Source organism: uncultured Bacteroides sp. (assembly GCF_902491285.1).
In the GTDB taxonomy this organism is placed as follows: domain Bacteria; phylum Bacteroidota; class Bacteroidia; order Bacteroidales; family Bacteroidaceae; genus Bacteroides.
In genome coordinates, this window is the sequence record NZ_CABUHK010000031.1 from 1 (window position 1) to 53,038 (window position 53,038).

Sequence of the window (53,038 nt, forward strand, 5' to 3'; positions counted from 1 at the left end):
GCCTCGGTTTTTATTGTGCCGGTGTAGAAAAACTCGATTTTTCTATATAATTTTGTATAGTGATAAGAAGCTAAAAATAGAGTCGGTTACAAATTATAACCAACTGAAAAATGAATGATATGAAAACAATCTCCAACGAACAACTTACGATTCAAGTATCTCCGCATGGAGCCGAACTTTGCAGTATCTTTGCCAATGGAAAAGAATATCTGTGGCAAGCCGACCCTGCATTTTGGAAACGCCACTCCCCTGTCCTGTTCCCCATTGTAGGAAGTGTGTGGGAAAACGAGTATCGCAATGAAGGTATTCCTTATGTACTTACCCAACATGGTTTTGCCCGCGATATGGAATTTACGCTTGTTTCTGAGAAAGAGGACGAAGTATGTTATCGTCTTGTCAGCAATGAAGAAACGTTGCAGAAATATCCGTTTCCCTTCTGTCTGGAAATAGGTTACCGTATTCATGGGAAGCAAATTGAAGTGATATGGAGAGTTAAGAATACCGGTGAAAAAGAAATGTCTTTTCAGATTGGCGCACATCCTGCTTTCTATTGGCCGAATTTTGATGCTGCCACTTCAGAAAGAGGTTTCTTCGGATTCGATAAGAAAGAAGGGTTGAAGTATATTCTTATCTCTGAAAAGGGATGTGCAGACCCTTCTACTGAATATGCGTTAGAGTTGACGGATGGATTGTTGCCACTTGATATACATACTTTCGATAAAGATGCTCTGATATTGGAAAATGAGCAGATTCATAAAGTCACCTTATATAATAAGGAAAAACAGGCTTATCTAAGCCTGCACTTTGATGCTCCGGTGGTAGGACTTTGGTCACCGCCTGCCAAGAATGCTCCTTTCGTATGCATCGAGCCTTGGTACGGACGTTGTGACTGTGCACACTATACAGGTGAATACAGAGATAAAGAATGGATGCAGCATTTACAACCTGAAGAGATATTCCAAGGGGGATACACAATTGAAATAAATGAGTAATTGACGAATAACCAACAATATTCAAACAATGCCCGAACTAAAAGTAGCTGCCGGATTCACATCCGACAGCTACTCACACCTAATTCTAATCTACAAAACCTAACTTATAAACCCAATCTATATACTTTTAATGAATCAACATTGAATACTCCCCCTTTACTGTAAAAACACATACGGTTGTATGGTTCTGTCGGAAAGACGAGATTAGTCATTGCTATCTTTCCCCCATTCAGAAAGACTTCTACCGAACATTTATCAACAAAAATATCCAAAGTATATCTTTTCTCTTTCCTTATAGGTGCCCAGGTAGCCAATGCGAAATCATCCATATAATTAATCGAAATCGTTTTTCTACGGTTGTGGGCTTCCAGTTTATGAGATACGCTATTCTTACCGAAATCCACAATACCGCTTTTCGTACGATCCATTACCAGTTTTTCCTCAGGAAGATTGAAATAGATGTCAACTTTCTCACCCTTATCATTAAAGAGGCTGAATCCTATAATCTCCGCTTTTCCGGCAGTAATATCCAATACAAGTTCATAAGAACCTTCATTCTCAGCCAATAAAGTATCAATATGACAATCTCCGGTAACTGTAAAAGCAGGAATCTCCTTACTTTCTTTCCGCAACGTCCTGACTTCCGCTACCGGAGCGGCGGAAAGATAAATATCATTGTCTTGTGTGTACAGTCCCAATTCACGTGGCAATGCATTGGCACTGCGGAATTGTTCCGACGGAACAAATTCGCAATACTGCCGGTTATTCATCCAAGGGACTACAATTGTCCGTTCACCTGTATTTGAGAAACAAGCTGTAACAGAATGGTCTTTTCCCCAATCCAGCCATTTTGTGACATCAGGCTGATTGTCACAAATAAAATTCGTCCCGTCAAAGTTTCCAATAAAATACTGAGTTGCACTACCGCCGAAGTAACAGCCCGGATTTACATTGACTATCAAAGCCCATTTCTTACGACCGGTATCTCCATCTACCGGAAGTTCCACCATATAAGGATATTCAAATAAGCAAGGCTGAACTCCGTATCCTTCTCCAAAGCTGCTCATATACTTCCAGACTTTTTTATCTTTGGAATCATAAAAGCTTATTTCCTTACCGGCAGACACAATCATCACCCATTTATTCTCCGATGCATACCAAAAAACTTTGGAAATATTAAAGACTTCCAAGTCATCGGAAAAGATATGTTCCAATGTATCACGAAAAGTAGTCGGTACTAAACACTCCCAATGTATAAGGTCTTTGCTGACAGAATGTCCCCAATACATATTTTCCTGTTTAGAACCATAGGGGTGATATTGAAAATAGATATGATATTCTCCGTCTTCATAGGATAATCCGTTTACATCGTTCATTCGGCGGTAAAGAGGAGTATGATGGTAGACAGGACGGAATTTATCCGCATTTGTTGTATCAAGCGTACCGTTTGTGTGGCAACAAGTTAGTCCGCAGACGACTACCAGCACAAGTAGTATACCTTTATATCGTTTTATCCAGGGGAGTATTCTCATAGCAACAAAGTATTCTTAATTCATACAAATTTTTAATCAAAAATAAGACGAAGGCAAAGATAGGGGGTATCTTTACCTTCGTCTATAAACTTTGTTTCAAAGGATGTCAATTTTGATACACACCTTATTTGGGAAGTAACAAAAATAAAGACAGACAACCTCTTTGTTTTCCTGAATTTATTTTTCTACTTTTGAAGCCAATCTTTAGACCTCTGCCTATGCCGGCCAATAGGAATGCCTTAATACGCTATAAAACGATTGATAACTGTCTGCGTAATCCTTACCGACGCTGGACGTTGGAAGATTTGATGGACGCCTGTTCGGATGCCCTCTATGAATATGAAGGCATTGACAAAGGAATAAGCAAGCGTACCGTACAAATGGATATCCAGATGATGCGCAGCGAAAAGCTGGGATATAACGCCCCGATTGTTGTGTACGAGAATAAATATTATAAATACGAAGACCCGGAATACAGTATCACGCAAACTCCGCTGAACGAACAGGACTTGAAAACAATGTCGGAAGCAGTGGAAGTGTTGCGGCAGTTCAAAGGATTCTCTTATTTCACGGAAATGAGCGACATTATCAACCGCCTGGAAGACCATGTGGCTTCCGCCCGGATGAAAACAACTCCGGTCATCGACTTCGAAAAGAATGAATCACTGAAAGGGCTGGATTACCTGGACACCATCTATCACGCCATTGTAAACGAGCATCCGATACGAATCAAATACCGTTCGTTCAAAGCACGCTCGGCAAACGAATTTATTTTTCATCCTTATCTATTAAAAGAATACCGGAACCGATGGTTCGTCTACGGAGTAAGAAGAAGCGGACGAATATTGCAGAATTTAGCTTTGGACAGAATACATTCATTGGAAGTCCTGACTCAAGAACCCTATATAAAGAATACATTCTTCGACCCGAATACATTCTTTGACGATCTGGTCGGAGTGACTAAAAACTCAGGAAGCAAAGCAGAGAAAGTCGGTTTCAAAGTGGCGGCTGACGAAGCGCCTTACATTATTACCAAGCCTATACATCACAGTCAGCATTTAGTGGAAGAACTCGCTGACGGAAGCGTCATACTGGAAATTGAAGTAGTCATCAATCACGAACTCGAACGGGTATTCTTCGGATATGCCGACGGGATACAAATCCTGTATCCGGAGACATTGACAGAATTGATGGGCAGAAAACTAAAAAGAGCTGCCGAACAATATACAAATTCAAAATGAAAAGGAGCCACTGCCGATAAATCATCCTATCCGCCATTCAATAAAAAAGTTTGGAGAACCGTTTATTCTCCAAATAAAGTTCTTGCACACTCATATCCTTCCTGATAAAACTCTGTCAGCTTCTGCACATCTTTCTCGATACGGTCTACAGCAACAGGTTTCTGCGGACGGATAACGATAATCTTTCCTTCGTCTTCCATACGCTCCACCATTTCCAACTGTTCATTATACACGGCACAGCGATGACTCAATGCTTCGCGGAGCTTCGGGTATTTACGGTATACGAATGACGGGACACGAATATCTTTCGAATCTTTCCGGTAGCCACGGTTGCGGGTGAGCACAACCACATTGCGCGTGTAGCCATCGGCAATGGCACGCTGCAAAGGAATAGAGTCAACGATTCCCCCATCAAGCATCGGAACACCGTCCACATAAGCAATGGGGCAAACAATAGGCAGGCTGCTGGAAGCACGGACGATATCAATCACCCGGTTCTTGTCTTTCTTCTCTTCAAAATAGTTGGCTTCTCCCGTCAGGCAATTCGTGGTCACCATGACGAAACGTTCGGACGACGCGAAATACGTTTCATAATCATACGGAAGAATATGTTCCGGAAATTCGTTGAACAGCAAATCGAAGTCAAGGATATTCCGCTTCTTGAGCAGATACTTCAAACCGATATAATTGTATTCTTCCAACAAGTCAATGTTACTGTATTTGGCACGTCCCCGTTGACGGGACGCATAGGACAATCCGTTGCATGCTCCGGCAGATACCCCTATCACATAAGGAAACCGGATGTCACAATCCATCAAATAATCAAGTACGCCGCAAGTAAACACTCCGCGCATCCCCCCACCTTCCAACACTAACCCCGTAGATTCGTCGATATGTAAATTCTTCATTTTTTCCCGTTACTTTTATTCCTGCGGATGACCAACAGAGAAGATAATTCCTTCATCACCGATTCATCCTCAGATAATTTAGAATAAGAAAGATGGCTCATTATCAATAGCCCATCTTTCTCATCAGTTACTAATTCTTCAATTCCCTCAAACCAGTTTACACTAACCTGTCCGGGATAATGCGCCATCAAATTGTCAATCCGTTGCACGAAACCTTCATCATCCGTATCGAATGCGAAGAGACGTACGGAATGTCCGTTCTGCAACATCATTTCGAGATATGAAAGCATGAATGCGTCAATCATACCGCCCAAAACGAAACTGACCAAAGCCCCTTCCCGGTACTGACGATTCACAAATACAGCGACAGGACACTTCACCTGCTCCATGATTCCGTCAATCTTGTCACGAAACAAAGGCAGCCATAAGATAGCTCCCGGAGTTCCGGTCACCGGCATATCGGAACGATAATGGCTTCCGGCTCCCAACAGCAGCATATCGGGATGCTCGTCGCGGACAAAATGAATCATTTCCTGCACCAGTTTATCCGTCACCCGGTAATGATTGCCTACCTCTATATCCAGCTCTTTTGCCCGCTGATTGAGCAAAACAAAGCTTTCTTTGGCATAATGTGTCGCATTCAACGGATTCAAGTCCGTACCTACTGTATAATGTGCCGCAATCAGATGATTCTTCTTCAGTTGTTTTCCAAACAACAAAGCGTAAATGGAAAGCAACTTGCTCCCGGATTCCGGACGCCCGAAGCAAAATATCAATTTGCGTTTCAAAGATAGCTTTTCTTCCCGATGTACAAAAAAACGTTCGACCAAATGTAGCAGCGGAGTGGTCATAAAGGTTGTAACTAACGCCATAATGACCAATATTACAAAAATAGATGGCGGAAGAACTCCCATTTCATAACCGATATTCAAAGCGACAAGTTCCATCAGTCCACGGGTGTTCATCAATGTGCCTATCGTCAGACTGTCTTTCCACGATTCCCCCACCAGGCGAGCGGCAATGGCACAGCCACCCAGTTTTCCGGCTATGGCAACTGTCACCAACAACAGGCAAACGAGCCACAGTTCCGGACTGTTTATCAAACCTATCTCCGTGCGAAGCCCTGTAAAGGCAAAGAACAGAGGCAGGAAAAACACCAAAGAAATGTCCTCCACTTTTTCCATCATAACTTTACGGAAACCGATATTGGACGGCATCACCACTCCTGCCATGAAAGCGCCGAACAAGGCATGGATGCCGATAATCTCCGTAATGCAGGATGAAATAATAAGAATCAGCAGGATAAACGCTACGAATGTTTTGTTAATGGCTTCCTGATTGGCATAGACCTCTCCCACTTTCTTGAGGAACGGGCGGACTACCAGAAACATAATCGCAATATACACCACAGCCAGCCCCACCGAGTAGAGAGCGCTTGTAAAACTCCCTGCTTTCGAGATGGCAATCACCACCGCCAACAGGCACCAGGCGGTCACATCGTCGTTGGCAGCGGAAGCAATGGTAAGTGTCCCTAAAGGGGATTTAGTCATGTTCCTCTCCTGAATAATACGCGCCAATACAGGAAAGGCGGTGATGCTCATGGATATACCGATGAACAGAGCAAAAGGCAGAAACGGAGTTTGGGAAGCGGCATATTCTTCATAAATCCAATAAGAAGAAAGGATACCGAGGAAGAAAGGCACTAAAATCCCGGCATGACTAATAACGAGCGTTTCATTGATTTTATTCTTCAACACACTGAAATCCAGCTCCATGCCAATGACAAACATAAAGAGTATCAGTCCTACCTGACTCAACAGTTCGAGATTAGTGAGCGAATGGACGGGAAAAAGAAAATGGAAAGCATCGGGAAAGAAAAGTCCGAGCACGGAAGGCCCCAACACGATACCGGCTACGATTTCTCCAATCACTCCCGGTTGCCCTATGAGGTTGAACAGGTAGCCGAAGAGCCGCACCATCAACAAGACAGCTATAATCTGAATAAGCAATGTAGTGAGCGGATGATGCAAGTTATCTTGCAGGAACTGGAGAAACATGGCGAAAGGACTGCCTTGTACCACATTCAGCGTATCTACCGCATGATGCGAAAACCGGTCGCCCTCTTCAATAGCAACATAAATCAACCCTCCAAACAAAAGTAACATCAAGACATAGATGACATAATTCTTCCGAGCCCTATTCCGCATAAGTTCAAGCTTTTACTATTTGTTGCATAATTATAATAAAAACAAACGAAAAAGGCAGAAAGTTTGGCAAAAACAGTAAATATTCAAACAAAACCTTGTTTTTTTACTTCAATCTACGTAACTTTAGGCTAGCTTAATTGTTTTAGTAGGAAAAAGATAAAAAAGTCCTGCCCGCAGGCAAGCACCATGAGAATTCAGTTTGAGATTAAAGAAAAATTGCCGGAAATCATTGAGGAAATCATGCATTCCGAGAAATGGCAAACTTCCGTGAAGGAAGAAATCAGCGGCCGGACGACCGTTGTGATTCGCGACCAGGCATATGGTTCAGAAGCTACCATTGAAATCTATGCTACATCTATCGAAATCAAAACCGCATGGTCCAAGTACTCCTATCGTATATTTGTAACCAACGACATCGTATGGTGCGAATATAACGGTGCCTATCGTGGATTATTGGAACAAGTGCTCTTGCCGACCATCACCCCGAAAGAAGGTCTGCTCAATTCGGACGTGACCGAGAGTTCGCTTTATGGAAATGAACATAAAAAACTAAGGGAGTACGCTGAAGCAAACCTGAAGCTGAAGCAATTCCGTCGGGAGAACTTTAATGAACAAAAGAGTGGGACTGCACGATTTGACCATCCGAAACGTGTGTATGATGAGTTCATCAAAGAAGATTATGTAGTGACTTCTCAAAAGAGAGAGTAACCTGCGTCCTGTACATTACAGCATTAACCTTGTACCATCGCATTGGCACAACTGTACCGCACCATTGGCGCAGTCATGCCAATGCGGTATTATAATTGTACCAACTAACCGTGCCGGGATACGGTAATATTCATTCTTTTTTTATGCAATTTGAACCCAAACAGATGGTTTTCAAAAGAGGAATCCTTATATTTGTAGCCAAAACAAATTTAATATGAATGTCATAAGAATGAAAAAAAGTATCCTTATCGCTGCCTTAGGCTTATTCAGCCTGAGCGTAATGGCACAAGACGCAAAACCCCAAGAGGGATTTGTATTCACGACAGTGAAAGAAAACCCGATTACTTCAATCAAGAATCAGAACCGTTCGAGCACTTGCTGGAGTTTCTCAACCCTCGGATTCGTTGAATCAGAATTGCTTCGTTTAGGCAAAGGCGAATATGACCTGGCCGAAATGTTCGTAGTACACAAAACCATGCAAGACCGTGGAATAAACTATGTACGTTATCACGGTGACAGTTCTTTCTCCCCCGGCGGCAGTTTCTATGACGTAATGTACTGTATCAAGAATTATGGTATCGTTCCTCAGGAAGTAATGCCGGGAATTATGTATGGTGACAGTCTGCCGGTGCACAACGAACTGGACGCTGTTGCCAGTGGATATATCAACGCTATCGCTAAAGGTAAACTGAGCAAACTGACTCCGGTATGGAAGAACGGACTGGCTTCTATTTATGACACCTATTTAGGAAAATGCCCGGAAAGTTTCACGTATAAAGGAAAGGAATATACTCCGAAGTCTTTTGCCGAATCACTGGGACTAAATCCTGACGATTACGTATCACTGACTTCTTATACCCACCATCCGTTCTATTCTCAATTCGCTATCGAAATTCAGGATAACTGGCGTAACGGCCTGTCTTACAACCTGCCCATCGATGAATTGATGGCTGTAATGGACAACGCAGTAAAGAAAGGTTATACTTTTGCATGGGGCAGCGATGTTAGTGAACAGGGATTCTCACGTGACGGTATTGCCGTTATGCCGGATGCAGCGAAAGAATCTGAACTTTCCGATTCGGACATGGCTCGCTGGACTGGCTTGACTGCTGCCGACAAGCGCAGAGAATTGTTCACCAAACCTTTCCCTGAAAAAGATATCACCCAGGAAATGCGTCAAATTGCTTTCGACAACTGGGAAACAACAGATGACCACGGAATGGTTATCTACGGTATCGCTAAAGACCAGAACGGAAAAGAGTACTTCATGGTGAAGAATTCCTGGGGTAAATCTGGCAAATACAATGGTATCTGGTATGCTTCCAAAGCATTCGTAGCCTACAAGACTATGAATATTCTGGTACACAAAGATGCGCTTCCTAAAGATATTGCCAAAAAGTTAGGCATTAAATAAACGTTATTCATATCGAATATTTTCTCATCGTAGTAAGAACATTTTCTCACGATGATAAGAATTAATACTCATCCCTATGAGAATATTTTCTCATCGCGATGAGTATTTTTTCTCATAACGATGAGAATTGTTTGAGAATATAATAAGGTATATTATGCTATGTATTAACTAAATAGCAATTTATTATTTGATAGTTCCCATAGAAACCTTTCCATATACCCACACTCATCCTTATCCTCCAGAGTCAAATCTTAAAAGAAGAACAATTCATATTAAAAATAGAACATTAAAAAACTATTTTTTCCACTATTCACTTGCAAACAATTAAAAATAGAACATCATTATAGAAAAATAGACCTTGTTAATCAAGAATTGTTAGCCGAACTTTGCAAAGTTTTATTAAATATGCAATAAAAGCAAGAAACAAAATGAGAAACTTAGAGAAACTATTTTGGGTAGCTTGTGCTGTTTTTTTCTTTACATCATGTGAAGAGACTTACAATGACAAGCTATTCTGGCCGAGAGAAATCAGCCAAGAATATGGCTCATATATTAAGCCATATACGTTAGACCTAACCTACAGTGGAGAGAAGTTAATTGGAAAAACTGTCAGCTTTAAGACAGAAGATAGCGAGACGGGGACGTTGACGCTAAATGGTGTGATTCCGGGAGAAACGATTACTCCCATTAATGGCATCAAACTTTATGAGAATGGAGAAAAAGACGCCTACACCTTCAGTGGAAAAAATACCACGATGGGTGGCGCAACGGTAGAATATGAAGGAACAATAACTCCGAAAGCTATGCAGTTGTCACTTGAGGTGACGATGGCGTATGCCAGTTCTGTTGCACGGACATATATTTTTCCGGAACGTTCATACACCGATCCGACCAGCCCGTCAACTCGCCAAAGCGGGGCATCTTATATCAATATAGAATCATCTGACCCAATGGGAGCATTTATTGCTGCCATATTGCCACAACTTGCATATCCGTTGTTAGACACAATGCTACCATACGCTCTGCAAAGTATAAAACTGGAGAAAGATGGCAATGTCAGTGCCTACTACACAACAGCTCCTTTTGATTTTAACGAAATCACAGCAAATCAGACTCTAACTGACGCTAAATTCAAACAATGGATACAAAGCCGGAATTATACCGCTTCACCCAAAGGGTTAGCCTATTGGAGTTATGCTAATCAGACTTTATTAGTACAATTAAATGTTCCCGCAGTTATTTCATTGATTACCCAAAACAGCGGACAGGAATTAGACTCGAAACTAATCAACGGAATATGTGAGGCACTATTAAAATCAGACCCTATACGATTGAAAGCCGCACTAAGTGCGATTAATCTGATTCTAAACAATGAAGTTATCAATTATATCTTAAATGTAGATGACGTTACCTTTACAACGATATTCTCCTGGATTAAAGATGGAATACCGTTGGAAATGAAACAAAATGAAGAACATACTTACGCATACCTTACTAAAGAATCACTAATGCCCATCATGAAAGCCGCCCTTCCTATTCTCGGTGAAAAGCTGGAAGAACTGGGAATGTCCGCAGATGATATATTAGGATTGTTAGCCACAATAGATATAATGAATATAGGACTTGACCTCACCCAACAAGTTTCAGCCCAATAAACAAGTAACCAGTAAAAAAGACAATGAAGAAAATATCAACTTTATTAATAAGCAGCCTCGTTTGCATAACAGGTATGACAACCTCTTGTAGCGAAGATTACCCGGGACCGGATCCCGTAGATGTAACAGCGAATTATTCAAACAAGCATCTTAGTCATTCCAATTTAATTTTGAATTATAGTGGAGAAGAGTTACTTGGCAAAAGTATTGACTTCAGTACAGTGAAAGGAGAAAGTGCTAATATCACTCTTTACGATATTCTCCCAGGAGAAGAAGTTGTTTCACTAAGAAATATATCTTTGACAGGAACAAGTAATGAATATACTTTTTCAGGAGATGCAGTTGGAACAAATACCAATATTCAATTCCATTATGATGGCAAAGTAGAAAAAGGGCATCTTATTTTTAACCTTACGGATATACAAACTGCCGGTAGTCCACAATGGAGCAACAATTATCTATTTTCCGAGATCACTAAAGTATCCAATGAAAATATGGGAGCAGAGACACCAGTGACTGGCGCCGGTTTTGTTGATACCAAAATGGCAGCAGGCTCCGATTCGGATTATAATGTATTTTTACGAAGTACATTAGCATATTTTCTACCACAATTTCTTCATTCCGTAACATTGAAAGCCGATGGAAATATTCAAGCTGAATATTCTACCGGTCCTATTATGATTGATGGTAAAGTTCCAGATATGGAAGCAGAAGGAGCTATGATGAATATTGTGCAGTTTATTTTTTCCAAACTATTGGGAGGGGGAGTTACCAATGATGATGTAACAGTTGTAATAAAAGACCGCACTTACTATACTTCGCCAACAAATTTGGTTTATTGGTATCCTAAAGATGGTCAAATCAGGATTAAACTTAATTTGCCTGCCATAATTACAGTCGCAATGAAAGGACAAGGAAAAGTGATAGATGAGAATCTATTAGCTTCTCTTACTGATATAATTTTAAAAATGGATCCAATTGCACTTAAAGGAATACTGATTAAAATAAATGGAACTTTACAAAATGACATCATAAAATTCATTACAAACCTGGATGATGTAACTTTTAAGACCTTCTTTGAATGGATCACAGTGGGAATTCCAATGAATATAGAGAAAGCAGATGGACATACACATCTCTATTTGGATAAAGTAACTATGCAACCTATTTTAGATATGATACCGAGTTTAGTCTCGATTATTATAAATATGTTACCAGAATCAACAGACGATTTCTCTAAAATGATGTTAGAAACCTTGCTTAATCAGTTCGCTGGTGATTGGGGAAATTCCGAAAAATTCAATATCGGACTCGACTTAGTACCAAACAAGTAACATAAAAAGATGATTAAAAAAGAAAATATAAAATGAAAAAACTATATATCCTAACAATCCTAATTTGTCTTATCAGTTTTGGGACAAGTTTTGCCCAAACTCTGAAAGGACATATATATGACGCCAAAACCAACGAGCCCTTGGTGGGAGCAGCCATTACCTACAAGCTCCACGGCAACCAGGGAGTAGTATCCAATATCAACGGAGAATACGAAATCAAACTTCCCGAAGGCGGAGTAGACCTCGTATTCAGTTATGTAGGCTATGATGATGTACTGATGCCTATCGTTATTGGCAAACGTGAAGTAATCACTAAAGACGTTTACATGAAGGAAAGCACCAAGCTGCTGGAAGAAGTAGTAGTCAGTGCCGGACGTTTTGAACAAAAGCTAAGCGATGTCACCGTCTCTATGGACGTTGTCAAATCGGGTGACATTGCCCGTCAGGCACCAACGGATATTTCTTCTACTCTCCGCACGCTTCCCGGTGTAGACATTGTAGACAAGCAACCTTCTATGCGCGGCGGTAGCGGCTGGACTTACGGAGTAGGTGCACGCAGCCAGATTTTAGTAGACGGCATGAGCACACTGAATCCCAAAACAGGAGAAATTAACTGGAACACCGTTCCTTTGGAGAATGTAGAGCAAGTGGAAGTTATCAAAGGAGCCTCTTCCGTATTGTATGGTTCGTCAGCTTTGAACGGTATTATCAACATTCGCACCGCCCGTCCGGGACTGACACCGAAAACACGTTTCAGTGCCTATGTCGGTATATATGGAGATGCAGAAAATGATGAATATCAATGGAGTGACAAAAGCTTTTGGAAAGACGATAAATACGCAGTGAAACCAATTCTGCGCGGAAGCCTTCTCAGCGGTGTACGGAATCCGATTTATGAAGGGTTCGACCTCTCCCACTCCCGCCGTATCGGCAATTTTGACGTCAGTGGCGGTATCAATCTTTTCACTGACGAAGGGTATCGCCAACAAGGATACAACAAACGTTTCCGCATGGGTGGCAGTCTGACTTACCACCAACCGGATATGGGAATGAAAATCCTGAATTATGGTTTCAATGTAGATTTCCTTTCCAACCAATATGGCGACTTCTTCATCTGGCGTTCACCGACGGAAGTATACAAGCCCTCTCCTTTCACCAACATGGGACGTGAAGAGAATAACTTCCATATCGACCCGTTCATCAACTACGTGAATCCCGAAAACGGTACATCACATAAGATTAAAGGACGTTTCTATTATAGTGCCGACAATATCGTACGTCCGACTGACGGGGCATCTATTACTGATATTTTGGGAAATATGGGAACAGACGCACAAACCATACAAAATATCGCAGGCGGTGATTATAGTTCACTCTATCCCGCACTGGTAGGTATCGGCTCAGGACTTGTCAACGGCAACCTGGAAGATGCAATGAACGGAATATTCACTTCATTGGGCAACATCTTCCCGAACGCAACCACCGCTGACTATTGCGATCTTATCTCATGGGCAATGGACAACGGACTCCCCGGCGATCTGGACAAATTAGTGCAAGACGGAAAATTACCAAGCGACCTTGTCCCCTGGTTGTCTAATGTCGTTAATCCTGCACGCAACAATCCGAAAACTCAGACTGATAAGAACTTCGACTATTACCTCGACTACCAGTTCAACAAGAAATGGGACTGTGGTGCACAAATCACTACCGGAGCTACTCTTGAACATATCCGCTATGATTCTGCCATTATGGACGAAGTGTACAAAAGCGATAACATCGCTGCTTTCTTCCAGTACGACCAACGCTTCTGGGATCGCCTGAGTGTATCTGCCGGTGTACGTGCCGAATATTATCGTGTAAACAACCACCACCGAGAAGCGGAAACTAAGATATTCGGGACAAAAGTTCCGTTCCGTCCCGTATTCCGTGCCGGATTGAACTATCAGTTGGCTGATTACAGCTTTATCCGCGCCAGCTTCGGACAAGGTTACCGTAACCCGTCCATCAATGAAAAATACCTGCGTAAAGATATTGGCGGTGTCGGCGTTTATCCGAATCTGAACATCAATCCCGAGAAAGGATTTAATGCTGAACTTGGATTCAAACAAGGATATAAGATTGGCAATTTTCAGGGATTTGTAGATATTGCCGGATTCTATACGCAATATAAGGATATGGTTGAATTTCAGTTCGGACTGTTCAACAATGCCAATTATACGATGATTAACAGTATCGGTGATACCATCCAAATGTTATCGGACGGCAAAGGTTTCGGTATCGGTGCCCAATTCCACAACGTATCGAAAGCTCAAATCTACGGAGTTGAAATCTCGACAAACGGCGTGTACAACTTCAATAAGAATACGAAGTTGTTCTATAACTTGGGATATGTATATACCGAACCCCGCGATGCAGATTATCAGGAACGCAATGCCGTAGAAGGCCTTTATACCGACCCATTGCAAATGAAAGAGAAATCAAACACCGGAAAGTATCTGAAATATCGCCCGAAACATAGTTTCAAAGCCACCGTAGACTTCCAGTGGAAACGTATCAATGTAGGTGCCAACGTGGCATGGAAGAGCAAGATTCTTGCAGTAGATTATCTGATGATGGATGAACGTCCCAAAATGCAAAATGACTTGATGGATTACGTACGCGGTATCCTCTTCGGTTATTCAAAAGGCGAAACGCTGGCTACTTACTGGGACAAACATAACACGCCCTATGCCACCGTTGACTTCCGTTTCGGTGTGAAAGCAACCAAAGAAGTGGCATTCCAGTTTATGGTAAACAACCTGTTTAACAAGGAATACAGTTACCGTCCGATGGCAGTAGCCGCCCCACGCACTTTCGTCCTGAAAATGGATGTCACTTTCTAAATAATTCTTAAGATTTAGTTTTGATTATGGAACGGCTGCGTTATGCAGCCGTTTTCTTTTTTTACCCTACCTGCCAACATTTATCTATATATTGCGTATCTTTACCCCCGAAAAGAAAATATACAACCGATAAAATGAAAAAACATATTGTACTTATTGCAATCCTATTTTGCGCAGCCTTTGCACAGGCACAAGAAGTTTTTGTAAATGCAGATTTTGTCAGCAGTTATATCTGGCGTGGTATAGACAGCGGCAATGCAAGTGTGCAACCCTCACTCGGACTCAACTGGAAAGGACTGACCGTCTATGCATGGGGTTCTACCGAATTTCGTGAGAAGAACAACGAGATAGACCTTTCATTGGAGTACGAATATAAAAACCTGACTCTTTACGCCAATAACTATTTTACCCAAACAGAAGATGAACCTTTCAAATACTTCAACTACAACTCACACTCCACAGGGCATACCTTTGAAGTAGGAGCCGGATATATGCTCAGTGAGAAATTCCCGTTATCAGTGAGCTGGTACACTACATTTGCCGGAAACGACTATCGGGAAAACGGAAAACGCGCCTGGTCGAGCTATTGCGAGCTGAGTTATCCGTTCAGTGTGAAAGACGTTGATTTAAGTATTGAAGCAGGCTTTACGCCTTGGGAAAGTTTCTACTCCGACAAATTCAATGTGGTCAACATCGGACTATCCGCAACAAAAGAAATCAAAATAACATCCGGCTTTTCATTACCTGTATTCGGAAAGCTGATAGCCAATCCTTACGAAGAGCAGGTTTATTTTGTATTCGGAATCACACTCTAGCAAACTTATCTATTTAATAATTTACTAATAATCACCCCCATGAAAAAACACTCTCTTATTTTCTGTGCAGGAGTTCTTTTACTGAGTGCCTGCAATCCGGCAAAAGCACCGGAAGCTATCTTGCCTGTCCCCGAAGCCAAGCAGGTGGAATGGCAAAAGATGGAAACGTATGCTTTTGTGCACTTCGGACTTAACACATTCAACGACCGCGAATGGGGATACGGAGATTCCGACCCTAAAACATTCAATCCTGCCAAACTGGATTGCGAACAGTGGGTACAAACTTTTGTAAATTCCGGTATGAAAGGAGTAATCCTGACAGCGAAACATCACGACGGATTCTGCCTATGGCCTACCCAACTGACAGAGTACTGTATCCGCAACACTCCGTATAAAGACGGGAAAGGAGATATTGTCCGCGAACTATCGGACGCCTGCAAAAAGTATGGTATCAAGTTCGCTGTTTATCTGTCGCCTTGGGACAGGCATCAAGCCAATTACGGTTCTCCAGAATACGTAGACTACTTCTATAAGCAACTCAATGAACTGCTGACCAACTACGGCGACGTATTTGAAATTTGGTTTGACGGCGCCAACGGTGGAGACGGCTGGTATGGTGGTGCCAAAGACAGCCGCACGATCGACCGTAAGACTTATTATGATTATCCAAGAGCTTACAAAATGATTGACGAACTGCAACCGCAAGCTGTCATCTTCTCTGACGGTGGTCCGGGTTGCCGCTGGGTAGGTAATGAAAAAGGATTTGCCGGTGCTACCAACTGGTCTTTCCTTCGTGCCGGAGAAGTTTATCCGGGCTATCCCAATTATCGCGAATTACAATACGGTCACGCCGACGGCAACCAATGGGTAGCTGCCGAATGTGACGTTTCCATCCGTCCGGGATGGTTCTATCATCCGGAAGAAGACGAACGTGTGAAAACAGTGGATGACCTGACTGACTTATATTACCGCAGCGTAGGACATAACGCAACGTTATTGCTGAATTTTCCCGTCGACCGCAACGGATTGATTCACCCGACAGACTCTGCTAACGCTGTTAATTTCCACAAGAACGTACAAGAACAACTGAAGAATAATCTGCTGGCAGGGATTTCTCCAAAAGCATCGGACGAACGGGGAACTGCATTCTCTGCAAAGGCTGTTACAGACAATGATTACGATACCTATTGGGCTACTAACGATGGAGTAACCTCTGCCACTATCGAATTTGACTTGCCTCAACCGGAGAAAATCAACCGCATGATGTTGCAGGAATACATACCTCTCGGACAACGTGTCAAATCATTCATCGTAGAATATAATCAAGAGGGTGAATGGCTTCCTGTGAAACTCAATGAAGAGACAACAACCATCGGTTACAAACGCCTTCTCCGTTTTGAAACAATCACAAGCGATAAGATTCGTGTCCGCTTCACCGATTCACGTGCTTGTCTCTGTATCAATAATATTGAAGCATTTTATGCAGGAGAGACTTCTGATATATACACCGCCAAAGCTGAAGAGCTGAAAAGTTTCCCGTTCACTCTTAGCGGAACAGATGCGGAAGAAGCGCAGAAATGTATGGATAAGAATGACCGGACTACTTGTTTCATCAATGGGAATACAGTATTGATTGACTTGGGAGAGGAACGCACTATCACTTCATTCCATTATCTTCCCGATCAGAGTGAATATAATAAAGGGGTAATTGCAGCCTATGAAATATCTGTCGGTATGGATAGTAAGGCAGTCAATCAGGTAGTAGCCAAAGATGAGTTTTCTAATATAAAGAATAACCCGATTCTGCAATCTGTTTACTTTACCCCTGTCAAAGCCCGCTATGTCCAGTTGAAAGCAACGCGGATGATACAGGATGGAGAACCGATGGGATTGGCAGAAATCGGCATACAATAAAATAAAAGATATTTAGCCACATTCAATTTTCTAGAAAAGAAAGAGAATGTGGCTGAATATCTTTTGGGTCAAAAAAGAGGTCATGTCATTTCTGAAATGACCTCACTAATATCACAAACTAATATTATTCTTCCTTATTTATTAGGATGGGCAAAATTAAACTTCTGTTCACTCCATGCAGGAGTTCCATTAAGATTAATGTGGTTACCATTAGGACTGCTATCTTTTAACACATTACCAGTACCTTCATCACACTTCCAATAACCAATCAGTCCTTCAGAATCACTTGGTATCTGACGTGACATAGCATCCTGAATTGCACCAGCAGTCAAACACTTCTTCCACAGACGAATCTGGGCAAATTCGACCTGCATATAAGATCCAAAAGAACCATCAGCAAGCGTTATTCGTGAGAATGTATAATCTCTCGCATCAACTTTCTCTACATCCATTGCACCATCCTTGTACAAGGTAATCTTCTCTCCATCGTAAGTGTATGCTATATGATACCATGTATCAGGCCACCAGAATTCATTGCTATCCATATCGAATCCGGGGCTATCCAAATGGAACTGTAGCGTCGGAGCGATTTGTGCAACTCCGTCAGCCCAATAACGAGGTAATATTCCATTAAAAGTTATAGGAGCAGACCCGTCACAATAAATATAGTTTCTAAACCATTTATTACTAAGCCCAACCCAATCGCCAGTTGCCATACCTGTAATATTATCAACTTTAAGCCAATACTCTATAGTCCACTGGTCAGCAGGAATCTCACTGTTAAACGTAGTTGCCGTCTTATTCCCTCTCTTCAGTATGATCGAATTTTGCTTATTAGGGGAAGTCAACAGATAAAGCATACGATTCGCGTTTCCCTTCATTTCTACCGGTCCCTCCACGGAAGTAATACGTAGCGGAATAGCATAAGCCTCACCATTTGGGGTAGTATATGGCTTTATAGTAAGATTGATAACGGGAGCTGAAACATTTCCGGCAGAAATTGTTACAGTCTTTTCAAAACTACGAAACTCTTCAGGGAGAACCAGATAGTTCGCCTCATTCTTCTGATTATAATCATCAAGCAACTGTTGGTCAATATCCAACGTTACGGTCACATCCTGGTCAATTGCACGCACCAAACGGACTGTCAACGTTTTCGTTACCTCATCTTCATCCACCAATTGCGTTTCCATCTGTTGGTCAAACTTATCAGAAGGAGCAGCTTCCTGAATATACAATCCATTATCAATAGGATTCAACTCAGCATCGTCACATCCAAAGACTGACGCTAAAATAGCTCCCATCACGATATATTTGGAAAATTTAATCATCTTCATTTTTTCTTTTTAATTATGTTCATACAATTAATGCTGAGCCGGATTCATTACCTGGATAACCTCACGCATAAAGAAATAATCATTCACCGGACGACATAGGTTAAAACGGTAAGCACCCACTCCACCAATACGGGCGTTTACACCCGGACGGTAGTACATAGCCATTCCTTTTAAGGAATATGTCACAATTCCATCACGTGTTGTAAATACGGGGCCACCATCTCCTTTATGTTTCTCAAAGTCCTCGCACCATACGGTTTTACTAAGAATCGTAGCCTCATCTTCTATTGAACCAAATTTATTCAATAATCTTTGAAAACGTTCATCCAGTGAATTATAAATATCTTTATTGCCATCACCTGTATTATAATAAGCTTGAACAACATAATAGTCCAACAACTTACCGGACTCTGTATTCAAAGTTTGTGGTTCGCCGTCAACCATAAGAATACGCCCTGTACCTGATTTCGGACCGAACGACTTTGACAACTCATCTAATAAGATATGCATACGATCCGAATAACTACTAATATTACCTCCATAACCGAAATTCGGTTCATAGTCAATATCAAATCCGTCATAATCATATTTATTAATAGAATCAACAATCACTTGTGCATATTTACGGATAGCTTTTTCGATACCTTCTGCCGAAGTATCTCCATGATTTCCATACCAGCCCCAGTATGCAGCCATTGCTTCATCACGAGATTCGTATTGCACACCGTCCACTATAAAATCATTCTCTACTGATTCGGGAGTATGTGACCGACCAATGTTCGTGATATGTTGGCAATACAATATACGAGTGCCTTTCTTTTCTCTGACTTCTTTTAAGTCGCTTTTCTGTGCTTCCGTCAAATTAAAAGCACTGCCCCACAAAGAAACAATATCCATTGAATCGGGAATACCTCTCAACTGATTGTTCATATTGGTACCGACTCCTGTCCAATCACTATACCAGCCAAAACAAATAGGATGTTCCGACTTTTTATATTCTCTCAGTGCCTTATAATAGTCGTCACCATTAATGTTCACCGGTTCTGTGAACTTAGGTTCCATTTCTGTCCAATCGCTACACTGAATAAACATCAGTGCACCCATTGCCACAAATATGATATATAGTATTTTCTTCATATCGTAATCTTTTTTATTTTAGCTGTTAATAACTTCCATTACTCTTCAAAGCCCACCAAAGGTCGGTTCCATTGGAGTCTTTTCCACCATTAAGCATACTTACAGCCGCTTCCACATTTTCTTTATTCGTATTGTATTCGGTATCAGCAAAACGAATACGGCGTTGTCCACGCTCAACAGTACAATCTCCATCAGCAGAACTAGTTGCAGGAAAAATTTTCGGATACCCTGTACGGCGATAATCTGCCCATCCGTTCATCGGATCAGGATAGCAGGCAATCCACTTTTGGGTAAGAACTCTTTCTAATTTCTCAGCATCACTAGCTCCTTCATTCCACTGAATAGTGATTGAAGATTGGTTAGGGTAATTGTCCGAAGCATGCAAACCATCTGTATAATCTCCCGGAACAGAAGTATTATCAGACAAATACTCATCTACTCCTGATACATTGAATTCTGCAAATGACAACCGAACTCCCTGTTCATAGAAATCTTTCGCTTCACCTTTCATATCCCAACCTTTCAGCTTTCCCTCAGCACGCAAAAAAGCAGCTTCGGCAGCGTACATCACCGGTTGAGGTAATGAGCGGTTGGTAGTAATTATAAGATTACTATAATTAGCATAAGTAGAGGAAACTGGGATTTCATTAGAACCGGAACGAACTCCTACATACTCTTCTGATAACCCGGCTGTTTGTTTTGTAAAATAAGCACTCCGACGTGGATCTTTGTATCCGTTCATATAGGAAATAATACACGCATTGGCTTTCAACTCACCCCACCCGCTGACAATGGAATATCCATTTACACCGATACCGCTATGGGTCGTATCATACGCACTCTCGGACGTAGACTCCAATACACCTCCAAGCACTGCTTCTTCTGCCTTACTTTGAGCGTAATCAGCTACTCCCGATACACGGATAGCCATTCGCAGTTTCAATGTATTAGCAAATTTCATCCATTTTGCACAATCACCGCCATAGAACTGATCGACTGTTGCCAAATCCTGATTAATACCTAATTCTGCGGCTGATTTCAATATGGTAATCACATTATCCAAGTCATCAAACATTGCACGCCAAGCAGTCGGTTCATCATCATAAAGAGATTTTATATCTCCTGATGTCACTTTAGAATATGGGATAGGACCTTGTAAGGAAGCCATCAGTTGCATGGCATAAATACGCGTCAACTGTGCCATGGCATAAATAACACCTTTCTTCTCCGTAGCTTCTTCTATTCGAAAGAAATTCGGGTAAATCTGACCATAAATTGTTCCCCATGAAGCACGGTTATGATCTTCCATTGCACTATAATAGGCAAAAAGATTTTTACCTTTTCCCCAATCATAAGGCGCAGTTATCTGTCCGCTAAAACAAGCCCACATACAATTTATAGCTTGGCAATCGTTTTGTTGAGGAGATGCATAGACCTTAAACATGGTCGACAACAAGCTGTTGGCTGGAACTTTCGCCGGTTGATACGGATTGGTATTAAATTCCTCAAAATTAGTAGTACATCCTACTATCATCAGACACATAGCCACACCTGCACCAATATTTCTTATTATTTTATTCATACCTATTATTATTTAAAACTGAAATTTGACATTAAATCCAAAGTTTCTCGTACTCGGAAGCATATATGAATCGAATCCTTGATAAAAATTGGAAGATGCAGAAGTCGTTATTTCCGGATCGAAAGGAGCTTTACAATAAATCATCCACAAGTTCTTTCCTACAAGTCCGACAGTCATTCCCATGCTGTTACCAAACCATTTCTTTGGTAATGTATAACTTAAACTCAATTCTCCTAAACGCACGTTAGTAGCGCTATAGGTATGATAAATGGAAGCCCCCTGGATAGTCTGAAAATAAGAGCGTGCATCTACCTTTGCCTGATTAATAACCACACCACCTGCATCGCGTACATCAGCACTAACCTTTGATACGCCGGCAGCATCAAGAATTGACTGTGTTTCACTTATTACAATACCTCCAAAACGACCGGTAAATGTCATACCCAGGTTGATACCTTTATATCCGAATCCTAAATTCCATCCCATATTCATCTTAGGCAGGATAGAGCCCAAATGAGTTTCTTTGTTTTCCAAAGAAAGCCCTACTCCATCCTCATTGAGGATATATCCGTTCAAGTCACGTTTCAGCACTTTCTGTCCGTATACATCTCCCATCGAACCGCCTACACGCAGAACCAAGTGAGCATCCGTCTTTCCATAAGTCATCATTTCAAGTTCCGGCATTTCTATCGGTTCCCCCGTAGCATAGTTATAGACACCATCGGCTAGTTGCTTGATTTTATTACGGTTCCAAGTCAATGTATAGTTAGTGGAGAAAGAGAAATCGCCCCATTTCTTATCGTAGCCCAAAGCCATTTCGATACCTTCGTTCATTATATTTCCACTTTGGATAGGAATTTTAGAATATCCGGAAGATTCGGACAAACTGGCATAGAATGTCTGGTTGTAAGTATTGGAACGATAATAAGTCAAGTTGAAGCTAATATCATTCAGGAATTTGGCATCTACACCTATTTCCCATGATTTCGTGCGTTCCGGTTTTAATTTAGTGTTCGGATAAATAGATGTACTGGTCCAATTATGCGATGCTTCGTCATATGGGTAAGTAATGGATGTCATGAAACGGTCGTAAGAGTTACCTACCTCTGTGTAGGAACCACGAACCTTCAGGTATGATAACCAGTCCGGAGCATCAAACATGCTGGAAATAATAGCCGAAAGACCTACCGAGGGATAGAAGAATGACTTATAGTCAGAAAATGCCAATCTGGAATCCCAGTCATTACGACCGGTGACAGTCAGATAAAGCATTGACTTCCACCCGAGTTCAGCATTTGCAAAAATAGCTCTTGTCTGGTCATGCCAACCGTCCTGTTTAGGTTTCCACGCTTCATCGAAGTTGATATTATGTACGGCAAAGAAATTAAGAATCTTCAAACCGCCTTCATACCCCATAGATTCATAGCGATTGTCGTTTAAAGATACGCCCAGGTTCACATTAACCGACCAGTCATTGATATTCTTATTCACTGTAGCAATAGCATCCGCATATGTACTCTTTGATTGTGCCCAAGAATCAGCATAAGTACCTCTGTCACCAGCAACCAGGCTACCGGTAGAAGCATATGCCTTATATGTCCTGCGGTTTTCATAATTGTCAACCTTCACACGACCTGTCACATCCAGCCAGTCCAATATCTGATACTTGAGAGAAGCGTTGACCATGTAACGGGTCTTTTTATTCTCACGTATCTGGCGATTTTGTATCCAGTATGGATTTGCCAGACCGCTTGAAGTTCCCCCATAAGGCCAGTATTGTTCCATGATATCCAAACCTTCATTATATCGCTCATACATACGCACATCTTCAAAGTTTTCGGAACGAGGGAAGCGATAAAGTCCGGGCAGAGGATTATAGTAATATCCCTGGGACATCATGTTTTTATCATTCTGAAGAATATAACTCGCACCGGCATCCAAGGTCATTTTGTCATTCAAAAAACTGGTTGTGTTGCGTACGGTAAAATTATAACGGTTATATCCGCTGTTAGGCAGAATATTTGTCGTATTGGTGGTAGAAGCAGACAGATAAGCCTGATTCTTTTTATTACCGGTAGATAAAGACATCGAATTGATTATATTACTTCCTGTACGGAAGAAATCACGCGGGTCGTAATCACTGTTTACAATCGGTCCCCAACTATCCAAATTTCCCGCAACGTTTCCATATTTGCTCTGCATTTCAGGCATCATGGCTACTTTGGAGAAAGTGGTATTATTGGAAACGGTTACAGATGTCTTGTCTACCGAGCCTTTCTTTGTAGTAATTAATACAACTCCGGCAGCGGCAGCATTACCGTACAATGCAGCAGCGGAAGGACCTGTCAACATGGAGATTGATTCAATATCTTCGGGGTTGATATCGGCAGCACCATCTGTACCCGGCTGATCGGAATAAATACTTCCGCCACCACCGTTCGACATATTGTACATCGGCACACCGTCAATCACATAAAGTGCAAGGTTGGAAGAAGTGATGGATTTGACACCACGCATAACGACACGTGAAGCACCACCGGTTGTATTAGATGAATTGATAGTAACACCCGCTACCTTACCATTCAAAGAAGAAATAAAATTGGCATCTTTGATTGTAGTCAATTCATCGCCTTTCACTTGCTGTACGTTGTATGACAAAGCCTTTTCCGAACGCTTGATACCTAATGCGGTAACAACAACTTCATCCAACACCTCAGCATCCTGTTTCAATACAATCTGATAAAATTCTTTATTAGAGGCTGCAACTATTTGAGTAGCATATCCTATATAAGATATTTTCAGTTTGGAATTGCTGAATGCTTTGATTGTAAAGTTTCCGTCTATATCCGTAATGGTACCCGTAGAGCTTCCGTCAACAGAGATGTTCACACCGATTAACGGTTCGCCACTTTCATCGACAACTTTACCTTTGATTGTTTTCGCAATCTGTTGCGTCACTGGCTTTTGTTCAGTTATTATGATATAATTATCATGGATTTGATAAATGAAACCTGTTCCTTTCAAGATTTCATCGAGTGCGGTAGTCACAAGTGCGTTTTTCAAGTTCAGATTAACAATTGTCTTTCCTCTCAATTGAGAATTACTATAATTTATTGACATTTGAGTCTGTTTTTCCACAGTCTTCAATGCTTCAATCACAGTAATATTTTTCTGTTGGATAGTGATTTTACTATCCTTTTGTCCCAAAACAAGCGTAGGTATCATTAATAATACTAAAAAAGGAAGAAAAACTTGCTTTTGGAATACTCGTCCTGCTATTTCTTTATATTTTTGTAGCATCTTTCTCGTATTAGTAAATTGGTTATTATTTCTATTTAATCGTTAGGAGTTTGCGTCAATTAAACGCTAATATCAGGAAAGTTTTTGATTTCATATCCGGAAGGAACTGGCATTCCCTCCGGGTATTTTTTTACATGGTGTGCTAAGTTAACAATTAGACAATAGGGATTATTTTTTATCAGTTATATAGCATTTATTATCTTTAATCACATAGTGGATATCTCCTGTTACCTGCGATACAATTTTCATAATTTCATCCAAAGTCGCCTGTTTGGGAAAACGGAAACTGTATGTGTTATTATTCAAACTATGGAAACTATATACAAAAGTATAAGGATATTTACGTTCAAGTCTCGTAAATATGTCTTCCAAATGCGCATCACTAAATACAGTTTCTCCCCGTTGCCAAGCCAGTACATCATCAACTTGTGATTGTTGCAAACAACTTTTCTTCGTCAACTTATTATAAGATAACTGTTCATTGGGTTTCAATATAACACTTGAAATCAAATTATTATATTCCACTTTTACACTACCCGAAATCAAAGTAGCATGTACTTCTTCATTTTCCGAATAAGAGTTTACATTAAATTCCGTACCTAAGGCTGTCACCTGAAAATCAGCACCTTTTACTATAAATGGATGTTTTTTATCTGGCTTCACCTTAAAATAAGCCTCCCCCATCAGGTAGACACTTCTAGTTTCACCACTAAAACTCTCCGGGTAGAACAAGGTACTTTTAGAGTTTAGCATTACAGAACTGCCATCCGGCAAAGTCAATTCACGTATTTCCGCAGTTGGTATATAACATTCTATCAAATCACCGGAAAAATCCCCTTTCTCTAAAAGTAAATAGATAGAAACTGACGATACTGCCAACAACAGCGCTGCAGCCACCTGCCAAACCCGTAATATATATTTCTTCTGTGATGAGGCAGGCCGGATACCTATATTTTGTTGCATACACCGTATGGATTGCTTCATTCCTTGGGGAACTTTCTCCTGACCGGCTTCCTTCCAAAGAGTATTAAGAGCTTCCATCTTCTCCTCAGCATGGTCTTCGTCTGCCAACCAGTGCCGGAATTGCTTCTGCACTGAAATCGGATAATCATTTTGACTAAACAGTTCTATTACTTGTTGAATATAATTCTTCATCATTATTTCTTTTTTATTTCGGCCTTATACTTTAAAGACAACTAAAAACAATGTACTACTTAAGGATACTAACAAAAAAATTAAAAAAAGAAGTATTTTCTTTAGGTCTATTAATGCCAAATAGACTTGATGTTCCACTGTACGAATAGAAACACCAAATTTTTCCGCAATATCTTTATAGCTTAATCCTTGGAATCTGCTGGCTTCAAAAATCACCCTCCGACGCTCGGGCATCTTCGCCAAAGCAAGCCGGAGTATCATAAGCAACTCTTTATAATAGATATTCTTCAGAGCCTGGTCATCTTCTATTATTTCGCAAAGTATCGCATTCTCCGCAAAATCTGCCTGATAGTCCTGCTCGATACGCTGATGCTTAAACATATTAAGAATGATATTCCGTGTTGCTACAAAAATATACCCATCCAATTTATCATTGGGGGTTTGCCATATTTCCGGTTGTTGCCAGAGTTTACAAAAAACATCTTGTGCGACATCTTCTGCATCTTCATCCGACTTTAACAACCGCCGGGCAAAATTTTTCACTTTAGGAAAGTTAGTGATAAAAAAAGACTGGAAGTCTTTTTCCATTTGTTTTTGATTATTTTCCATCATAATACGTTAAAGTAACAACGGACAAATTAAGCACATTGACAGCAAAAAAACAACAGTAATATTGTTTTTTATCAAATAAGGCAAAATAAGAAAAAACAATTGCCAAGAATAAGAATATCCTTGAAACATATTCATTTATATAAGAAAAGACAAACCTCTAAAATCGTCCTTTTTTGCTCAAAATTCTTAAACCTGTGCATTTTTTACTCGGATTTCTTGTCAGAACCAAGTGTTTGAGTAATTTTGCATGCTGATAGTTAACCGGATAGTTTGGATAGCAAGAGATTACTACTTGACTACTGGCTGCTAACTTGTAGAAATACTAATACTAAAATTTATAGCATGAGTTTGAAAATTGTTGTATTGGCAAAACAAGTTCCCGACACACGTAATGTTGGGAAGGATGCCATGAAAGCCGACGGAACCATTAACCGTGCGGCACTCCCCGCTATCTTCAATCCCGAAGACTTGAATGCTCTCGAGCAAGCTCTTCGACTGAAAGATGCCCATCCAGGCTCTACCGTTACCATTCTGACAATGGGACCGGGTCGTGCTGCCGACATTATTCGTGAAGGACTTTTCCGTGGTGCAGATAACGGTTACTTGCTGACCGACCGTGCTTTCGCTGGTGCAGATACACTGGCTACTTCTTACGCACTGGCTACCGCCATCCGCAAAATCGGTGACTGTGACATTATTATCGGTGGTCGTCAGGCTATCGACGGTGATACAGCCCAGGTAGGTCCTCAAGTAGCAGAGAAGCTGGGATTGACGCAAATTACATACGCAGAAGAAATTCTGGAAGTGGGCGATGGTAAAATCAAAGTGAAACGCCACATTGATGGTGGCGTTGAAACAGTAGAAGGTCCGTTGCCTATCGTGATTACCGTAAACGGCTCGGCAGCCCCCTGCCGTCCACGCAACGCGAAACTGGTTCAGAAATACAAACATGCCAAGACTGTCACTGAAAAACAGCAGGGTAATCTTGATTATACAGACCTGTATGACAAGCGCGACTATCTGAATCTGGCAGAATGGAGTGTAGCTGACGTAAACGGTGACCTCGCACAATGCGGTCTGTCCGGTTCGCCGACAAAAGTGAAAGCCATCCAGAACATCGTGTTCCAGGCTAAAGAGAGCAAAACCATCAGCGGCAGCGACCGTGACGTGGAAGACCTGATTGTTGAACTATTAGCTAACCACACCATCGGATAATCATGAATAACTTATTTGTATATTGCGAAATAGAAGAAGGTAACGTTGCAGACGTCAGCCTCGAACTTCTGACCAAAGGTCGTTCGTTAGCCAACCAGTTGAACTGTCAGCTCGAAGCTGTGGTTGCCGGAAGCGACCTCAAAGATATTGAAAAACAAATTCTTCCTTACGGAGTAGACAAACTTCACGTTTTCGACGGTGAAGGACTCTATCCTTATACTTCACTTCCTCACACCTCTATTTTGGTGAACCTCTTTAAAGAAGAGCAACCGCAAATCTGCCTGATGGGTGCTACCGTTATCGGTCGTGACCTCGGTCCGCGCGTTTCTTCTGCTTTGACCAGCGGGCTGACTGCCGACTGTACTTCACTCGAAATCGGTGACCATGAAGACAAGAAAGAAGGCAAGACTTACAAGAACCTGTTGTACCAGATTCGTCCGGCATTCGGCGGTAACATCGTTGCTACGATTGTAAACCCCGAACACCGCCCGCAAATGGCAACTGTCCGCGAAGGCGTGATGAAGAAAGAAATCCTCTCTCCGACTTATCAGGGAGAAGTAATTCGTCACGACGTGAAGAAATATGTAGCCGATACGGACTATGTAGTGAAAGTAATCGAACGCCACGTAGAAAAGGCAAAGAACAACCTGAAAGGTTCTCCAATTATCGTAGCCGGTGGTTACGGTGTAGGTTCGAAAGAAAACTTCGACCTGCTGTTTGACCTTGCTAAAGAACTTCACGCAGAAGTAGGCGCCAGCCGTGCTGCCGTTGACGCAGGTTTCGCAGAGCACGACCGTCAAATCGGCCAGACGGGGGTAACGGTTCGCCCGAAACTCTACATCGCTTGTGGTATTTCCGGACAGATTCAGCATATCGCCGGTATGCAGGAAAGTGGTATCATCATCTCCATCAACAACGACCCGGACGCTCCTATCAACACGATTGCCGATTACGTAATCAACGGAACTATCGAAGAAGTTGTGCCGAAGATGATTAAGTATTATAAACAAAATAGCAAGTAAGGAAAGATGGCTAATTATTATACAGACATACCGGAACTCAAGTTTCACTTGAACAATCCGATGATGAAACGTATTTGCGAACTCAAAGAACGCAATTACAGAGATAAAGATGAATTCGACTATGCTCCGCTGGACTTCGAAGATGCTGTAGACTCTTACGACAAAGTATTGGAGATTACCGGAGAAATCACCGGAGAAATCATAGCCGCCAACGCAGAAGGCGTGGACGAAGAAGGTCCCCACTGTGCCAACGGACGTGTAGAATACGCTTCGGGAACTAAACAGAACCTGGACGCTATGGTAAAAGCCGGCTTGAACGGCATGACCATGCCACGCAAATTCGGCGGTCTGAACTTCCCGATCACCCCGTACACCATGTGTGCGGAAATCGTAGCTGCCGCCGATGCAGGCTTCGGAAACATCTGGTCTTTGCAGGACTGTATCGAAACTCTGTACGAATTCGGTACAACCGACCAGCACAGCCGTTTTATCCCCCGCGTATGCCAGGGCGAAACGATGTCTATGGACTTGACAGAGCCGGACGCAGGCTCCGACCTTCAATCCGTTATGCTGAAAGCTACTTACAGCGAAAAAGACGGATGCTGGTTGCTGAACGGTGTGAAACGTTTCATTACGAACGGTGATGCCGATATTCACCTCGTACTGGCACGTTCGGAAGAAGGGACAAGAGACGGTCGTGGTCTTTCCATGTTCATCTATGACAAACGTCAGGGTGGTGTGAACGTACGCCGTATCGAGAACAAACTCGGTATCCACGGTTCACCTACTTGCGAATTGGTATATAAGAATGCAAAAGCCGAACTTTGCGGTGACCGCAAACTCGGTTTGATTAAATATGTAATGGCTTTGATGAACGGTGCCCGCCTGGGTATTGCCGCACAATCCGTAGGTTTGAGCCAGGCTGCTTACAATGAAGGATTGGCTTACGCCAAAGACCGCAAGCAGTTCGGTAAAGCAATTATCGAATTCCCGGCAGTATATGACATGCTGGCTATCATGAAAGGCAAGCTGGATGCCGGACGTGCATTGCTGTATCAGACAGCACGCTACGTAGACATCTACAAAGCATTGGATGACATCGCCCGCGAACGTAAACTGACTCCGGAAGAACGTCAGGAACAGAAGAAATACGCAAAACTGGCCGACAGCTTCACTCCGCTCGCCAAAGGTATGAACTCTGAATATGCTAATCAGAATGCTTACGACTGTATCCAGATTCACGGCGGTTCGGGCTTCATGATGGAATATGCTTGCCAGCGTATCTACCGTGATGCACGTATCACCAGCATCTACGAAGGAACGACTCAGTTGCAGACCGTAGCTGCCATCCGTTACGTAACTAATGGTTCTTACATCGCCACTATCCGCGAGTTTGAAACAATTCCCTGCTCACCGGAAATGGAACCGCTGATGTCCCGTCTGAAGAAGATGGCTGACAAATTCGAAGCAAGCACCAACGCTGTAAAAGAAGCACAAGACCAGGAATTACTGGACTTCACTGCCCGCAGACTGATGGAAATGGCTGCTGACATTATCATGTGTCACTTGTTGATTCAAGATGCCAGCAAATCTCCTGATCTGTTCTCTAAATCTGCCCATGTATATTTGAATTATGCGGAAGCAGAAGTAGAAAAGCATACAAGTTTCATCGAAAACTTCGACAAAGAAGACCTGGCTTTCTACAAAAAGTAACAGATTAGCTGTCAATAATAGAAAAAAGCATCCCTTCTCTCGAAGCGGATGCTTTTTTATTTGTCATATTCTGTCATTTATCATTATTATTCTATACATTTGTCAAGGAGATAAGTAAATTTTAATCAAGAACCAGATATAGAGAAAGAAATATGCCACTCAAACCTTCATATGACGACAAACTACATTTATCAGGATTATCAAATACAGAAATTCTAATATTAGCCCTCGAGGCTGCTCAGAAACTTGAATGGAAGATTGAAAAAATAGCTCCGGAAGGCATCCTGTTCCAAGTCCCGTTCAATATGTATTCCCACGGAGAGGAAATAACCTTTACCATAGAACAGGGAAGTGACGGAGAAGTATCCGTCCGCAGCCAGTCTTCTTCCATACAATTTGTAGATTACGGCAAGAACAGAAAGAATATCCAAAAACTACAAAAGGCAATGGAAGAGGCAAGAAACAGCCTTTTCCCGGAAGAACTGACCCAAAAAGCAAATGAGCTGGAAGAAGATTTCAACCGCCCGCTCACAGAAGAAGAAAAAGCATATATAGAAGAGGAAATGAAAAAAAACTCTATCCTATCTTTCTTCATACCACGCAAAGGATTCATAGCGACACCTATCCTTATCGATATCAATATTCTGGTATTTATCCTGATGGTCGCTTCGGGAGTGGGAATCTTGAATCCCGATACATTACCACTATTAAAGTGGGGAGCCGACTTCGGACCACTGACTCTCACAGGTGACTGGTGGCGTACTGTAACCTGTAATTTTATTCATATCGGCGGTTTCCATCTTGCGATGAATATATACGCTTTCATGTTTGTCGCTCTTTTCCTGGAGCAGCTAATAGGAAGCCGACGAATGTTCGCTTCTTATTTTCTGACCGGATTATGCTCGGCAGCATTCAGCCTGTATATGCACGGCGAGACAATTAGTGCCGGAGCTTCCGGAGCAATCTTCGGACTTTACGGCATATTCCTCGCCTTCCTCCTGTTCCACGGCATCGCCAAAGAAGAACGGAAGGCATTATTAACCAGCATCCTTATTTTCGTCGGCTATAATTTGATTTACGGACTGAAAGAAGGAATCGACAATGCCGCACACATCGGCGGATTATTGAGCGGCTTCCTATTGGGAATTGTTTATGTATTCAGTAATAAGTTCAAGAACCCCGACGCGCAGCGAACCGTATCCATCATTGGAGAACTTGGCATATTCTGCATATTCCTGTTCTGTTTCATTATGCTTTGCAAGAATGTGCCGCCTCTCTACCAGGAGATACGTCAAGAGTGGGAAAGCGGCATCGTGGAAGCCTACCTTAATGGAGAACTGGAAGAAGAAAACGAGAATCATCCGGTTATAAGCCCTCCCGGCAACTCTTCCGACAGGCAGTTTCCTTCATATGTTCCTATCGGCAATAATGACACCTGGCTTTCTTATTATGATGCAGAAACCAATTTCAGTTGCCAATATCCTACCAACTGGAGAAAAATAACAGGAGCAAAAGGATTGACTCCCAGTGCCCCACCGCCATTGCTCAAGCTTGTCAACGGAGCCAACCAACTGACAGTCGTTTCCATCGCCTACGATACTCAGAAAGAATTTGAGCATACGAAAAAACTGTCGCTCATTGTCCCGCGGAATGAGAAGGGGCAGCCATCGGAAGATTATAAGCAAAACGACATCAACATCAACGGACTGCCCATGACAAAAACAACAAACCCGCTGCATATCGGAGCTCCCGATGAACCGGGAAAAGATATACAACAAATCTCATTTAAATATTTCCAGGAGAAGAATAAAAGAATATATAGTATTGTCATGCTTCTCTACGATGAAGAAGCAGCCGCCGATTTAGATGCCATTGTATCGAGTATACAGATAACCAAATAAAGAGAATATGAGAGTCTATATCCAAGTCAAACAATTAGGAAAGCGAAAGTGCAGCATTGAAAAGATGCCCGTTGATTTTCCTGTTCCGCCTGCCCATGTACAGGAATTGATTGAAACCATCGTCAGTTGGCAAGTCAGTGAATACAACGAACGCTTACAGCAGAGCGAAGTGCTGAAATACCTCACTCAGGAAGAAGTGGAAGATAAGGCAGCTTCAGGCAAAGTAGGGTTCGGAGTCAACTATAACGGCAAACCCGCCGCAGAAGCAGAAGCTATCACCAATGCCCTGCAATCCTACGAAGACGGAATTTTCCGGATTTTCATTGATGACATGGAAGCGGGAGACTTATCCTCTCCCATCCTGCTGGAAGAAGACTCCACATTAACCTTCATCCGGCTGGCTATGCTGTCGGGAAGATTATGGTAATTATTATATCCTACCAAACACTTAAAAACAAATAGAATCATGAGACTTATTTATAATGAAGCATTAAACAAACGGGTACTTCCGTATCTGGAGAAACTGACCCAAAAGAGAAGCAGCCTGGACAAAAAGACAGCCGCCTTGTTTGACATATTCATGTTATACTTTAATATGGATACCCGGTACGGCACCTATAACGACAAGCTGGAACCTTGCATTATAAGTGTCATCAAAGAAGAAAACATCAAAAGCGTAGCCAATCTTTTCGATGGAAAACTGAGCAAACTGCTCCGTTACATATTGGGAGATGAATATGCCCGCCTGTTCCACACCTATCTGAAACTCAAAGTACATTGCCCGTACACTCACGGCTATTCACGGCGTTCACAACGTGCCGCCAACCCTTATCTGCACTTCAACCACGTCATAGACGCATTGACACAATTCCTGAAACTGCGCGCCACCGGCTTTACAGAACAAGCCATATTGAACGGTGGAAATACACCGGAAGAAATAGAAGCATACAAAGACTGCATGAGCTGCGAGAACTGGATAGCCGCCCAAATAGCAGAAGGCAACAAAACAGTCATCGAATACCTGCATAACGTGCTGACCAGCGAAAATAACGCCAACCGCCTCAACCAGGGACATCTCAAGGCTATCGCAATGAGCGGATACCGCCCGTTGCTGGAACTGGAAGGAAAATTGCTGCTGGCAGCAAAACTACAAGAAGGACTCCGACAAGCTATCGTGGAAACGATGGACGAAGGATGTCCCGAAAGCTATCTTCATCTGCTTACGGTAATTTATGAGAACGGATTGCAACGTTTTGCTTCCGTGAAACGTGGTATCGCGGTAAGTACAGGCATCGGAGAACAGGACAGCAGCGAACGTGTCACCAATAAATACATAGAACTAATCCTGCACTTCCTGAACAACCAACAACAGGCACGCAAAGCCCTTCAAAGCAAAGATACCGTCGAACTCTACCTGGCCTTATGGAGTATCGGGTTCTATAATACAAACGACATCCAAGCACTTGCACCTGAAATTCTCAAAAACGGGGCCAAGCACCAAGTACAGACTTTCCTTTACTTCCTGCTCTGTACGCAACACTCCGGCATGAGTTATTACATCAGTAAAGAAGCTTTCGAAAAATGGCATAACGACCCGTCGGTCGTAGCAGCCATTCTCCCGCTCTATCTCACAAATTTCTATCTCAGCCGATATGGCGGACGTGAAGACCCCAAACTCACCGATTACTTTGAGAACAGGGAAGAAGCTGTGCGCCACTACGGATATTTAAAACAAATCTACCACTCCATCTCAGCCAAAGAAACCTATGCTCCCTATATCTTCCCTTGGGAAAGCACACAACTGACCCGTTCGGAAGTTATCCTCAAAATGGCATATATCGTCTGGATGCTGAATGATTCTGCCATGAAAGATGACCTTTGCGGCTATCTGGCATCTCTTGATTCCTATATGCGGGCAAGCTATATCGGCATTGCCCTGAATCCGCCTACCAGTCCGCTGCAAGAAGAATACATCCTCCAATCATTGGGCGACCGCTCATTGGACGTACGCAACGAGGCATACAAAGTATTGTCCGAAATGACCTTATCGCCCGAACAGAATCTGAAAGTAGAGGAACTGCTACGTTTCAAATACAGCGAAATGCGCATTAATGCCATCAACCTGCTTATGAAGCAACCGAAAGAAGAACTGGCAGGCAGTATCCGCCGGCTGATTACAGACAAGGTTGCCGAACGCCGCCTGGCGGGACTGGACATGATGAAGACAATTCATAACGTAGAATTCCTGCAAGACATCTACCAGAAACTTCTTCCTGCCATCAAAGAGATTCAAAAACCAAATGCCAAAGAAAAGGTATTGATAGCGTCTTTGATTGGTGACGGAACGGAAAAGAAAGCTACACAGCACTACACCAAAGAAAACGGTTTCGGTCTGTACAATCCTGCATTGGAAGTCAGCCTGCCGGAAATCACACCGGATAAAGGGTTCTATGTCAAGAAAGCATTTGAGTTTATCAGCTACGGAAAAGCGAAACTTACTTTCGAAAGGTTGAGCAAATACATCGCCGCGCACAAAAACGATGAGTTTAAAAACGACTACGGAGAAGCACGCCTGGTAGGTAACAGCGTACTGATGAAATGGAGCAACTACGGTGGACTGAGCGGTCTTGGACTCCCGGAACTTTGGATGGATTTCTACGAACGGGAAATCGGGAGCTACGAAAAACTATTGATGATGAGTTTCATGCTTGCATCAACAGGTGTCGCCCAAGAAAACGATGACTATGACGAAGGGGATGAAGAAGACAGAAAAGCCGATATTAAATCCGCCAATAGCTTTGAACCACTTGTGAACAAGATGTATGCAGGCTTCAGTTACCGCGGATTACAGAAAGTACTCCGGAAGTTGCCCTATTATGAGCAAATGGAAGACATCATCGATGCACTGGCATACGAGTACAGAGACGAAACGGTTTATCAGCGAATGGCCGCCAATATGCTGCTCCAGCTAATACCATTGCTCAATACAGAGAATATCTTCCGTCAATATACAAACAAGCATACATGGCTCAGAGATTCAATGGAATACGGAGAAAAGGTCATTGTTTATCCGATACACAACAACAAGTTTGTGCAATTTTGGCTTGACACCCCCTGCAGACCGATAGACGATGCCCTGTTTACCCGTTACTTCACCGTGCGCTATCAGCTATATAAACTCACCAACTATATGGAGCACACGCCCGAACTGGAAGAAACCGATTCCTATCTGCAATCCGCAGACTTTGCCCGTGCCTGGATGCTGGGGCTGATACCGGCAGAAGAAATATATCGCGAACTGACAGGACGTGTCAACTCCCCCACACAAATCAAGAATATCACTCTTGCGTTGAATGAAAACCGTCGTCCCAACGAAGTGGACAGAGAGCGGTTCGCCTATATCAAAGACTTCAACTTCACTTTATTCCGACCATTATTGCAAAAGGCTGTCGACCGGATTCTGGATATAGAACTATCACGCGGAGACTCTGAAACGCAGGTTACCCGCCTGGCGGAAGAACTGACCTGCGTCTATGGAGCCGAAACATTCATCCGCATCCTGCAAGCATTCGGCAAAGATACGTTCATACGCGACAGTTACAATTGGCGGAACACGAAACGGGGAGTATTGAGCAGCCTGCTTCACGTTTGCTACCCGTTGCCGGCAGACACAAGTGCCCAGCTCAAGAAACTGGCGAAACAAGCCGAAATCAGCGACGAACGGCTGGTGGAAGCCGCCATGTTCGCTCCCCAATGGATAGAACTTGCCGAACAGGCAACAGGATGGAAAGGACTGACAAGCGCAGCATACTATTTCCACGCCCATACCAACGAGACTTGCGATGACAAGAAAAAGGCAATTATCGCCCGTTATACCCCGATTGACGTAGAAGACCTTCGGGAAGGCGCTTTCGACATCGGGTGGTTCAAAGATGCTTTCAAGACGATTGGCAAACAACGTTTTGAAGTGGTTTACAATGCCGCCAAATATATCTCATGCAGCAACAGCCACACCCGTGCCCGCAAGTTTGCCGACGCCACCAACGGTGCAGTGAAAGCAGAAGATATAAAGAAAGAAATCTCGGCCAAACGCAACAAAGACCTATTAATGAGTTACGGACTTATCCCATTAGGGAAAAAAGCGGATAAAGAACTGTTGGAACGCTACCAATTCCTGCAAAAATTCCTGAAAGAAAGCAAGGACTTCGGAGCACAAAGACAGGAAAGCGAAAAGAAAGCAGTGGCTATCGCTTTGCAAAACCTGGCTCTCAACTCCGGTTACGGTGACGTCACCCGTCTGACCTGGAGCATGGAAACGGAACTGATTAAAGAACTTCTCCCCTACCTGTCCCCGAAAGAGATAGACGGTGTGGAAGTCTATGTACAAATCAACGACGAAGGCAAAGCGGAGATGAAACAAGTCAAAGCCGGAAAAGAACTCAACAGCATGCCAGCCAAATTGAAGAAGCATCCGTATGTAGAAGAGCTGAAAGCGGTACACAAGAAACTGAAAGACCAACACGCCCGCTCCCGCATCATGCTGGAACAGGCTATGGAAGACTGTACGCGCTTTGAAGAAAACGAGCTCCACAAGTTGATGCAGAATCCTGTTATTTGGCCGCTACTGAAGCATCTTGTCTTTATCAGTAACGGACAAACAGGTTTTTATACCGATGGATTACTGGTGACAGCGAATGCCGTCTGTCTCCCGCTGAAACCAAAAGACGAATTACGCATCGCCCATCCTACCGACCTGTACACGAGCGGCGAGTGGCATACGTATCAGAAGTTCCTGTTCGACAAAGCCATCCGCCAACCTTTCAAACAAGTGTTCCGCGAACTGTATCTACCGACTCCGGAAGAGGAAGAAGCCACACAATCCCGCCGCTATGCCGGAAACCAGATTCAACCTCAGAAAACGGTTGCCGTCCTGAAAGGACGCCGATGGGTAGCCGATTATGAAGACGGGCTTCAAAAGATATATTACAAAGAGAACATTATCGCCACTATCTACGCTATGGCAGACTGGTTCTCTCCTGCCGATATTGAAGCCCCGACACTGGAATATGTCTGCTTCCACAACCGCAGGGACTACAAACTGATGAATATTTCAGAGATTCCGCCCGTTATCTTCTCCGAAGTGATGAGAGACGTGGATTTGGCAGTCAGTGTAGCCCATGCCGGAAGTGTCGATCCGGAAACCAGTCACTCTACCATCGAAATGCGCAGCGCATTGGTGGAACTGACGATGCCATTATTCCATCTCAACAATGTGAAAGTGGCAGGCAACTTTGCTCATATCGAAGGCAAGCTGGGAAAATATAACATTCATTTGGGCAGTGGTGTGATTCATCAGGAAGGCGGTGCGCAAATTGCAGTTCTTCCGGTACATTCGCAGAGCCGCGGACGCCTGTTCCTGCCTTTTGTAGACGAAGACCCGAAGACTGCCGAGATATTGACAAAGATTATCTTCTTCGCAAAAGACGATAAGATAAAAGACCCGAGTATCCTGAATCAAATCAAATAAGAACAATATGGCAGAAAATTTATCAATCAGTACAGGAAGCAAAGAAGAGAAATATCGTGAGTTACTTCCACAGTTACATGCTTTAGTCAGCACGGAAACGGATTTCATAGCCAACCTTGCCAATGTTGCAGCGGCTCTAAAACAGACTTTCGGTTTCTTTTGGGCAGGTTTTTACATAGTGAAAGGAGATGAACTCGTATTAGGTCCGTTCCAAGGGCCTATCGCTTGCACACGTATCCGTTTCGGCAGAGGAGTTTGCGGAACAGCCTGGAAAGAAGCACGTACATTGATTGTCCCTGATGTAGAGCAGTTTCCCGGACATATAGCATGCAGTTCGGATTCCAAATCGGAAATAGTAGTACCGATACTAAAACAAGGTGAAGTAATCGGAGTATTGGATATAGACAGCGATACACTGGATAGTTTCGATACAGTTGACGCACGTTATCTGGAAGAAATCTGTACATACATCGGATAACTCCATCCGTGCTGTTATCATACAAAAAAACAGAGGCTCCGATTAGGTAAATCAGAGCCTCTGTTTGCTATAAATAGAGCCTCAGTTTGGTGTAAACAGAGGCTCTGTTTTTCTTACCAGTCAATCTCTTCTATTTTCCGTTCACGGTATAGCGTAAGCTGCTTACGGAGTGAGTTCATTTCATGCCTCATCTCCTCCATTCTTTCCAATAAATGATGAATGGCATCAATACCTTCCATGTTTATGGACAAGTCATAATACATCCTGCTATATCGCTCCACATTCGGAAGTTCGGACACAAGCAGATAATGTTCATTACCCTCGGTATGTACGTTAATCAAACCGCCCTCTTCCAGCATATCTATGAATGAAGGCTCAATATGACATTTGTGACAGTATTCACTGACAATAATTAATTCGGTCTGCATAGCACTCATTCTTTTTAGTTCATACTCTGTAACTCGCGGAACAACTCTTTCTGTCTGTCCGTCAGGTTCGTAGGAATCTTGACAGAATAGGTCACAATCAGGTCACCGAATTGTCCTTCCTTCTTATAAACCGGGAATCCCTTGCCTTTCAGACGGACTTTCGTACCGTTTTGGGTTTCCGGTTTTATCTTCAGTTTCACTTTACCGTCCAACGTGTCCACAACCTTTTCACCACCTAGTACGGCTGTATAAAGGTCTACTTCCACATCTACGTACAAATCGTCACCCAGGCGCTTGAATACCGGATCTTCGGCTATGACGAAAGTGATATACAAGTCGCCCGCAGGTCCGCCGTTGATACCTTCGGCTCCGTAGCCTTTCAGTTTAATCACTTGTCCGTCGGCTACACCGGCAGGGATAGTGATACGCACTTGTTTTCCATTGACAGTCAATATCTGTTTATGCGTCTGGGCAGCATCACGAAGAGACAGGTGAAGTTCGGCATTAAAGTCCTGTCCGCGGAATCCCGCAGAACCTTGTCCTCTTCCCCCCCGATGTCCACCGAACATTGATTCGAAGAAATCGGAAAAGCCACTGGCATTACCGCCGGAGAAGCCTTCGCCGTCGGAACTGTACCAATATGTTCCGTTACCGTCAGAGAATCCCTGTCCGCCACCGCCAAATCCGCCGAAACCTCCTGCACCACCAAAGCCACCGGCTTGTTGCTGCGCCCGTTTCTGTGCTTCGAATTCATCGGCATGCTTCCAATGTTCTCCGTACTCATCATACTTTTTACGTTTCTCAGGGTCACTCAGTACCTCATTGGCTTCGTTGATTTCCTGAAACTTATCCTTTGCACTCGGGTCATTGGGATTCAGGTCAGGATGATATTTCCGGGCCAACTTACGAAAAGCCTTTTTGATATCGTCCTGAGAAGCACTTTTGTCTACTCCAAGAATCTTGTAATAATCTATATAGGCCATGTTTTATGAATTTAATCGTTCATACATCATACGGCAAATAACACACCAATCCCGCTTTTGGATTCAAAATTTAGCACAATTTATAATAACCGGCTAATAATCAATTTCCTTTTGCTCCAACATTTGGAAATCCTGCTTTTTCATACCCAAATCATCCAACGGACGGGGTTCGTTATGGTCATTCAAATAGACCCTCGGCTTCATTTGATAAAGTGAAGCTATTACGGATTGTGAATTATCCCGGTAAGGAGTTTCTATTCCACCCAAATCCAGTATGGTCGGAAAAAAAGAGCTGCTGGAAGACACATTCTTATCCCTATTATCCATTGCGGCTTCCCAGTGTTCAGGATAAGTCTCGCGATAACTGCCGGACATCCAAACAAGAAACGGCACATGAAGCTGATAGTAAGAAGGTACAGGCGAAGCATGAAGGAACAAATGACGGGAATCGTCGAAAATATCCTCTCCATGGTCGGAAGTATAAATCATGGCGGCGTCTGCCTGTTGTTTTTCCAGCATACGGATGATTCTTGACAGGAAAGCATCCGTGTAACGGATAGAATTATCGTAAGCGTTCACCAAGTTATTCCGGTACTTCCTTTCCGCGTCAACCGGATAATCCGGTGTGAAGAACGTGTTTTCCAAAGGATAACGTTCGCGGTAATTAAAATGAGAGCCGTAGGTATGGAGCACGATAAACTGTTTCGTAGCCCCTTTCTCCAGTTCTTGTTCCACTAATTTCAAGAGTTCGTCGTCAGACGGGTTGTAACTGTAATCAATAGAATCTTCTTTTATAAAATCATACGTATCGGCTTCCATCCCGAAAAAATCGATAAACGAATGGTTATAACGCTGATTGGAGAAGAAAGCAGTTTGGAAACCCGCTTCTTTAAAAGCGGTGATAATCCCTTTTTGATGATAAATAGAGTCGTAGTTGCAGGCATTGACGTCCGACATCAGCATAGGTACACTTTTGTGTGTCGTATTTGATTCAGTCAGTACCTTCGGAAAAGCAATCAATCCGGTTTGCCGAGACAGCAACGGATTCGTTTCACGTTCATAACCATATAATTGCCAGTTCAGGGCACGGGACGTCTCCCCTACTACCATCACATACACTTCCCGTTTTTCTTTCGGACGGGTAGTTTTGGCATGGAAGGTAAAGTCTTCCGACGTGTGATGATAGTTCTGTGTCAAGGCTGTCCGCTGAAAGGCAAGACCTACATTATAACAGACGTTCAGCGGATATAAATCCGATTTCAGTTCATATCCTGAATCCTGCACATAGGCTCCGGCAAGGCTGAGAAGGGAGATTCCCAAAACGATGAGTGCTCTCCTCCGTTCTCTGCGGATAAACTCTATCGAGAGTTTCCGCTTGCGGATAATTGAAATCGTTCCCAATATCAGTGCGGGAACATACAGTATGACTACGGCGATAATGGCAGGTGTCAGGTTATCAAGTAGTTCGAGCGCTTCACTCGAATTGGTAGTCACCAGGTTCAAGAACATATCCACAGCGATGATAGACTGTCCGAACAGATAAAGCAATACGATTTGGAAAGCTCCGAAAAAGAGAAACAAGAACAAAATCCAAAGCATTTTGCCACAGTTCCTCGATAAAGTCATCAACAGGTAATAGCCTCCTAAAGGCAGCAATACATTAGTTACTTTTGCCATCACCGGCAGCGGCTCCGTAAAACAGAGGACGATGTTAGGCACTATCAGGATAAACAGAAACAGATAAAACAAGTGTTCCTGATTTTCCAACCAATTCTTTATATTCTTAAAAAGCTTCATTTATATTAAAGATAAATCCGGTCTGGTGTTTACCAAAACCTAAGTCCAAACGTACATTCACTCTCTTTTTAAACTCCCAACGGTAGCCGAAACCATAGTTGGGAAGAATATGTTTCGGGGCAAAGTCGGAGAACTTCGGAAAGATAGTCCCTGCTCCCACCCATACGGCCACTCCATTTCGTTTCCAAACGTGTTGCCGCAGTTCTATTTGCGCATCCATCGCACACTTATCGCGATAACGCCCTTCGTAGTACCCACGCATCGAATAAGAGCTTCCTAAAGTTGCCATCAATCCCCACGGGGTATCTCCGTAAGTCAGCAGTGTGTGGAATTGTCCTGCCAGCACTCCGCCTTTCCATACGGGGTGATAGTAACTGGTAGTCAGTTCGGTACTGCTGAACGCATATTTATTGCCAAGAAAAGCAGGACTGAACCGCTGGTCCAGCCGCAGATAGTACCCCCGGTAAGCATTTGTCAGAAAATCACGTGAGTCGTAGAGAAGAGAAAGCCCGAGACTTATGTTGGTAGTCCGTGCCGCCATTCCTTCCCATAGCTCCGGCTTTTCAAAATCGCGTCCGTCGATGTAATCGAATACAGCCATCGGCCCGATATAGAAATTCTTTGCCATACAGAACATGAAGTCCACCTTCACCTGTGCTTGGAAACGTTTATATTCACTTTCATTATCGGAATTTGCTCCGTTATCGTATCCTCTTCCCCAATAGAGACTGGGAAAAGAATAAAAATAAAGATTATAGTTCAACCGGTATTTATCCTGTGGAAACAGATGAGTTCCGCGGACTCCCAATAAATAGAATCCCACCGTAGAGACATCTCCGTAAAGAGATACGTTTGAAGGCGGAAGAATTGTATCATTATAATCCGTACGATATAAACCAGCCGCCACCAGTCCGAGTCCGAACTTCGTATCACTGGAATAGTGAGGGCCTCCTATCACACTGAAATCGAACTTTTTATTCTTTTTTTCCTTATTGGCATCATTGAAGTAATCAAGAAACTTCTTGAAAAAGCTGCGCTTTAGCGGAACAGAATCATTAATGGCCGTAACAGATACAGAATCTTCCGGCATTCCTATCTGAATAGAATGCGTCTGCGCACTAATAAAGGTTTGTGTCAATAATAATAGCGCAAGTAATATCAGCCTGTTCTGTCTAGTATCCATATATAATAAGAAGTTGAAAACTTCGGGGACAAAGTTAGTTTCAAACTTCTTATTACAACAGCGTTACACAGGATTTTGTTGTTCCTTATTTCTCTTTTAACGTTTCAAAACTCGTATAAATTCGTCAACATCTTCTTCTGTGGTATCAAAAGAAGTTACCAGACGAATCTCGTTGTTATCCTCGTTCCAAAAATAAAAGAAGTAAGATTCCAGCATCCGGTCGATTATCGGGCGGGGCATCGTCAGGAACAACTGATTGCTCTCTGCTTTTTGAGTGAAGGTTACCTCCGGAAGCTTTTTCAATTCATTGTAGAGTTTGGCAGCCATTGCATTGGCATGACTCGCATTCTTCAGCCAAAGCCCATCTGTCAGATAAGCCGTGAACTGGCAGGAAAGATAACGCATCTTCGATGCCAGTTGGGCGGATTGCTTACGGATAAAACGGGCTTCCGGTTGCAAGTCCTTATTGAATATGATAACGCACTCACCCATCATCAATCCGTTCTTCGTTCCTCCGAAACTAAGAATATCGACTCCGCAATCTACGGTCAATTCTTTTAAAGAAAGATTTAAAGCGGCACAGGCATTAGCAATTCTTGCTCCGTCCATATGAACGTACATACCGTTCAGATGGGCAAAGTCAGTAAGACGTTTCAGTTCTTCGGGAGTGTAAATCGTGCCAAGTTCGGTACATTGGGAAATATAAAGAGCTTTGGGCTGTGAATGATGCTGGTCACCAAAGCCGTGAAGATAAGGTTGCATCAATTCCGGGGTAAGTTTGCCGTCCGGGGTAGCAATCGGACGAATCTGACAACCGGTCATTTTCACGGGCGAACCACATTCGTCAACATAGATATGGGCGGTTTCCGCACAAAGGATAGAATGATACGGGCGGGTCATTAATTGCAGTGCCACGACATTGCTGCCTGTTCCATTGAATACAAATAAAGGAACGCAGTCCGGAGTGAAGGTTTCCTTAATCTTTGCTACGGCTTCTTCCGTCCATTTATCATCGCCATAACCTAACGCATGGTCTATATTCGCCCGGTTCAGCGCTTCCATCACCAACGGATGCACACCGGAATTATTATCAGAGGCAAAACTTCTCATTGTTTCCTTACATTTTAAATTGGATTGCAAAGTAACAGAATTATTTTCAGATATCATCTGAAAGGAACAGACATAAAAACAAAAATCCCCGAAGCATTGACTATCCTGTCGTTACTTCGGGGATTCTTTTGTTTTTGTCCAGGTAGTAAGCTCCTTCAGCCAATGTAAACATTTACACAGAGATACACATACAGTTCTTCTTCACACTGATCGAACTCTATCTTATTCTCTCTTGACAACCATCCCAAAGCAGCGCCCAACTCTTTGTCCTTCAGTCCGGATTTTCTTTTCAAAAGTCCATAGCCCCACTTCTCGTTATTGCTAAGCAGTTGCCAAACTTTACCGGCATTCACGCCGATTTCACTTCTATTCATTTTCTACAGTTATTAAGAGGTTTAAAACATTAGGTTAAGATTTCGCCTATAAAGAAAACAAAAGGATATTGCAATTGTTTATTCTACCTTACTAAAAAGTTGTTACAAAATTCTTTTTAACATAAAAAACATGATGTGTTCCGACACAAAGCCGCTATTAGCATATGTTAAATTAGAACTTTTCTTTGTAAGCAACTGTTATTAGTTAAAAATCAACCCTTAACTAATTTCAAATATGGCAAAGAAAATTGCAGAACAACTTATTAATACTTTAGCAGAGTCTGGAGTAGAACGCATTTACGCTGTGACCGGCGACAGTCTGAACGAAGTAAACGAAGCTGTCAGAAAGAACAATAAGATACAATGGATACATGTACGTCATGAAGAAACCGGAGCATATGCCGCCGCAGCGGAAGCTCAACTGACCGGCCGTCCGGGATGCTGCGCAGGAAGTAGCGGGCCAGGGCATGTCCATCTTATCAACGGCCTGTATGACGCACATCGTTCGGGTGCACCGGTGATCGCTATTGCTTCCACTATCCCTACCGGAGAGTTCGGTACTGAATATTTCCAGGAGACGAATACAATCAAATTATTCAATGATTGCAGCTATTATAATGAAGTAGCTACTACGCCTGCACAATTTCCACGTATGCTTCAATCCGCCATTCAGACGGCTATCACCCGCAAGGGAGTATCAGTAATAGGCTTACCGGGAGATTTGGCAAAGGCTTCTGCCGTCTCTGTCGATTCGTCGGTACGAAACTATCCTGTCGTACCGGAAGTTTGTCCGGCAGAAGAAGATTTGGCACAACTGGCCGACTTATTAAACAAGCATAAACGTATCACTCTTTTCTGCGGCATCGGCTGCCGGGGAGCGCATGAGGAAGTAATCGCGCTTTCCGAAAAGCTGAATGCTCCGGTAGTTTATACTTTCAAGGGAAAGATGGAAGTACAATATGAGAATCCGTATGAAGTAGGTATGACCGGACTTTTAGGAATGCCTTCGGGATATTACAGCATGCACGAGGCAGAAGTGCTTCTCATGCTCGGAACGGATTTTCCTTATTCTGCATTTTTGCCGGATGACATTAAGATAGCTCAGATAGATATCAAGCCCGAACGCCTGGGACGCCGTGCCAAAGTGGATATCGGACTTTGCGGAGATGTCAAGATGAGTATCCAGGCTTTACTCCGTATGCTGAATCCGAAAACGGATGATACATTCCTTGTGAAGCAACTTAAAAGATATGAAGGGGTGAAAAAAGACCTTGCCGCCTATACGGAAGATAAGGGAGAAGTGAATAAGATTCATCCCGAATATGTAATGTCCGAAATTGACAAACTGGCTTCGGACGATGCCGTGTTCACTGTAGATACGGGAATGACTTGCGTGTGGGGAGCACGTTATCTGCAAGCAACAGGCAAACGGCATATGTTGGGTTCTTTCAATCACGGCTCCATGGCAAATGCCCTGCCGCAAGCTATCGGTGCAGCTTTAGCTTGTCCCGAACGCCAAGTGATTGCACTTTGCGGAGACGGAGGACTGTCAATGACTTTGGGGGATTTGGAGACTGTCGTCCAATATAAATTGCCGATTAAGATTATCGTATTCAATAACCGTTCGCTGGGAATGGTGAAACTGGAAATGGAAGTGGACGGTCTGCCGGACTGGCAAACGGATATGCTGAATCCCGATTTCGCACAGGTAGCTGAAGCAATGGGAATGACAGGTTTCAATGTCAGCAATCCGGAAGAAGTATTACCTACCTTATTCAATGCTTTCGAACTGGACGGCCCTGTACTGGTGAATATCATGACCGACCCGAACGCACTTGCCATGCCGCCCAAAATCGAATTCGGACAGATGGTAGGCTTTGCCCAATCCATGTATAAGCTATTAATCAATGGACGTTCACAAGAAGTTATTGACACTATCAATTCGAACTATAAGCATATACGGGAAGTATTTTAAGTTGCCGGAGAGGGTGATAATCATTTTATTTTCTTATGTTTGCAATCATCAAAAAGTAAAAACACATGGAAAAGTCTGACTATTCACCCTCGTCACGACAATCCCTGTACGCCAATAAAAAGGAATGGAACCGGTTTCTGTCCATTTTCTTACTGGCTGCGGGCATTGGTTTTACAGTATCGGGCATTATCTTTTTCTTTGCCTATAACTGGGACGAGCTGCCCAAATTTGCAAAGCTGGGAATTGTGGAAGTACTGCTAGTATCTTCTGTCCTGCTCACCGTATTCACCCGATGGAATATGCTCGTCAAAAAGATTCTCCTTACAGGAGCCACTTTCCTGATAGGTACACTCTTTGCCGTCTTCGGACAAATCTATCAGACGGGAGCTGATGCCTATGACCTTTTCCTAGGCTGGACACTGTTCACCATTCTTTGGGCGGTTGCCATCCGCTTTGCGCCATTATGGCTGACTTTCATCGGATTACTTTGTACTACTATATGGCTGTACAATATACAAATTGCCACTCGCGGCTCATGGGAAATGACTTTGCTTGCCAATGCAGTAACCTGGATATGCGCCTCGGCAGCCGTCATCACAGAATGGATGAGTATAAAAGGAAGTCTGAACAAACAGAATCGCTGGTTCGTCAGCCTGCTTTCATTAGCTACCATTGTGCACACCAGTTTTCTTACGATGCTGGCGATATCAGATACCAACTCGCTTGCAATAGCAACCATCTGCGAAGAAAAAGCTATAATCGTTTCACTCGTAAGCACTATTCTTATATTCTCTGCGGGACTATGGTTTGGGTGGAAAGAAAAGAATCTGTTCTACCTGGCTGTTATTCCTTTTGCGACATTGATGATTCTATTGACTACATTTATATGTCACAGCAATCTAAGAGATGTCAATCTATTCTTCTTCTCAGGGATTATGATTATCACTGGAACGACCTTACTTATCTACATTATTCTTCAACTTAAAAAGAAGTGGTATGGCACAGAAGCATAATCTTACAATTCAAGTCGTATCCATCATCGGTGGAATACTGACTGCTATCTTCTTTCTCGGATTTCTTGCACTTGCCCGAATCATACGTTCCGAAATATCGTGCCTGTTAGTTGGGAGTTTATTAATTATTGCCACATTAACAATCAGCCGTCTTGTCATCCGGTCTTTCCTGGATGCTATGAATATCACTTTATATATTGCAGGATGCGTATTGGTCGGCTTTGGACTTAGTGAGTATATGAATATACTTTTCATTGTACTCATAGTAATCAGTATGCTCACCTTCAGGCTGTCGAAAGGTTTCATTCTGCCCTTTCTTTCAGTGATTGCGTTTATTATATCTTTCTTTGGAGAAATAACTCATATCTTTTCTTCTTCCTATCCTCTGCAAATTGCAGTAGTTCCTGTTATGGCAGCATTCCTGTTCACCAATCTTTTCGAAGTGAAACTGTATAGCCAATTAGAAAACAACAGTCTTTCCAAATACAGGCCGTTCCATGCCGGACTATTCGTATCCTGTGTCATTTTAATAAGCGGATTATCAATCCATCAACTGACATCAGGAATAAATTCTTGGACTATATCCTGCATCTTATCTGTCTCCATGTGGATAGAACTTCTGATTATGGCTCAACGGATTATGAAAGTTATGCAAGTGAATAATGCAATACATCAAATCGGCATTTACATTCTTTGCATCATCATCTGCCTGCCTACCGTATCCGCCCCTTATTTATCCGGCAGCCTATTGTTGATTCTAGTATGTTTCCATTATGGCTATAAAGCAGAGTGTGCGACCTCACTCCTTCTCTTTATCTATGCTGTTTCCAAATACTATTATGATTTGAATATAAGTTTACTTATCAAGTCCATCACACTATTCTTTATCGGAATCGTGTTTATTGCAGCTTGGTGTTTCTTCACTCAAAAAAGAACAAGACATGAAAAAATATAGCCGGATATTGATTCTTGCGAACCTTGTATTACTACTGGGATATTTCAACTGGTCGGTTTTAAAGAAAGAACAGACTTTGAAAGACGGACAATTAGTACTCTTACATTTAGCTCCCGTCGACCCTCGTTCTCTCATACAAGGTGATTATATGCGCCTCAACTATGAAGCTACTTCATCTTCACCAGTTCTGATAGACGAGCAGACTGCCACACGTGGTTATGCCATACTTAAAACAGACAGCAATCAAATAGGTCAACTTATACGTTTGCAGAATACTCTGACACCTTTGAATGACAACGAAGTAGTTATCAAATACAAGATAGTAGATAACCGGATATTCCTCGGTGCCGAATCTTTCTTCTTTGAAGAGGGACAAGATACCCTTTATCAAAATGCAAAATATGGCGGTTTGAAAGTAGACGATAAAGGGCAAAGTCTGCTTGTGGGGCTGTATGATGAAAACTTGCAGCAGATTCAACCCAATAAATAGAATATAAAAATCCCGGACTTTCGCAAGCCCGGAATTTCCATATTCTCAAGAACATCTCCTTATTTATAGGAAATAAGGGACTAGCAAATTGTTTCTAGCGCATAAAGAAGATGTTTTGAGACAAAGTAAAGGGATACCTGTGGGAAATAAGGGAGGTATCCCTTTCAGAAAGACAAATATTAGAAAAACATACTTTCACAAGCATAATCTTCAGCCTGTCTTTCAGTATATTTCTTTCAGTCCGAATTACTTCAAGACTTTAACAAAAACAGTTTCAATTGTCTGTCTGCCCCACTTATCAGTAATGATAACCTTGACCTTACATACCGGAGGAGTAACAATCGGTGTTTCAGAAAGCTTCTTAGAGATTACAACTTTGTTGCCCTCTGCCGTAGTAAAATCAGTAGTGTTTAATGACAGATAATCTTTAGCATTCTGATCGGCCAATTCAAGTACGACAGATTTAATTCTCTCATCGCTAAATTCATAAGAAACACCATAAGCATCTGTTTTCTCAAAATCCTTAGCTAAAAGGTCTTGTGAATGTCCACCGTCAACTTGGAATGGACTAGCTTCAGTACCTAATTTACCTGTATACTTAAATGTACCTTCAAATATCTCCGACTTCACTGTCAGATTGAACTTGTCAGTAATAGCATTCATGCGCTCATTTCCAAACGGAGCATAAGATACTATGATATTGCGACCTTCATAAGCACCACCCCATGTATCATAAGGTTGTACTGTAATCTTATCGCTCGACTTATCGTCACCTAACCATGCATCAGCATATACTTTATTCTTATTTTCCATTTTAAACGGTATCTCTTCATCAAATGAAATAAGCGTCTTAGCCTCATCAGAAATATAACCTTCTTGATAAAGTTTATAAAGATTATAAGTGATTACACCGTCAGCATCATTTACGTTACCATAAGCCGTAGCATTATTACCACTAAAGTAAGCATCCGCACGTCTAAAGACAAACAATTTATCATTCTGTTGGTCTACTGTAATTTTGAATGTTGTTTCATACAAAACTTTATCATTCAATTCATCAGTCGAAGCATTATTAATGAATCTAACCGTTGCATTATGAGGTACAGCAGCAACTGTTGCAGGAGTAAATGTAGCTTTGATTACAAATTTAGTTGCCTTAGCATTCTCTACTTCTTTTCCATCTTTATCCAAGCCTTGTAATTTCAGTGCAATACCATCTTCATATTCCAAGTTTTCCACTCCGTTGATTTCAACCTTGCCTGCTGTATAAGCAATAGCAGTCTCAATATCAGAAACTTGCGCTTTTATTATTGCAGCGGAAGGACTTACAATTTCTGAAGTAACTGTAACTTTCTTACCATCTACAACCCAAGTCATATCTTTGATTTCTGCTTCTTCGGCTGCATAAGTAAAGACCAAATTCAAGTTAGTCTTATATGTCTTTCCAGCAGTAGTAAGATAATCAACAGATACAGTCAGTTCACCTGCCTGATTTGCTATAATTGTCTTATTCTCTTTGTCAAATGTTGCTTCAATTTTCTTTGCATCATCTGCATTGACACTATAAGTATAATCAACTACATCATTCAACTGATCGCCTACTAATTCATCTAAATTATAAACAACCTTGAAAGGTAGTTTTTTATCTACATCTTCGAGTTTCTTTTCTGTCTTTTCGGTCGTAACTTTAACATCGTACTGGGAAATGATTTCATTGCCCCATGCATCCTTTGTTGTAAGTGCATAAGCAATATCATTATTCAGTTTTTGGGGATCTACTCCTTCTGCAAATTCAAGAGTCAGGTCATAAATTCCCTTATTTACTGTACTTTCAGCACGAGTCAACGCTACTTCACTGGTATTTGCATCAATAGTAGCTATAACAAAATTAGTATTACCTTTAGAATCAGTCAAACCGATTTCATAAGATTGGATATCTTCAAGTTTCAAATTAACCGGATTGATCATAGCATGAATCATGCTACCTCTAGCGGATAAGAATGTTCCTTCCGGATAAGTTTTTCCATTGAATTTAACACCATCCTTTTCTTCCACTACTCCATAAAATAAAGTAGCTTCAGCTTGAGCAGAATTTAAATCAACATTACCATTCATTCCCCCAAGTGCACGCATACTAGTAATACGGGCAGCCTTCGGCATAGAAACTTTTTCCCATTCTTTGGTTTCGCTATTAAGAACATTCAATACCCAAACTAATGAATTTTTAGGATCAGCCGTTACGTAGATATGAGAAGCTGCTTCATATTCTGTTTTCTTATATTCTCCAGATTCGGCATCCCAAACTTCCCAAAAGCCATCAGTAGATATACGCGGCGATTTTCCATCTTCACCTTTATCTCCTTTGTCACCCTTATCGCCTTGGTCACCCTTATTTCCTTGCTCACCTTTGTCGCCCTGGTCACCTTTATCACCTTGGTCACCTTTGTCACCCTGGTCACCTTTCTGACCTTTAGAGCAAATACCGGTATCTTTCCCATCGATAATCCAATTCTTCGTAGTAGGATCAATCTCAATTTTCGTACCTGCCGCACCGTCAGAGCCATCAGTACCATTTACAATAGAATAAGACTTACCATCATTAAAAGTAATCTTAAATCCACCAGTAATTGATTCTACGGCAGTAACCCATTTTCCCTCTTTCACAAAATTCTGTAACTCGGCAATGCTAGCTTTGTTTGCGTCAATCTGTGTTTGCAGATTGTCGATGTCATCATCGTAGTCCTTACAGCCTACATAGGTGACAGTAGAAAGTGCCAACGCCCCGAAGAACATCACTTTTACAAATTTTCTTTTCATAACTACTTAAAAATTACATTAATAATATATTATTAAACACTAAGTTTCAATAATAGACAGCCCGTTACTTCATAGGTAACAGGGAAACCTTTGTTCCTGCTCTTTTAGAGTAGTCAATACTGAAAAATGATACGATAGATTATGAAAGTTCTTTACCCCTGCTTCTGACGAGCGGCAGAGGGGAGGGAAATCTTATGCAATATTTAGAAGTTAACAAAGCCCTAATACAAAGAATCCACGTGTTTTATCTGTCCTAGTTCCGCTTTTAAGTAGTTTATTAGAAAAAATGTGTGATTTCGTTTGGTTGTTTTAAGAAATATGCTCATATTTGCACCGGAATTTATTCCCGTTACCTACGAAGTAACAGGATAATTTTCAAGCATTTACGCTATACACAGCACGCTTTACAAAATTAATGACCTGCTTATTGGCTTCATCTATTTTCTTACTTCTAAAAGGCTTCAGGTAAGTCTCAGTCACTGTAATAGATGAATGTCCCATCGCTTCGGAGATAATACCCGGATGAATTTCACAATAATAAGCCGTTGTAGCCCATGTATGCCGGGCGGTATATGAGCTTAGTTTATCACCCAGTCCTAATAATTCCCCTAGAAGCATCAACTGTTGATTGAAGCTACGCAATGCTAATTGATATTCCCGGTACGCTTCTTTCGTTCCCTCACAGCTTTTCAAAAACGAAAACAGATAAGGCGAAGAAGAGTCACGGTTCATATACTTTTTTATCAGAATCATAGCTTCCGGGGTCAGTGTCACCGATAAGGAACGCCCTGTTTTACGTCTGCGATACGTGATCATATTATCACGTAAATCACTCTTTCGCAAATAAGCCAGATCGACAAACGGCATACCACGAAGCAAAAACATCAGAATGAACAATTCTTGAGCCTGACGTACAGGTAGTGATATCCCCGTCCCCCGCAAATCAACAAACACCTTTCTCATGTCATCATCACTTAAAGCACGTTTATGGTCGGCACGCGTCCCGGTGTAGACGGAACGGAACAGATGCGGAACGTAAGGAGCTTTTCGAAGATTAACCGCACGATTGTACACTGCACGGAAAGTACGCAAATAGGTGGAAACCGTATTCCAACTACATCCACGACTACGAAGATGGACTTCGAACCCCTTCAACCACTCCGAAGTCACTTCACTAAAGACAAAGTCTCTTTTCCCACGATAAGCAATGATGGCATTCAGACTGCTTCGATAGACGTGTGCAGTACCAAAGTTTCCCTCCATCTGTAGCTCGGCGGCTACCTGCTTCATAAATGTTAATACTTTCAACATCTCACTTTTTATTAATAAATT

36 protein-coding genes and 1 pseudogene are annotated in these 53,038 nt (G+C 42.4%); 20 read left to right on the plus strand and 17 right to left on the minus strand.

Annotated elements, in window-relative coordinates:
* The first annotated feature begins 119 nt into the window (after window positions 1-119).
* Window positions 120-992, plus strand: a complete 873-nt coding sequence (locus tag RDN93_RS10070) for an aldose 1-epimerase family protein (RefSeq protein ID WP_308745425.1) — start codon at window positions 120-122, stop codon at window positions 990-992.
* Window positions 993-1,096: 104 nt separating this feature from the next.
* On the opposite strand, the pseudogene RDN93_RS10075 reads toward RDN93_RS10070, so the two are convergent.
* A pseudogene (locus RDN93_RS10075) lies at window positions 1,097-2,434 on the minus strand (glycoside hydrolase family 32 protein); the annotation flags it as partial.
* A gap of 308 nt (window positions 2,435-2,742) precedes the next feature.
* Between RDN93_RS10075 and RDN93_RS10080 the strand changes: the two are divergent.
* On the plus strand, window positions 2,743-3,765 hold the full coding sequence (locus RDN93_RS10080; protein WP_308745393.1) for a WYL domain-containing protein: 1,023 nt from the start codon (window positions 2,743-2,745) through the stop codon (window positions 3,763-3,765).
* A gap of 62 nt (window positions 3,766-3,827) precedes the next feature.
* On the opposite strand, the gene RDN93_RS10085 is transcribed toward RDN93_RS10080, so the two are convergent.
* Both RDN93_RS10085 and RDN93_RS10090 read right to left on the minus strand, forming a co-directional pair.
* Window positions 3,828-4,673: a patatin family protein gene (locus RDN93_RS10085; RefSeq protein ID WP_308745394.1), complete on the minus strand. Its 846-nt coding sequence runs from the start codon at window positions 4,671-4,673 to the stop codon at window positions 3,828-3,830.
* Window positions 4,670-6,880: a cation:proton antiporter gene (locus RDN93_RS10090; protein ID WP_308745395.1), complete on the minus strand. Its 2,211-nt coding sequence runs from the start codon at window positions 6,878-6,880 to the stop codon at window positions 4,670-4,672. Before RDN93_RS10090 ends, RDN93_RS10085 begins: the two co-directional genes overlap by 4 nt.
* A gap of 186 nt (window positions 6,881-7,066) precedes the next feature.
* Here RDN93_RS10090 and RDN93_RS10095 point away from each other — a divergent pair, with 186 nt between their 5' ends.
* The 7 genes from RDN93_RS10095 to RDN93_RS10125 all read left to right on the plus strand — a co-directional run bounded on the left by RDN93_RS10095 (window position 7,067) and on the right by RDN93_RS10125 (window position 17,602).
* Window positions 7,067-7,588, plus strand: a complete 522-nt coding sequence (locus RDN93_RS10095) for a hypothetical protein (RefSeq protein WP_308745396.1) — start codon at window positions 7,067-7,069, stop codon at window positions 7,586-7,588.
* A 229-nt stretch (window positions 7,589-7,817) separates the two neighbouring features.
* Window positions 7,818-9,002 carry a C1 family peptidase gene (locus tag RDN93_RS10100; RefSeq protein ID WP_308745397.1) on the plus strand — a complete coding sequence of 395 codons (1,185 nt, stop codon included), beginning with the start codon at window positions 7,818-7,820 and terminating at the stop codon, window positions 9,000-9,002.
* 428 nt (window positions 9,003-9,430) lie between these two features.
* Window positions 9,431-10,657, plus strand: coding sequence for a DUF4925 domain-containing protein (locus RDN93_RS10105; RefSeq protein WP_308745398.1), 1,227 nt, complete (start codon window positions 9,431-9,433; stop codon window positions 10,655-10,657).
* Between the two features lie 23 nt (window positions 10,658-10,680).
* Entirely contained in the window at window positions 10,681-11,991 is a 1,311-nt protein-coding gene (locus tag RDN93_RS10110; RefSeq protein WP_308745399.1) for a DUF4925 domain-containing protein, read from the plus strand.
* 32 nt (window positions 11,992-12,023) lie between these two features.
* Window positions 12,024-14,873, plus strand: a complete 2,850-nt coding sequence (locus RDN93_RS10115) for a TonB-dependent receptor (protein WP_308745400.1) — start codon at window positions 12,024-12,026, stop codon at window positions 14,871-14,873.
* Between the two features lie 134 nt (window positions 14,874-15,007).
* A complete protein-coding gene (locus tag RDN93_RS10120) occupies window positions 15,008-15,688 on the plus strand; it encodes a hypothetical protein (protein ID WP_308745401.1) in 681 nt (226 codons plus the stop codon).
* A 39-nt stretch (window positions 15,689-15,727) separates the two neighbouring features.
* Window positions 15,728-17,602 (plus strand): alpha-L-fucosidase, encoded by a 1,875-nt coding sequence (locus RDN93_RS10125; protein WP_308745402.1) that lies wholly within the window; start codon window positions 15,728-15,730, stop codon window positions 17,600-17,602.
* A 134-nt stretch (window positions 17,603-17,736) separates the two neighbouring features.
* Here the strand turns inward: RDN93_RS10125 and RDN93_RS10130 are convergent, their stop codons facing one another.
* From RDN93_RS10130 to RDN93_RS10155, 6 genes are all read right to left on the minus strand, one after another.
* Window positions 17,737-18,939 (minus strand): BT_3987 domain-containing protein, encoded by a 1,203-nt coding sequence (locus RDN93_RS10130; RefSeq protein ID WP_308745403.1) that lies wholly within the window; start codon window positions 18,937-18,939, stop codon window positions 17,737-17,739.
* A gap of 27 nt (window positions 18,940-18,966) precedes the next feature.
* Window positions 18,967-20,076 carry a glycoside hydrolase family 18 gene (locus RDN93_RS10135; RefSeq protein ID WP_308745404.1) on the minus strand — a complete coding sequence of 370 codons (1,110 nt, stop codon included), beginning with the start codon at window positions 20,074-20,076 and terminating at the stop codon, window positions 18,967-18,969.
* A gap of 25 nt (window positions 20,077-20,101) precedes the next feature.
* Window positions 20,102-21,658 (minus strand): SusD/RagB family nutrient-binding outer membrane lipoprotein, encoded by a 1,557-nt coding sequence (locus RDN93_RS10140; protein WP_308745405.1) that lies wholly within the window; start codon window positions 21,656-21,658, stop codon window positions 20,102-20,104.
* Between the two features lie 12 nt (window positions 21,659-21,670).
* Complete coding sequence (locus tag RDN93_RS10145) at window positions 21,671-24,958, minus strand: SusC/RagA family TonB-linked outer membrane protein (RefSeq protein WP_308745406.1); 3,288 nt, start codon at window positions 24,956-24,958, stop codon at window positions 21,671-21,673.
* 168 nt (window positions 24,959-25,126) lie between these two features.
* A complete protein-coding gene (locus RDN93_RS10150) occupies window positions 25,127-26,113 on the minus strand; it encodes a FecR domain-containing protein (RefSeq protein ID WP_308745407.1) in 987 nt (328 codons plus the stop codon).
* A 24-nt stretch (window positions 26,114-26,137) separates the two neighbouring features.
* Entirely contained in the window at window positions 26,138-26,722 is a 585-nt protein-coding gene (locus tag RDN93_RS10155; RefSeq protein ID WP_308745426.1) for an RNA polymerase sigma-70 factor, read from the minus strand.
* A gap of 345 nt (window positions 26,723-27,067) precedes the next feature.
* On the opposite strand from RDN93_RS10155, the gene RDN93_RS10160 reads away from it, so the two are divergent.
* The 7 genes from RDN93_RS10160 to RDN93_RS10190 all read left to right on the plus strand — a co-directional run bounded on the left by RDN93_RS10160 (window position 27,068) and on the right by RDN93_RS10190 (window position 38,581).
* The gene (locus tag RDN93_RS10160; RefSeq protein ID WP_308745408.1) at window positions 27,068-27,940 is read left to right on the plus strand and encodes an electron transfer flavoprotein subunit beta/FixA family protein; all 873 of its coding nucleotides are present in this window, start codon (window positions 27,068-27,070) and stop codon (window positions 27,938-27,940) included.
* 2 nt (window positions 27,941-27,942) lie between these two features.
* Complete coding sequence (locus RDN93_RS10165) at window positions 27,943-28,962, plus strand: electron transfer flavoprotein subunit alpha/FixB family protein (RefSeq protein ID WP_308745409.1); 1,020 nt, start codon at window positions 27,943-27,945, stop codon at window positions 28,960-28,962.
* Window positions 28,963-28,968: 6 nt separating this feature from the next.
* Complete coding sequence (locus tag RDN93_RS10170; protein ID WP_308745410.1) at window positions 28,969-30,675, plus strand: Acyl-CoA dehydrogenase C-terminal domain-containing protein; 1,707 nt, start codon at window positions 28,969-28,971, stop codon at window positions 30,673-30,675.
* Between the two features lie 152 nt (window positions 30,676-30,827).
* Window positions 30,828-32,576 (plus strand): rhomboid family intramembrane serine protease, encoded by a 1,749-nt coding sequence (locus RDN93_RS10175; RefSeq protein WP_308745411.1) that lies wholly within the window; start codon window positions 30,828-30,830, stop codon window positions 32,574-32,576.
* A gap of 7 nt (window positions 32,577-32,583) precedes the next feature.
* Window positions 32,584-33,003 carry a hypothetical protein gene (locus tag RDN93_RS10180; RefSeq protein ID WP_308745412.1) on the plus strand — a complete coding sequence of 140 codons (420 nt, stop codon included), beginning with the start codon at window positions 32,584-32,586 and terminating at the stop codon, window positions 33,001-33,003.
* Between the two features lie 39 nt (window positions 33,004-33,042).
* Entirely contained in the window at window positions 33,043-38,103 is a 5,061-nt protein-coding gene (locus tag RDN93_RS10185) for a DUF4132 domain-containing protein (RefSeq protein ID WP_308745413.1), read from the plus strand.
* Between the two features lie 7 nt (window positions 38,104-38,110).
* The gene (locus tag RDN93_RS10190) at window positions 38,111-38,581 is read left to right on the plus strand and encodes a GAF domain-containing protein (protein WP_308745414.1); all 471 of its coding nucleotides are present in this window, start codon (window positions 38,111-38,113) and stop codon (window positions 38,579-38,581) included.
* Between the two features lie 113 nt (window positions 38,582-38,694).
* Here RDN93_RS10190 and RDN93_RS10195 read toward each other — a convergent pair whose 3' ends face one another.
* The 6 genes from RDN93_RS10195 to RDN93_RS10220 form a co-directional block, all read right to left on the minus strand.
* A complete protein-coding gene (locus RDN93_RS10195; protein ID WP_308745427.1) occupies window positions 38,695-39,009 on the minus strand; it encodes a chaperone modulator CbpM in 315 nt (104 codons plus the stop codon).
* Between the two features lie 14 nt (window positions 39,010-39,023).
* Window positions 39,024-39,992 (minus strand): J domain-containing protein, encoded by a 969-nt coding sequence (locus RDN93_RS10200; RefSeq protein WP_308745415.1) that lies wholly within the window; start codon window positions 39,990-39,992, stop codon window positions 39,024-39,026.
* Window positions 39,993-40,085: 93 nt separating this feature from the next.
* Complete coding sequence (locus RDN93_RS10205) at window positions 40,086-41,789, minus strand: sulfatase-like hydrolase/transferase (protein ID WP_308745416.1); 1,704 nt, start codon at window positions 41,787-41,789, stop codon at window positions 40,086-40,088.
* Window positions 41,776-42,972, minus strand: coding sequence for a BamA/TamA family outer membrane protein (locus RDN93_RS10210; protein ID WP_308745417.1), 1,197 nt, complete (start codon window positions 42,970-42,972; stop codon window positions 41,776-41,778). The genes RDN93_RS10205 and RDN93_RS10210 overlap by 14 nt, the downstream gene beginning before the upstream one ends.
* 96 nt (window positions 42,973-43,068) lie before the next feature.
* A complete protein-coding gene (locus tag RDN93_RS10215) occupies window positions 43,069-44,082 on the minus strand; it encodes a low specificity L-threonine aldolase (RefSeq protein WP_308745418.1) in 1,014 nt (337 codons plus the stop codon).
* 155 nt (window positions 44,083-44,237) lie between these two features.
* A complete protein-coding gene (locus tag RDN93_RS10220) occupies window positions 44,238-44,456 on the minus strand; it encodes a winged helix-turn-helix domain-containing protein (protein WP_308745419.1) in 219 nt (72 codons plus the stop codon).
* A 235-nt stretch (window positions 44,457-44,691) separates the two neighbouring features.
* Between RDN93_RS10220 and RDN93_RS10225 the strand changes: the two genes are divergently transcribed.
* From RDN93_RS10225 to RDN93_RS10240, 4 genes are all read left to right on the plus strand, one after another.
* Window positions 44,692-46,431 carry a thiamine pyrophosphate-dependent enzyme gene (locus RDN93_RS10225; RefSeq protein WP_308745420.1) on the plus strand — a complete coding sequence of 580 codons (1,740 nt, stop codon included), beginning with the start codon at window positions 44,692-44,694 and terminating at the stop codon, window positions 46,429-46,431.
* A 65-nt stretch (window positions 46,432-46,496) separates the two neighbouring features.
* Window positions 46,497-47,444 carry a DUF2157 domain-containing protein gene (locus tag RDN93_RS10230; protein ID WP_308745421.1) on the plus strand — a complete coding sequence of 316 codons (948 nt, stop codon included), beginning with the start codon at window positions 46,497-46,499 and terminating at the stop codon, window positions 47,442-47,444.
* Complete coding sequence (locus tag RDN93_RS10235; protein ID WP_308745422.1) at window positions 47,428-48,399, plus strand: DUF4401 domain-containing protein; 972 nt, start codon at window positions 47,428-47,430, stop codon at window positions 48,397-48,399. The genes RDN93_RS10230 and RDN93_RS10235 overlap by 17 nt, the downstream gene beginning before the upstream one ends.
* Window positions 48,386-48,889, plus strand: a complete 504-nt coding sequence (locus tag RDN93_RS10240) for a GDYXXLXY domain-containing protein (protein ID WP_308745423.1) — start codon at window positions 48,386-48,388, stop codon at window positions 48,887-48,889. The genes RDN93_RS10235 and RDN93_RS10240 overlap by 14 nt, the downstream gene beginning before the upstream one ends.
* A 246-nt stretch (window positions 48,890-49,135) precedes the next feature.
* On the opposite strand, the gene RDN93_RS10245 is transcribed toward RDN93_RS10240, so the two are convergent.
* A complete protein-coding gene (locus tag RDN93_RS10245) occupies window positions 49,136-51,706 on the minus strand; it encodes a PL29 family lyase N-terminal domain-containing protein (RefSeq protein WP_308745424.1) in 2,571 nt (856 codons plus the stop codon).
* Window positions 51,707-52,081: 375 nt separating this feature from the next.
* Window positions 52,082-53,017, minus strand: coding sequence for a site-specific integrase (locus RDN93_RS10250; protein ID WP_308745428.1), 936 nt, complete (start codon window positions 53,015-53,017; stop codon window positions 52,082-52,084).
* Between the last annotated feature and the right edge of the window lie 21 nt (window positions 53,018-53,038).

What these genes read in the sequence shown, in the direction of transcription:
- RDN93_RS10070 (WP_308745425.1), top strand. Translation starts at nt 120, where the DNA reads ATGAAAACAATCTCCAACGAACAACTTACGATTCAAGTATCTCCGCAT.
- RDN93_RS10080 (WP_308745393.1), top strand. Translation starts at nt 2,743, where the DNA reads ATGCCGGCCAATAGGAATGCCTTAATACGCTATAAAACGATTGATAAC.
- RDN93_RS10085 (WP_308745394.1), bottom strand. Translation starts at nt 4,673, where the DNA reads ATGAAGAATTTACATATCGACGAATCTACGGGGTTAGTGTTGGAAGGT.
- RDN93_RS10090 (WP_308745395.1), bottom strand. Translation starts at nt 6,880, where the DNA reads ATGCGGAATAGGGCTCGGAAGAATTATGTCATCTATGTCTTGATGTTA.
- RDN93_RS10095 (WP_308745396.1), top strand. Translation starts at nt 7,067, where the DNA reads ATGAGAATTCAGTTTGAGATTAAAGAAAAATTGCCGGAAATCATTGAG.
- RDN93_RS10100 (WP_308745397.1), top strand. Translation starts at nt 7,818, where the DNA reads ATGAAAAAAAGTATCCTTATCGCTGCCTTAGGCTTATTCAGCCTGAGC.
- RDN93_RS10105 (WP_308745398.1), top strand. Translation starts at nt 9,431, where the DNA reads ATGAGAAACTTAGAGAAACTATTTTGGGTAGCTTGTGCTGTTTTTTTC.
- RDN93_RS10110 (WP_308745399.1), top strand. Translation starts at nt 10,681, where the DNA reads ATGAAGAAAATATCAACTTTATTAATAAGCAGCCTCGTTTGCATAACA.
- RDN93_RS10115 (WP_308745400.1), top strand. Translation starts at nt 12,024, where the DNA reads ATGAAAAAACTATATATCCTAACAATCCTAATTTGTCTTATCAGTTTT.
- RDN93_RS10120 (WP_308745401.1), top strand. Translation starts at nt 15,008, where the DNA reads ATGAAAAAACATATTGTACTTATTGCAATCCTATTTTGCGCAGCCTTT.
- RDN93_RS10125 (WP_308745402.1), top strand. Translation starts at nt 15,728, where the DNA reads ATGAAAAAACACTCTCTTATTTTCTGTGCAGGAGTTCTTTTACTGAGT.
- RDN93_RS10130 (WP_308745403.1), bottom strand. Translation starts at nt 18,939, where the DNA reads ATGAAGATGATTAAATTTTCCAAATATATCGTGATGGGAGCTATTTTA.
- RDN93_RS10135 (WP_308745404.1), bottom strand. Translation starts at nt 20,076, where the DNA reads ATGAAGAAAATACTATATATCATATTTGTGGCAATGGGTGCACTGATG.
- RDN93_RS10140 (WP_308745405.1), bottom strand. Translation starts at nt 21,658, where the DNA reads ATGAATAAAATAATAAGAAATATTGGTGCAGGTGTGGCTATGTGTCTG.
- RDN93_RS10145 (WP_308745406.1), bottom strand. Translation starts at nt 24,958, where the DNA reads ATGCTACAAAAATATAAAGAAATAGCAGGACGAGTATTCCAAAAGCAA.
- RDN93_RS10150 (WP_308745407.1), bottom strand. Translation starts at nt 26,113, where the DNA reads ATGAAGAATTATATTCAACAAGTAATAGAACTGTTTAGTCAAAATGAT.
- RDN93_RS10155 (WP_308745426.1), bottom strand. Translation starts at nt 26,722, where the DNA reads ATGGAAAATAATCAAAAACAAATGGAAAAAGACTTCCAGTCTTTTTTT.
- RDN93_RS10160 (WP_308745408.1), top strand. Translation starts at nt 27,068, where the DNA reads ATGAGTTTGAAAATTGTTGTATTGGCAAAACAAGTTCCCGACACACGT.
- RDN93_RS10165 (WP_308745409.1), top strand. Translation starts at nt 27,943, where the DNA reads ATGAATAACTTATTTGTATATTGCGAAATAGAAGAAGGTAACGTTGCA.
- RDN93_RS10170 (WP_308745410.1), top strand. Translation starts at nt 28,969, where the DNA reads ATGGCTAATTATTATACAGACATACCGGAACTCAAGTTTCACTTGAAC.
- RDN93_RS10175 (WP_308745411.1), top strand. Translation starts at nt 30,828, where the DNA reads ATGCCACTCAAACCTTCATATGACGACAAACTACATTTATCAGGATTA.
- RDN93_RS10180 (WP_308745412.1), top strand. Translation starts at nt 32,584, where the DNA reads ATGAGAGTCTATATCCAAGTCAAACAATTAGGAAAGCGAAAGTGCAGC.
- RDN93_RS10185 (WP_308745413.1), top strand. Translation starts at nt 33,043, where the DNA reads ATGAGACTTATTTATAATGAAGCATTAAACAAACGGGTACTTCCGTAT.
- RDN93_RS10190 (WP_308745414.1), top strand. Translation starts at nt 38,111, where the DNA reads ATGGCAGAAAATTTATCAATCAGTACAGGAAGCAAAGAAGAGAAATAT.
- RDN93_RS10195 (WP_308745427.1), bottom strand. Translation starts at nt 39,009, where the DNA reads ATGCAGACCGAATTAATTATTGTCAGTGAATACTGTCACAAATGTCAT.
- RDN93_RS10200 (WP_308745415.1), bottom strand. Translation starts at nt 39,992, where the DNA reads ATGGCCTATATAGATTATTACAAGATTCTTGGAGTAGACAAAAGTGCT.
- RDN93_RS10205 (WP_308745416.1), bottom strand. Translation starts at nt 41,789, where the DNA reads ATGAAGCTTTTTAAGAATATAAAGAATTGGTTGGAAAATCAGGAACAC.
- RDN93_RS10210 (WP_308745417.1), bottom strand. Translation starts at nt 42,972, where the DNA reads ATGGATACTAGACAGAACAGGCTGATATTACTTGCGCTATTATTATTG.
- RDN93_RS10215 (WP_308745418.1), bottom strand. Translation starts at nt 44,082, where the DNA reads ATGAGAAGTTTTGCCTCTGATAATAATTCCGGTGTGCATCCGTTGGTG.
- RDN93_RS10220 (WP_308745419.1), bottom strand. Translation starts at nt 44,456, where the DNA reads ATGAATAGAAGTGAAATCGGCGTGAATGCCGGTAAAGTTTGGCAACTG.
- RDN93_RS10225 (WP_308745420.1), top strand. Translation starts at nt 44,692, where the DNA reads ATGGCAAAGAAAATTGCAGAACAACTTATTAATACTTTAGCAGAGTCT.
- RDN93_RS10230 (WP_308745421.1), top strand. Translation starts at nt 46,497, where the DNA reads ATGGAAAAGTCTGACTATTCACCCTCGTCACGACAATCCCTGTACGCC.
- RDN93_RS10235 (WP_308745422.1), top strand. Translation starts at nt 47,428, where the DNA reads ATGGCACAGAAGCATAATCTTACAATTCAAGTCGTATCCATCATCGGT.
- RDN93_RS10240 (WP_308745423.1), top strand. Translation starts at nt 48,386, where the DNA reads ATGAAAAAATATAGCCGGATATTGATTCTTGCGAACCTTGTATTACTA.
- RDN93_RS10245 (WP_308745424.1), bottom strand. Translation starts at nt 51,706, where the DNA reads ATGAAAAGAAAATTTGTAAAAGTGATGTTCTTCGGGGCGTTGGCACTT.
- RDN93_RS10250 (WP_308745428.1), bottom strand. Translation starts at nt 53,017, where the DNA reads ATGTTGAAAGTATTAACATTTATGAAGCAGGTAGCCGCCGAGCTACAG.